50 protein-coding genes and 1 riboswitch (2 of these 51 cut by a window edge) are annotated in these 57,432 nt (G+C 65.7%); of the genes, 11 read left to right on the forward strand and 39 right to left on the reverse strand.

Features of this window, described 5'->3' with window-relative positions:
- From BUB09_RS12840 to nadA, 13 genes are all read right to left on the reverse strand, one after another.
- Positions 1-759, reverse strand: the 5' portion of a protein-coding gene (locus tag BUB09_RS12840; RefSeq protein ID WP_072898132.1) for an electron transfer flavoprotein subunit alpha/FixB family protein. It extends 177 nt beyond the left edge of the window; the window shows 759 of its 936 coding nt (coding positions 1-759); its start codon is at positions 757-759; its stop codon lies off the left edge, out of view.
- Positions 759-1,505 (reverse strand): electron transfer flavoprotein subunit beta/FixA family protein, encoded by a 747-nt coding sequence (locus BUB09_RS12845; RefSeq protein ID WP_072898133.1) that lies wholly within the window; start codon positions 1,503-1,505, stop codon positions 759-761. Before BUB09_RS12845 ends, BUB09_RS12840 begins: the two co-directional genes overlap by 1 nt.
- Before the next feature lie 93 nt (positions 1,506-1,598).
- Complete coding sequence (locus tag BUB09_RS12850) at positions 1,599-3,281, reverse strand: electron transfer flavoprotein-ubiquinone oxidoreductase (protein WP_072898134.1); 1,683 nt, start codon at positions 3,279-3,281, stop codon at positions 1,599-1,601.
- Between the two features lie 94 nt (positions 3,282-3,375).
- Entirely contained in the window at positions 3,376-3,972 is a 597-nt protein-coding gene (locus BUB09_RS12855; RefSeq protein ID WP_084083417.1) for a phosphatidylglycerophosphatase A family protein, read from the reverse strand.
- A 22-nt stretch (positions 3,973-3,994) separates the two neighbouring features.
- On the reverse strand, positions 3,995-4,960 hold the full coding sequence (gene thiL / locus BUB09_RS12860; RefSeq protein WP_072898135.1) for a thiamine-phosphate kinase: 966 nt from the start codon (positions 4,958-4,960) through the stop codon (positions 3,995-3,997).
- 40 nt (positions 4,961-5,000) lie between these two features.
- The gene (gene nusB / locus BUB09_RS12865; RefSeq protein WP_072898136.1) at positions 5,001-5,456 is read right to left on the reverse strand and encodes a transcription antitermination factor NusB; all 456 of its coding nucleotides are present in this window, start codon (positions 5,454-5,456) and stop codon (positions 5,001-5,003) included.
- Entirely contained in the window at positions 5,453-5,950 is a 498-nt protein-coding gene (gene ribH, locus BUB09_RS12870) for a 6,7-dimethyl-8-ribityllumazine synthase (protein ID WP_072898137.1), read from the reverse strand. Before ribH ends, nusB begins: the two co-directional genes overlap by 4 nt.
- Positions 5,951-6,002: 52 nt before the next feature.
- Positions 6,003-7,172: a bifunctional 3,4-dihydroxy-2-butanone-4-phosphate synthase/GTP cyclohydrolase II gene (ribBA, locus tag BUB09_RS12875; protein WP_072898138.1), complete on the reverse strand. Its 1,170-nt coding sequence runs from the start codon at positions 7,170-7,172 to the stop codon at positions 6,003-6,005.
- A 4-nt stretch (positions 7,173-7,176) separates the two neighbouring features.
- Positions 7,177-7,812 (reverse strand): riboflavin synthase, encoded by a 636-nt coding sequence (locus BUB09_RS12880; RefSeq protein WP_072898139.1) that lies wholly within the window; start codon positions 7,810-7,812, stop codon positions 7,177-7,179.
- Positions 7,813-8,871, reverse strand: coding sequence for a bifunctional diaminohydroxyphosphoribosylaminopyrimidine deaminase/5-amino-6-(5-phosphoribosylamino)uracil reductase RibD (gene ribD / locus BUB09_RS12885; protein WP_072898312.1), 1,059 nt, complete (start codon positions 8,869-8,871; stop codon positions 7,813-7,815). It abuts the gene before it with no gap.
- 54 nt (positions 8,872-8,925) lie between these two features.
- On the reverse strand, positions 8,926-9,453 hold the full coding sequence (gene nrdR, locus BUB09_RS12890; protein WP_072898140.1) for a transcriptional regulator NrdR: 528 nt from the start codon (positions 9,451-9,453) through the stop codon (positions 8,926-8,928).
- Between the two features lie 24 nt (positions 9,454-9,477).
- A complete protein-coding gene (glyA, locus tag BUB09_RS12895; protein WP_072898141.1) occupies positions 9,478-10,758 on the reverse strand; it encodes a serine hydroxymethyltransferase in 1,281 nt (426 codons plus the stop codon).
- 156 nt (positions 10,759-10,914) lie between these two features.
- Positions 10,915-12,012, reverse strand: a complete 1,098-nt coding sequence (nadA, locus tag BUB09_RS12900; protein WP_072898142.1) for a quinolinate synthase NadA — start codon at positions 12,010-12,012, stop codon at positions 10,915-10,917.
- 413 nt (positions 12,013-12,425) lie between these two features.
- Here nadA and BUB09_RS12905 point away from each other — a divergent pair, with 413 nt between their 5' ends.
- A complete protein-coding gene (locus BUB09_RS12905) occupies positions 12,426-14,270 on the forward strand; it encodes a DUF1302 family protein (RefSeq protein WP_072898143.1) in 1,845 nt (614 codons plus the stop codon).
- A 336-nt stretch (positions 14,271-14,606) separates the two neighbouring features.
- On the opposite strand, the gene BUB09_RS12910 is transcribed toward BUB09_RS12905, so the two are convergent.
- Together BUB09_RS12910 and BUB09_RS12915 are read right to left on the reverse strand one after the other, a co-directional pair.
- Positions 14,607-14,915 (reverse strand): hypothetical protein, encoded by a 309-nt coding sequence (locus BUB09_RS12910; protein WP_072898144.1) that lies wholly within the window; start codon positions 14,913-14,915, stop codon positions 14,607-14,609.
- Between the two features lies 1 nt (position 14,916).
- Entirely contained in the window at positions 14,917-15,717 is an 801-nt protein-coding gene (locus tag BUB09_RS12915; protein WP_175550199.1) for an RHS repeat-associated core domain-containing protein, read from the reverse strand.
- A gap of 282 nt (positions 15,718-15,999) precedes the next feature.
- Here BUB09_RS12915 and BUB09_RS12920 point away from each other — a divergent pair, with 282 nt between their 5' ends.
- Both BUB09_RS12920 and BUB09_RS12925 read left to right on the forward strand, forming a co-directional pair.
- Positions 16,000-17,553: a M28 family metallopeptidase gene (locus BUB09_RS12920; protein ID WP_084083419.1), complete on the forward strand. Its 1,554-nt coding sequence runs from the start codon at positions 16,000-16,002 to the stop codon at positions 17,551-17,553.
- Positions 17,553-18,854: an alpha/beta hydrolase family protein gene (locus BUB09_RS12925; protein ID WP_072898147.1), complete on the forward strand. Its 1,302-nt coding sequence runs from the start codon at positions 17,553-17,555 to the stop codon at positions 18,852-18,854. The genes BUB09_RS12920 and BUB09_RS12925 overlap by 1 nt, the downstream gene beginning before the upstream one ends.
- Here BUB09_RS12925 and BUB09_RS12930 read toward each other — a convergent pair.
- The 13 genes from BUB09_RS12930 to BUB09_RS12990 form a co-directional block, all read right to left on the reverse strand.
- Positions 18,849-19,661, reverse strand: coding sequence for a helix-turn-helix domain-containing protein (locus tag BUB09_RS12930; protein WP_072898148.1), 813 nt, complete (start codon positions 19,659-19,661; stop codon positions 18,849-18,851). The two genes, BUB09_RS12925 and BUB09_RS12930, sit on opposite strands and share 6 nt — an antisense overlap.
- A gap of 261 nt (positions 19,662-19,922) precedes the next feature.
- A complete protein-coding gene (gene der / locus BUB09_RS12935; protein ID WP_072898149.1) occupies positions 19,923-21,329 on the reverse strand; it encodes a ribosome biogenesis GTPase Der in 1,407 nt (468 codons plus the stop codon).
- 6 nt (positions 21,330-21,335) lie between these two features.
- Complete coding sequence (bamB, locus tag BUB09_RS12940) at positions 21,336-22,493, reverse strand: outer membrane protein assembly factor BamB (RefSeq protein ID WP_072898150.1); 1,158 nt, start codon at positions 22,491-22,493, stop codon at positions 21,336-21,338.
- A complete protein-coding gene (locus BUB09_RS12945; protein WP_072898151.1) occupies positions 22,493-23,152 on the reverse strand; it encodes a YfgM family protein in 660 nt (219 codons plus the stop codon). Before BUB09_RS12945 ends, bamB begins: the two co-directional genes overlap by 1 nt.
- A gap of 75 nt (positions 23,153-23,227) precedes the next feature.
- Positions 23,228-24,505 carry a histidine--tRNA ligase gene (gene hisS, locus BUB09_RS12950; RefSeq protein WP_072898152.1) on the reverse strand — a complete coding sequence of 426 codons (1,278 nt, stop codon included), beginning with the start codon at positions 24,503-24,505 and terminating at the stop codon, positions 23,228-23,230.
- Between the two features lie 52 nt (positions 24,506-24,557).
- Positions 24,558-25,655: a flavodoxin-dependent (E)-4-hydroxy-3-methylbut-2-enyl-diphosphate synthase gene (gene ispG, locus BUB09_RS12955; protein ID WP_072898153.1), complete on the reverse strand. Its 1,098-nt coding sequence runs from the start codon at positions 25,653-25,655 to the stop codon at positions 24,558-24,560.
- A 22-nt stretch (positions 25,656-25,677) separates the two neighbouring features.
- Entirely contained in the window at positions 25,678-26,670 is a 993-nt protein-coding gene (locus tag BUB09_RS12960) for a RodZ domain-containing protein (RefSeq protein WP_072898154.1), read from the reverse strand.
- The gene (gene pilW / locus BUB09_RS12965; protein WP_072898155.1) at positions 26,667-27,443 is read right to left on the reverse strand and encodes a type IV pilus biogenesis/stability protein PilW; all 777 of its coding nucleotides are present in this window, start codon (positions 27,441-27,443) and stop codon (positions 26,667-26,669) included. Before pilW ends, BUB09_RS12960 begins: the two co-directional genes overlap by 4 nt.
- Positions 27,440-28,774: a dual-specificity RNA methyltransferase RlmN gene (gene rlmN, locus BUB09_RS12970; RefSeq protein WP_072898156.1), complete on the reverse strand. Its 1,335-nt coding sequence runs from the start codon at positions 28,772-28,774 to the stop codon at positions 27,440-27,442. Before rlmN ends, pilW begins: the two co-directional genes overlap by 4 nt.
- An 18-nt stretch (positions 28,775-28,792) precedes the next feature.
- Entirely contained in the window at positions 28,793-29,224 is a 432-nt protein-coding gene (ndk, locus tag BUB09_RS12975) for a nucleoside-diphosphate kinase (protein WP_072898157.1), read from the reverse strand.
- A 150-nt stretch (positions 29,225-29,374) separates the two neighbouring features.
- Positions 29,375-30,187, reverse strand: coding sequence for a prolipoprotein diacylglyceryl transferase (gene lgt, locus BUB09_RS12980; protein ID WP_072898158.1), 813 nt, complete (start codon positions 30,185-30,187; stop codon positions 29,375-29,377).
- Positions 30,188-30,275: 88 nt separating this feature from the next.
- A complete protein-coding gene (locus BUB09_RS12985) occupies positions 30,276-31,448 on the reverse strand; it encodes a class I SAM-dependent rRNA methyltransferase (protein WP_072898159.1) in 1,173 nt (390 codons plus the stop codon).
- A 163-nt stretch (positions 31,449-31,611) separates the two neighbouring features.
- Positions 31,612-32,547 (reverse strand): carbohydrate kinase family protein, encoded by a 936-nt coding sequence (locus BUB09_RS12990; protein ID WP_072898313.1) that lies wholly within the window; start codon positions 32,545-32,547, stop codon positions 31,612-31,614.
- 292 nt (positions 32,548-32,839) lie between these two features.
- On the opposite strand from BUB09_RS12990, the gene BUB09_RS12995 reads away from it, so the two are divergent.
- Positions 32,840-33,205, forward strand: a complete 366-nt coding sequence (locus tag BUB09_RS12995; protein ID WP_084083420.1) for a hypothetical protein — start codon at positions 32,840-32,842, stop codon at positions 33,203-33,205.
- A gap of 95 nt (positions 33,206-33,300) precedes the next feature.
- The gene (locus tag BUB09_RS13000) at positions 33,301-35,043 is read left to right on the forward strand and encodes a lipoprotein N-acyltransferase Lnb domain-containing protein (RefSeq protein WP_175550200.1); all 1,743 of its coding nucleotides are present in this window, start codon (positions 33,301-33,303) and stop codon (positions 35,041-35,043) included.
- A 19-nt stretch (positions 35,044-35,062) separates the two neighbouring features.
- On the opposite strand, the gene zwf is transcribed toward BUB09_RS13000, so the two are convergent.
- From zwf to gcvT, 5 genes are all read right to left on the reverse strand, one after another.
- Complete coding sequence (gene zwf / locus BUB09_RS13005) at positions 35,063-36,520, reverse strand: glucose-6-phosphate dehydrogenase (protein WP_072898161.1); 1,458 nt, start codon at positions 36,518-36,520, stop codon at positions 35,063-35,065.
- A gap of 56 nt (positions 36,521-36,576) precedes the next feature.
- Complete coding sequence (gcvPB, locus tag BUB09_RS13010; protein ID WP_072898315.1) at positions 36,577-38,037, reverse strand: aminomethyl-transferring glycine dehydrogenase subunit GcvPB; 1,461 nt, start codon at positions 38,035-38,037, stop codon at positions 36,577-36,579.
- 10 nt (positions 38,038-38,047) lie between these two features.
- On the reverse strand, positions 38,048-39,430 hold the full coding sequence (gene gcvPA, locus BUB09_RS13015) for an aminomethyl-transferring glycine dehydrogenase subunit GcvPA (RefSeq protein WP_072898162.1): 1,383 nt from the start codon (positions 39,428-39,430) through the stop codon (positions 38,048-38,050).
- 85 nt (positions 39,431-39,515) lie between these two features.
- A complete protein-coding gene (gene gcvH, locus BUB09_RS13020) occupies positions 39,516-39,905 on the reverse strand; it encodes a glycine cleavage system protein GcvH (RefSeq protein ID WP_072898163.1) in 390 nt (129 codons plus the stop codon).
- Positions 39,906-40,016: 111 nt separating this feature from the next.
- Positions 40,017-41,102, reverse strand: coding sequence for a glycine cleavage system aminomethyltransferase GcvT (gene gcvT, locus BUB09_RS13025; protein ID WP_072898164.1), 1,086 nt, complete (start codon positions 41,100-41,102; stop codon positions 40,017-40,019).
- 189 nt (positions 41,103-41,291) lie between these two features.
- Positions 41,292-41,388: riboswitch (glycine riboswitch) on the reverse strand.
- A 177-nt stretch (positions 41,389-41,565) separates the two neighbouring features.
- Here gcvT and BUB09_RS13030 point away from each other — a divergent pair.
- Positions 41,566-43,383 carry an acyl-CoA dehydrogenase C-terminal domain-containing protein gene (locus BUB09_RS13030; protein ID WP_072898165.1) on the forward strand — a complete coding sequence of 606 codons (1,818 nt, stop codon included), beginning with the start codon at positions 41,566-41,568 and terminating at the stop codon, positions 43,381-43,383.
- 106 nt (positions 43,384-43,489) lie between these two features.
- Here the strand turns inward: BUB09_RS13030 and BUB09_RS13035 are convergent, their stop codons facing one another.
- From BUB09_RS13035 to BUB09_RS13050, 4 genes are read right to left on the reverse strand one after another with little or no spacing between them, the layout of a single operon-like run.
- Entirely contained in the window at positions 43,490-44,644 is a 1,155-nt protein-coding gene (locus tag BUB09_RS13035) for a UbiH/UbiF/VisC/COQ6 family ubiquinone biosynthesis hydroxylase (RefSeq protein ID WP_072898166.1), read from the reverse strand.
- Positions 44,637-45,860, reverse strand: a complete 1,224-nt coding sequence (ubiH, locus tag BUB09_RS13040; RefSeq protein ID WP_072898167.1) for a 2-octaprenyl-6-methoxyphenyl hydroxylase — start codon at positions 45,858-45,860, stop codon at positions 44,637-44,639. Before ubiH ends, BUB09_RS13035 begins: the two co-directional genes overlap by 8 nt.
- Positions 45,857-47,179 (reverse strand): Xaa-Pro aminopeptidase, encoded by a 1,323-nt coding sequence (gene pepP / locus BUB09_RS13045; RefSeq protein ID WP_072898168.1) that lies wholly within the window; start codon positions 47,177-47,179, stop codon positions 45,857-45,859. Before pepP ends, ubiH begins: the two co-directional genes overlap by 4 nt.
- Before the next feature lie 18 nt (positions 47,180-47,197).
- Positions 47,198-47,770: a UPF0149 family protein gene (locus BUB09_RS13050; protein ID WP_072898169.1), complete on the reverse strand. Its 573-nt coding sequence runs from the start codon at positions 47,768-47,770 to the stop codon at positions 47,198-47,200.
- Between the two features lie 69 nt (positions 47,771-47,839).
- Between BUB09_RS13050 and argA the strand changes: the two genes are divergently transcribed.
- Genes argA through BUB09_RS13065 form a run of 3 tightly spaced genes read left to right on the forward strand, consistent with a single transcriptional unit; the run spans position 47,840 to position 51,288 of the window.
- Positions 47,840-49,159: an amino-acid N-acetyltransferase gene (gene argA / locus BUB09_RS13055; protein ID WP_072898170.1), complete on the forward strand. Its 1,320-nt coding sequence runs from the start codon at positions 47,840-47,842 to the stop codon at positions 49,157-49,159.
- 21 nt (positions 49,160-49,180) lie between these two features.
- Complete coding sequence (locus BUB09_RS13060; protein WP_072898171.1) at positions 49,181-50,554, forward strand: adenosylmethionine--8-amino-7-oxononanoate transaminase; 1,374 nt, start codon at positions 49,181-49,183, stop codon at positions 50,552-50,554.
- Positions 50,554-51,288, forward strand: a complete 735-nt coding sequence (locus BUB09_RS13065) for a 16S rRNA (uracil(1498)-N(3))-methyltransferase (protein ID WP_072898172.1) — start codon at positions 50,554-50,556, stop codon at positions 51,286-51,288. Before BUB09_RS13060 ends, BUB09_RS13065 begins: the two co-directional genes overlap by 1 nt.
- A gap of 27 nt (positions 51,289-51,315) precedes the next feature.
- Here the strand turns inward: BUB09_RS13065 and BUB09_RS13070 are convergent, their stop codons facing one another.
- Both BUB09_RS13070 and BUB09_RS13075 read right to left on the reverse strand, forming a co-directional pair.
- A complete protein-coding gene (locus tag BUB09_RS13070) occupies positions 51,316-52,563 on the reverse strand; it encodes a DUF445 domain-containing protein (protein WP_072898173.1) in 1,248 nt (415 codons plus the stop codon).
- Between the two features lie 67 nt (positions 52,564-52,630).
- A complete protein-coding gene (locus BUB09_RS13075; protein WP_072898174.1) occupies positions 52,631-54,643 on the reverse strand; it encodes an AsmA family protein in 2,013 nt (670 codons plus the stop codon).
- Between the two features lie 163 nt (positions 54,644-54,806).
- Between BUB09_RS13075 and BUB09_RS13080 the strand changes: the two genes are divergently transcribed.
- Together BUB09_RS13080 and BUB09_RS13085 are read left to right on the forward strand one after the other, a co-directional pair.
- Positions 54,807-55,403, forward strand: coding sequence for a DNA-3-methyladenine glycosylase I (locus BUB09_RS13080; RefSeq protein ID WP_072898175.1), 597 nt, complete (start codon positions 54,807-54,809; stop codon positions 55,401-55,403).
- A gap of 500 nt (positions 55,404-55,903) precedes the next feature.
- Positions 55,904-57,432, forward strand: the 5' portion of a protein-coding gene (locus BUB09_RS13085; RefSeq protein ID WP_072898176.1) for a PrkA family serine protein kinase. The gene runs 394 nt beyond the window's last position; only the first 1,529 of its 1,923 coding nucleotides appear in the window; its start codon is at positions 55,904-55,906; its stop codon lies beyond the right edge, outside the window.

Consider the following 57,432-nt stretch of genomic DNA (forward strand, 5'->3'; position numbering starts at 1 on the left):
AGGGGCGATGATCTTGCCGGTCTGGCCGACCTGCATGTCGTTGGGCACGTAGCCGGAGTCGACGGCGGCGCGCGATGCACCAACAGCAGCGCCCATCTTGTCGGCGAGGCTGTAGATGATCTTGAACGCGTCGCTGGAACCCAGCGCACGACCGCCCGACACCACGCGAGCCGCAGCCTGCAGGTCGGGACGCTCGCTCTTCTGTGCTTCGAGCTTGACGAAGCGCGTGTGCGACGGCAGCGCGGCGCTGCTGCTGGCCGATTCGATCGCGGCGTTGGCGCTGCTGCCGACGGCCGTGAACGAGGCCAGACGCACCGTGGCGACGATCGCCGGCGCGGCCGGGGCCTCGACGGTGACGATCGCGTTGCCGGCGTAGGTCGGACGATCGAAGCTGGTCGGGCTGTGCGCGACCATGATGTCCGACACCTGCTGCACGCCGAGCCTGGCGGCGACGCGCGGCGCGGTGTCCTTGCCAAACGCGGTGCCCGGGAACAGCACGTGGCTGTAGCCGGCGGCCAATTCGACGATCTGCGGCGCGTAGACGGCGGCCAGCGGGTTGGCGTTGGCGGCGCTTTCGATCTTCAGCACCTTGGTGACGCCGTCGAGCTTGGCGGCGTCGGCGGCAGCGGCCGACACGTCGGCGCCGAACAGCGCGACCGTGATGTCGCCCTTGATCTGGGCGGCGGCGGCAACGACCTTGGCCGTGCCGGAGTTCAGCTTGCCGTCGGAGATTTCACCGATGACGAGAATCTTGCTCATTAGACGAGCCCCTTGGACTTGAGTGCGGAAACCAGTTCATCAACCGTCTTGACCATGATGCCCTTGCTGCGCTTGGGCGGAGCCGAGGTCTTGCTGATCGTCAGCGCGGCGCCCTTTTCGACACCCAGGTCGGCGAAGGTGACCGTTTCGATCGGCTTCTTCTTCGCCTTCATGATGTCCGGCAGCTTCAGGTAGCGCGGCTCGTTCAGACGCAGGTCGGTGGTGATCACCGCCGGCAGATCGACTTCCAGCGTTTCCAGACCGGCGTCGACTTCACGCGTGACCACGGCCTTGCCGCCATCGAGTTCGACCTTGGACGCGAACGTCGCCTGGGCGATGTCGAGCAGCGCAGCGACCATCTGGCCGGTCTGGTTGGCGTCGTCGTCGATCGCCTGCTTGCCCGCGAAGAACACCTGCGCGCCTTCCTTCTTCAGCGCAGCGGCAAACGCACGCGCGGCCGTCAGCGGCTGCACGTCGCCTTCTTCCTTGATGTGGATCGCGCGATCCGCACCGAACGCCAGCGCCGAGCGCAGCGTTTCTTCGTTCTTGGCGCCACCGATCGTGATCGCGACGATCTCGGTCAGTTTGCCTTTCTCTTTCAGACGAACCGCTTCTTCCATTGCGATTTCGTCGAACGGATTCATCGAATGTTTGACGCCTTCGGTGATGACACCCGAGCCGTCAGACTTCACCTGTACGCGGACGTTGTAGTCCACCACTCGCTTGACGCTGACCAGTGCTTTCATTCGCTCTCTCGTTTCACTGCTAATCGAAAAAATGATGGCTGACCATCGAGGCGGAGCATCCCTTGCCGCCGCACCCGATGGTCTGGCTCGTTGCTACATGTTCGGGTAGTTGGGCCCGCCGTTGCCCTCGGGCGCGACCCAGGTGATGTTCTGGGACGGGTCCTTGATATCGCAAGTCTTGCAGTGCACGCAGTTCTGCGCATTGATCTGGAAGCGCTTGTCGCCGGTCGCCGCGGTCACTACCTCGTAGACGCCGGCCGGGCAGTAGCGCTGCGCCGGCTCGTCGTACAGCGGCAGATTGCGGCCGATCGGGATCGACGGATCCTTCAAGCGCAGATGCACCGGCTGGTCTTCTTCGTGGTTGGTGCTCGACAGGAACACCGACGACAGCTTGTCGAAGCTCAGCTTTCCGTCCGGCTTGGGGTAGACGATCTTCTGCGACTGCGCGGCCGGCTTCAGCGTTTCGTGGTCCTTCTTCAGGTCACGGAAGTGCCACGGCGCCTTGCCGCCGAAGATGTTCTGCTCGATCCAGTTGATCGTGCCGCCGATCAGCGCGCCGAACTTGTGCAGTACCGCGCCGAAGTTGCGGCTGCGGTACAACTCGTCGTACAGCCAACTGGCCTTGAACTTTTCCGGGTAGCCGTTGAGCACGTCGCCACCTTCGGAGCCGGCGAGCAGGCGCTCGGCGACCGCTTCGGCGGCGAGCATGCCCGACTTCATCGCCGTGTGGCTGCCCTTGATCTTGGAGTAGTTCAGCATGCCGGCGTCGTCGCCGATCAGCGCACCGCCCGGGAACACCAGCTTGGGCAGCGCGTCGAGGCCGCCCTTGACCAGTGCGCGAGCGCCGTAGGACAGGCGCTTGCCGCCTTCGAGGTACTTGGCGATCACCGGGTGGTGCTTGAAGCGCTGGAACTCGTCAAACGGCGACAGGAACGGGTTGCTGTACGACAGGTCGACGATCAGGCCGACGACGACCTGGTTGTTTTCCAGGTGGTACAGGAACGAGCCACCGGTGGCTTCGGTGCCGAAAGCCTGCAGCGGCCAGCCAGCGCCGTGCACGACCAAGCCCTTCTCGTGCTTGGCCGGGTCGATTTCCCACAGTTCCTTCAGGCCGATGCCGTAGTGCTGCGGCGCGTCCTTGCTCTCCAGCTGGTACTGCTGGATCAGGCGCTTGCCGAGGTGGCCGCGGCAGCCTTCGGAGAACAGCGTGTACTTGGCGCGCAGCTCCATGCCCGGCGCGTAGACGCCGTCCTTGGGCTTGCCGTCGTGGCCAACGCCCAGATCGCCGATCTGCACGCCGCGGACGACGTTCTGTTCGTCGATCAGCACTTCCTGCGCGGCGAAGCCAGGGTAGATCTCCACGCCCAGGCTTTCGGCCTGCTGCGCCAGCCAGCGGCACAGGTTGCCCAGCGAGATCACGTAGTTGCCCTCGTTGTGCATCGGCGAGGGGATCATGAAGTTCAGGAACTTGAACGACTTCTGCGGGCTGTAGAACAGGTGCAGTTCGTCGCGGACCACGGGCGCGTTCAGCGGCGCGCCGAGCTCTTTCCAATTCGGGAACAGCTCATTGAGCGCGCGCGGCTCGAACACGGCGCCCGACAGGATATGCGCGCCGACTTCGGAGCCTTTCTCGACGACGCAGACGCTGATTTCGGCGCCTTTTTCGGCGGCGATCTGTTTGAGTTTGCAGGCCGCTGCCAGTCCCGACGGACCGGCGCCGACGATCAGCACGTCGTATTCCATCACGTCCCGCTCAACGGGCGTCTCTACCGACATTCGATGACTCCAAGGTGGATTCGTAAGACTGGGGCGGCCCGATCGGGCCGTGGACCTGGCTGAATCCGCAATTCTGCCAGCCGCAGGTCAACCATTATCCCACTGCGACGACGCTGCGGCCAAGCGTTCCAGCGCAGGCCATCGCGAATGCGAGCACGGCGCCGGCCATCACGCCGGCCAGACCGTCGTCGAGCATCACGCCCAGGCCGCCGTGGACCTGCCGGTCGAGCCATCCGATCGGCCAGGGCTTGAGGATGTCGAACACGCGAAACAGCACAAACGCCAGCGGCAACCAGGCCAGCACCGACAGGCTCAGGTACGGCAGCGCGTAAACCAGCGGCGCAGCGGTGATCAGAAACCCGACAATCTCGTCGAACACGAACCCTGGGTAATCGCTGACCTGCAGCAGCCGCGCGCTCTCGCCGGTGGCCCAGCAGCCGAACGCGAACAGCAGCAGGCACAGGCCCGCGTAGTACGGCCAGCTCAGCGCCGACATCAGCAGGAACAACGGCACGGCGGCCAGCGTGCCCCAGGTGCCCGGCGCGTGACGCGCCAGGCCCGAGCCGAAGCCGAAGCTGATCAGATGCACCGGCGTGGTCATGATCAGGCGAACCGGCGGCGGCGGAATCGCGTCGAGCTTGTCGCGCTGGCGCTGCTGGCTGTTGCGGGCGGCATGTTTCAACGGGGGCATCCTCGGGTCGGCGCGGCGGGCGTCATGGAAAGTGACGATAACCAGCCTCGGTGAATCGCAACGGCGCGCCGTTGCCGTCATATACGGAAAAGCCGCGCGTCTGGACGATTTCACCGATGTCGGTCAGCGACAGGCCCAGCGTGGCGGCGGCCTGCTGCGCGGCGATCCAACGCGACGCCGGCACGGTCAGGCACAGCTCGTAATCGTCGCCGCCGGCGATTTGCAGCCGCTGTCGGGCGTCAGCATCGGGCTCGGCGATCAGCAGCTCGGCCGACGTCGGCAGTCGCGCGGCCTGGATCGCCGCGCCGACGCCGCTGGCGTCCAGCACATGGCCCAGATCGGCGGCCAGACCATCGGACAGGTCGATCGCCGCGTGGGCCAGGTCGCGCAGCGCCAAACCCAGCGCCAGTCGCGGACTCGGTCGGTCGAGCCGCGCACGCAACCGGCGCTGGCCCTCGCCGACGACGGCGTCGCCGCGCTGCCACTGACGCAGCGCCGCCGCCGCATCGCCCAGCGTGCCGCTGACCGCGATCCGGTCGCCCGGCCGGGCGCCGCTGCGCCGCAATGCGCGGCCGGCCGGCACCTCGCCGATGGCGGTGATCGTCACCGACAGCGGGCCGCGCGTGGTGTCGCCGCCGACCAAGGCCACGTCTGCGTCGGCGGCCAGTGCTTGCAGGCCAGCGGCGAAGCCCGCCAGCCATGGGCGATCAACGTCGGGCAGCGTCAGCGCCAGCGTGAACCAGCGCGCTCGCGCGCCCATCGCGGCCAGGTCGGACAGATTCACGGCCAGCGCCTTCCAGCCGATGTCGAACGGCGCGGTATCGACCGGAAAGTGCCGGCCGGCGATCAGCGTGTCGCTGGTCACCGCCAGCAGGTGGCCGGCCGCCGGCGCGAGCAGCGCCGCATCGTCGCCGATGCCGAGCACAACATTGGGCCGCGCCGGCGACAGCGGCGCGAAATAGCAGCGGATCAGCTCGAATTCGTCCATGCCCGGCGCGAATATCGCAGCGGCGCGTGGCCGGACGGCGTCAGTAGCCGGCGCCGATCTCGGCGCCGCGCGCATCGCGCGCCAGCTTGTCGAGCACGCCGTTGACGAACTTGTAGCCTTCTTCGGCGCCGAAGATCTTGGCGAGGTTGACCGCCTCGTTGACCACGACCTTCCACGGCACTTCGATCTTGTACTTCAGCTCATAGGCGCCCAGCAGCAGCACCGCGTGCTCGACCGGGTCGAGCTGGTTCAGCGGCCGGTCCAGATGCGGCACCAGCATCATCGTCAGCTCGGCGGCTTGGTCGACGACGCCTTTGAGCAGTTCGTTGAAGTATTCGCCGTCGGCGCGACCCAAGCCTTCGGGCTGCTCGCGGAACTGCTTGAGCATGCTCTCGGGGTGGGTTTCGTTGACCAGCCACTGGTACAGCGCCTGCACCGTCAGCCGGCGGGCCAGCCCGCGGCGGCTCTGCGAACCCTGGTAGGCCTGTTCGCTCATGCCAGGCTCCGCGCCAGGCGCAACATGTCGAGCACGGCGGCGGCCGCCTCGTAGCCCTTGTTGGTGCGACCGGGGCCGGCCCGATCATGGGCCTGCTGCACGGTGTTGACCGTCAGCACGCCGAACGCCACCGGCTTGCCGTGCGTCAGCTGCACGCTCATCAAGCCGCGCGCGCATTCGCCGGCCACGTATTCGAAGTGCGGCGTATCACCGCGGATCACGGCACCGAGCACGACCACCGCGTCGAACTGCCCCGACGCCAGGATGCGGTCGGCGGCCAGCGGCAACTCGTAGGCACCGGGCGCACGGAATTCGCGGATATGGCCGTCGGTGACGCCCCAGTCGGCGAGGCAGGCGCGGGCGCCGGCCAACAGCGGGTCGACGATGTCGGTGTTCCACTGCGTGGCGCAGATCGCGATGCGGGTGCTGGCGAACTCGCCGTCGGCAGTCGGGGCGGGCGCCGAATAGCCGGTCTTCCCTGAGATGGTGGTCATTGAGCAGCGGGTTCCAAAGAGCGTCAAAAAGCGGTTGCAGCCGGCAACGATATCAGTCGCAAGGTACGTATTCGACGATTTCCAGGCCGAAGCCCGAAATCGCATGCATGCGCTTGGGCGCGGACAGCACGCGCAGCTTGCGCACGCCCAGGTCGGCCAGGATCTGCGCACCGATGCCGTAGGTCCGCAGAATCTGCGGGTCGGCAGCGACCGACAACGGCTCGGGCTCGGGCGCGCTGCCCTTGTGCAGACCGACGATCTGCTGCACCAGCTCGCGCGGCGATTCGGGCTTACGCAGCAGCACGACGACGCCATGGCCTTCTTCGGCGACGCGCTTGAGCGCGCGGCGCAGCGGCCAGCCGAAGTGCTCGTTTTCGACGGTCAGCACGTCAGCCAGCGTGTTGCGCAGATGCACGCGCACCAGCGTCGGCGCGCCCGGCTTGACCTGGCCCTTGACCAGCGCCAGGTGCACCGTGTTGTCGACCGTGTCCTGGAAGGTCACCAGCCGGAACTCGCCGAATTCGGTCTTGACCGTGGTTTCGGCGACGCGCTCGACCGTGTGCTCGTTGTCGAGGCGGTAGCGGATCAGATCGGCGATCGTGCCGATCTTCAAATCATGCTCGCGAGCGAACACTTCGAGGTCGGGACGGCGCGCCATCGTGCCGTCCTCGTTGAGGATTTCGCAGATCACCGCTGCCGGCTCCAAGCCGGCAAGGCGGCCGAGGTCGCAGCCGGCCTCGGTGTGGCCGGCGCGCGCCAGCACGCCGCCCGGCTGGGCGGTCAGCGGGAAGATATGCCCGGGCTGCACCAGGTCCTGCGGCTGGGCGTCGCGCTTGACCGCGGTGCGGATCGTGTGAGCACGGTCGAAGGCCGAGATGCCGGTGGTCACGCCGGTGGCCGCTTCGATCGACACCGTGAACGCGGTGGCGAACTGGGTGCCGTTGTCGGTGACCATCGGCGGCAGACGCAGCTGCTTGCAGCGCTGCTCGGTCAGCGTCAGGCAGATCAAGCCGCGAGCGTAGCGGGCCATGAAGTTGATGTCTTCGGGGCGCACCTTTTCGGCGGCCATCACGATATCGCCTTCGTTCTCGCGGTCTTCGTCGTCCATCAGCACGACCATCTTGCCGGCCTTGAAGTCCGCGATGATTTCTTCGACTGAGTTCAATGCGCGGCTGCGCAGCGACTCGTTGGCCGGGCTCAGCGTCTTGACGTCTGCGTTCATGGTGTTAGTCCTGGCGCGCGTTCGTCGCGGCCGTTGAGTAATCCTCGCCCCGTGCGGCGAGAAGGCGTTCGAGATAGCGGGCGATCAGGTCGACTTCGAGGTTGACCGCATCGCCGGCTGCCAGCTCGCCGAGCGTGGTGTGCGTCATCGTCTGCGGGATGATGTTAACGCCAAAGCGCCGACCCTCGACTTCGTTCACGGTCAGGCTGACGCCGTTGATCGTGATCGATCCCTTGCGGGCGATATAACGCGCCAGCTCGGCCGGCACTTCGAACAGCATGCGCCAGCTACGGGCATCTTCGTGTCGTTCGATCAGACGACCGACGCCGTCGACATGGCCCGACACCATGTGGCCGCCGAGCGGCTTGTGCGCGGTCAGCGCTTTTTCAAGGTTGATGCCCTGCCCTTCAACCCATTGCCCGGACGTCGTCGCACCCAGCGTTTCGCCGGACAGATCGGCGTCGAAGCCTTGTTCGTACAGCTTGACCGCGGTCAGGCAGATGCCGTTGCAGGCGATGCTGTCGCCCAGGCCGATGCCGCGCAGATAGCCGTCGGTGGATTCGAAACGCATCCGACGGTCGCCGCCGATGGATTCGATGCGCGCGATGCGGCCGATCGATTCGATGATGCCGGTGAACATCTAGGTCTCCTGCAGTACCGCGGTGATTTTCAGGTCGGGGCCGATCTGGCGGACGTCGGTGTAACGCAGCGCGATGCGCTGATCGAGCGTGTCCAGGCCCGGCAGCGAGGCCAGGCCGCGCGCCTGGTCGCCCAGCAGCGACGGCGCCAGATACAGCACCAGTTCGTCGACCAGGCCGGAGCGCAGCATTACGCCCGCGAACCGCGATCCGGATTCGACCAGCACGTGATTGACACCGGCAGCGCCCAACCCCGCCAGTGCGGCGCCGAGGTCGAGATGCCCGTCGGCCGTGGTGGCCACAGGCAGTACGTCGACATCGGCAGGACGCTGCATGGGCTCGACGCCGCACAGCCACAGCCGCCGCGCGCCGGGCGCCCAGACGCGCGCCGACGCGGCGACGCGGGCCTGAGAGTCGAGCACGATCCGGTCAGGCTGGCGCGCGGTGGCGACAGGCGCGCGGACGCTGAGCTGCGGGTCGTCGGCAAGCACGGTCGCGCTGGTGGTCAGCACGGCGCCGGCTTCGGCGCGAAGCCGGTGCACATCGGCGCGCGCAGCCTCGCTGGTGATCCATTGCGACTGACCGCTGGCCATCGCCGTGCGGCCGTCGAGGCTGGCGCCGAGCTTGAGCGTGACGAACGGCCGGCCGCGTTCCATCCGCGACAGGAAGCCGCGGTTCAAGCGGCGCGCCGAGGCTTCAAGCAAGCCGGTTTCGACGGCGATGCCAGCGGCTTCGAGCGCGGCGACACCGCGTCCGGCGACCAGCGGATTGGGATCGAGCATCGCCACGACCACGCGCGCCGGCTGCGCGGCGATCAGCGCGTCGGCACAGGGCGGCGTGCGGCCCTGATGCGAGCAGGGTTCGAGCGTCACGTAGACGGTTGCGCCGCGCACGGCAGCACCAGCGGCACGCAGCGCATGAACTTCGGCGTGCGGCTCGCCGGCCTTCTGGTGCCAGCCCTCACCGACGATGCGGCCGTCGCGGACGATCACGCAGCCGACGCGCGGATTCGGGAACGTGGTCAGCCGGCCGAGCGCGGCCCATTGCAGCGCGCGCGCCATGCAGGCGGCATCGGTCAGCGGGGCGGCAAGCAACGGGTCGACCACGGCCCGGCCCTAGACCGGACGCTTGCGGACGACTTTGTCGGCGGCTTCGATCAGCGGCAACTGGCTTTTGCGCTGCTCGGGTGTCGGCAGCGTCTGCAAGCGTTCGATTTCTTCGCGGAACGCGTTGACGTCCTCGAAGCTGCGGTAGATCGACGCAAAGCGCACATAGGCGACATGGTCGAGGTCGCGCAATTCGTCCATCACCCATTCGCCGACCTGGCGCGAAGGCACTTCGCGCTCGCCGGTCGCCCGCATCTTGCGCATCACGTTTTCGATCGCGTGATCGACCATTTCGGGCGTCACCGGCCGCTTGTAGATCGCGTGTTCGATGCCCTGGCGCAGCTTGTCTTCGCGGAACGGCTCCGGGTCACCGCTGCGCTTGATCACGTTGGGCGTCGACAACTGCGCCTTTTCAAACGTGGTGAAGCGCCCGAAGCAGACCGGGCATTCGCGGCGCCGCCGTACCTGCGATCCGTCCTCGGCCATGCGCGAGTCGATCACGCGCGTGTCGGGGGCTTTGCAGAACGGGCATTGCATGGCGGCGCCGCGTCGGTCGGCGGGCTAGCCCGGCCGCGCTCCGTAGACTGGGAAGCGGCTGCACAGCGCTGCCACTTCACCGCGGACGCGGGTAACGGCGGCCTCGACGTCGCCACCAGCCGACATCGTGTCGACCAGATCGGCGATCCAGGTCGCGACCTGCTTCATCTCGGCTTCCTTGAAGCCGCGCGTCGTGCTTGCGGGCGAGCCCAAACGCAGGCCGCTGGTGACGAACGGCGACTTCGGATCGTTGGGCACCGAGTTCTTGTTGGCCGTGATGTGCGCGCGGCCGATCACCGCTTCAGCGTCCTTGCCGGTGACGTTCTTGGCGATCAGGTCGAGCAGGAACAAGTGATTGTCGGTGCCGCCGGAAATCACCTTGTAGCCGCGTTCGATGAACACGCTGGCCATCGCGCGGGCGTTGGCGACGACCTGCTGCTGGTAGGCCTTGAAGCCGGGTTCCAGCGCTTCCTTGAACGCCACCGCCTTGGCGGCGATCACGTGCATCAGCGGGCCGCCCTGGATGCCGGGGAACACCGCCGACTGGAACTTCTTGTAGAAGTCTTCGCCCTGGCCCTTCGACAGGATGATGCCGCCGCGCGGGCCGCGCAGCGTCTTGTGCGTGGTGCTGGTAACCACGTGCGCATGCGGCAGCGGGCTCGGGTAGACGCCGGCCGCGACCAGGCCGGCGATGTGCGCCATGTCGACCCAGAAGTAGGCGCCGACCTTGTCAGCGATCGCGCGCATCCGCGCCCAGTCCTTGACGCGCGAATAGGCGGAAAACCCGCCGATCAGCAGCTTGGGCCGGGTTTCGAGCGCGATACGCTCCATCTCGTCGTAGTCGATCAGACCGGTTTCGGTGTTCAGGCCGTACGGGACGATCTTGTAGTGCTTGCCGGAGAAATTGGCCGGGTTGCCGTGCGTCAGATGGCCGCCCTGAGCCAGGTTCATGCCCATCACGGTGTCGCCGGGGCTGACCAGCGCCAGGAACACCGCGGCATTGGCCTGCGCGCCGGAGTGCGGCTGCACGTTGGCGTAGTCGCAGTCGAACACCTGCTTGAGCCGGTCGATCGCCAACTGCTCGGCGATGTCGACGTGCTCGCAGCCGCCGTAATAGCGCTTGCCCGGATAGCCTTCGGCGTATTTGTTGGTGAGGCTCGAGCCCTGCGCTTCCATGACCGCGGGGCTGGCGTAGTTTTCGGACGCGATCAGCTCGATGTGCGCTTCCTGGCGCGCGCTCTCGGCCGCGATCACGGCGGCGAGTTCAGGGTCGAACTGGGCGATGCTGGGGGCGTTGGTCCACATATCGGGCGCTTCTTCTCTTCGGTCTCATTGTGTTTCCCCTCCCCTTTTGGAAGAGGGGCCTGGGGTTAAGGCCTTTCAGATACGAACCTGGGTTCAAAGCTGAAAATCCCTCACCCGGCCCTTCGGGCCACCCTCTCCCAAGGGAGAGGGCAAAAACTAGTCAACCACTTCCAACATCAGATTCAGGGCCTTGCGCGCCGGTTCGGCGACCGCTTCGGGTACGCGGATGCGATTAACGACGTTGCCGGCCACCAGATTGTCGAGGCACCAGGCCAAGTGCTGCGGGTCGGTGCGGAACATCGTCGAGCACATGCACACAGTCGGGCTCATGAACTGCACCGTGACGCCGCGCGGCTTCATCTCGTCGGCAAGGCGGTTGACCAGGTTCAGCTCGGTGCCGATCAGCCAGTGCGTGCCCGGCTCGGACGCCCGCACGGTGCGCAGGATGTACTCGGTGCTGCCGACGAAATCGCTCTTCTGGCAGACCTCGTAGGCGTTCTCGGGGTGGCTGATGACCAAGCCGTTGGGCTGGGCCTTGCGGAAGTTGTCGATGTGCGCCGGCTGGAACATCTGGTGCACCGAGCAGAAGCCTTTCCACAGGATCATCCGCGCGTTCTTGATCTGCTCGTCGGTCAGGCCGCCACGCGGCTTCATGAAGTCCCAGGTGACCATCTGGTCGAGCGGGATGCCCATCTTCAGGCCCGTGTTGCGGCCCAGGTGCTGGTCGGGGAAGAACAGCACCTTCTCGCGCCGAGCAAAGCTCCATTCGAGCACGGCACGGGCATTGGAGCTGGTGCAGACGATGCCGCCGTGGCTGCCGCAGAACGCCTTCAGGTCGGCCGCCGAATTGATGTAGGTAACCGGCGTGACGTGCTCGTCCGGGTCGAGCAACGTGCTGATCTCGTCCCAGCACTTGCGCACCTTGACCAGGTTGGCCATGTCGGCCATCGAACAACCCGCCGCGAGATCCGGAAGGATCACGCTGCGCTGGCCGAAGGTCAGCACGTCGGCGACTTCGGCCATGAAATGCACGCCGCAGAAGACGATGAACTCGGCGTCGGAATCAGCCGCCAGCTGCGACAGTTTCAGCGAATCGCCAGTGAAATCGGCGTGCTTGAACACTTCGTTGCGCTGGTAATGGTGGCCGAGAATCGCCAGCCGTTTGCCCAGGATCGCCTTGGCTGCCGTGATGCGGGCATCGCATTCGCGGTCGTCCATCAGGCTGAATTGGTCGATTTTCAGTGCGGCAGACATGCCTAATCCCGGCGGGGAGCGGACGCGGATTCTACTGCATTGCGACGGCCCGGCAGCGTCCGAGGGCATCGCAATCGGCGATCGGCTCCAGCGGAAAAGCCACTGAGGCCGGTGGCGTCGTGGTCAATCCGGGTCGAACACGACAGTGGGTTCAGCTACCCGATCCGGTGGGGCGCAGCGCCACGGCAGCGACCACAGTCGCCTAACAGGCGCTCCATACGGTCAGGCGCCTCACCGGAGCTTTGATTGCCGCATCGGATTCGCCACGCGCCGTCCTTGCCGATCCCCATCCCGCTCCGCTGCCTACCCCACAACACGACACGCGGCTCATATGCCGCTGCCGGCCGTTGCAACAAGGGCCACCCGGCCCGATTACCGGCGGGCCCAGCCCGACCCATAACGAGGAGAACTCCATGAGAAGCCGTCACTTACAAACGGTCACCCAGCGCTGCATGCTATTGGCGCTGAGCTTGGTGGCGGGCGCCGCCCAAGCCCAGTCGGCCAATACCGGGCAGTGGTACGGGGTCGATTACACGTTCAGCGGCAACCTGCGGCTGGACCAGGCGCTATCGACGTCGGACACCGAAAACCCGTTCAACCAGCGGGGCAACCTGTTCAACGGCGTACCGGTCGAGCGGAACTCGGTGATCGGCGTACAGGACACGGCGACCCGCAACGGCGTGCCGGCCGACAACGACCTGAACCTGCAACTGCTGCGCGGCGAGCTCAACGCCAAGTTCGGCCTGACGTCGTCGCTGGCGCTGGTCGCCAAGCTGCGCGGCGTCTGGGACCCGACGCGTTATCAGGAATTCGACCCGGGCGCCGTCGACAGCGTGGCGGCCGGACGGCTGTATGGGCGGCCCAACTACTTTGACTACGACGCCGAAGGCCAGGCGCATCCCAACCCGCTGGAATGGAGCGGCCGCGAAGGCATGGTCGACCTGCCGGCGCTGTTCTTCGAATACAACCGCGGGCCGTTGAATCTGCGCGCCGGCAACCAGCAGATCGCCTGGGGTCAGGCGATCTTCTTCCGCGTGCTCGATGTCGCCAATGGCCTGGACTTGCGGCGGCATTCGGCGCTGGACCTGGCACCAGAAGAGTTTTCAGACAAGCGCGTGCCGGCACTGGGCTTGCGCGGGTCGCTGCAGATCAACGATCAGTGGCTGCTCGACAGCTTCGTGCAGAAGTTCCAGCCGACGGTTCAAAGCAACCCCAACACGCCGTACAACGCGATCGCGTCGCAGTTCACCGTGCATGACCAGTTCGGCGCCTATGACAGCAAGTTCAACGCCGGCCTGCGGCTGAAGGGTGATTTCGGGCCGGTCGGTGTCCAGGCGATCGCCGTGCGCCGCTACAACCCGGACGGCGTCTACCGCTGGACCGAGTCGGGCGTGAACCGCGATCTGCCGGGCGCGCCCGGGTCGGGCGCGGTGCTGGCGCAAACCCCGTTTGAAGTCGACAGCACCGGCGTGTGGTCGGCCGAAGAGTGGTTTACCTATGCGGCCATGTCGCGGCTCGACGGCACCCAAGGCCTGAATTCGGCGGTCAACGAATTCCCGGCGGCCGCGCTGCTCGGCGCCTTTCCGGTGGCGACGCGCGATCAAGCGGCCCAAGAGCTGGACCTGTTCTTCCAGCTGTCGGGCAGCGGGCTGCGCGGCCATCTGGCGCGCGAGTACGTCCGCGAAACCAACCTCGGCGCTGGCGCCAGCTACGTGGTGTCGGCCTCGCCCGGGTCCTTGCTCGACCAGCTGATCATCAACGTGGAGACGCTGTACACGCCGGACCGCGCGTTCACCAATCCGTCGCTGAGCCGCGACTACTTGCGCCAGGACGAATGGACCACGGCCCTGGTGATGGAAAAGTACCAGCGCTTCGCCGAGTCGCTGCCGGCCACGTATCTGGTAGCGCAGTGGCTGCACAAGACACGCAGCGACCTGTTCGGCCGCAGCCTTGAAGGCATGGGCGGCGACCCCGACCGCACGCCGACTGGCTACTCGGGTGGATTCGACGCCGTGGTGCTGGCACTGCAGCAGCCATTCGCAAACCTGATCTGGCGCGCCGACCTGGCCCTGCTATACGACACCAAGGGCGGCCTGCTGGCGCAACCCGCACTGCGCTGGAAGCCCAACACCGAATTCACCGTCGAAGCCTTCTACAACTACGTGAACGGATCGCTACACGGCAACCCGAACAACAACACCCTGTCGACGTTCTCGTACGCCGACGAACTGACGCTGCGACTCGGCTACCAGTTCTGACCACGGCCGGCAGCAGCGGCGCCGGGCGGGGCCGGACGCTGCTGCTGCCGGAGGTTGCGAGTGGGGTTGTCGTCGTCTGGCGGACGGTCGTTGACGCACTATCGCTGCCCGCAAACGCTGCCACTTGAAGCGGTTGGTCGACGATCCGCTGACGTTTCTTTGGCCGCCTAGCGGAGGGAATCTATAAGCCCGGGCTGCAGCCGTGACCGGAGTAGCTCGGGATACGCCTGCTCGCGGCTATCCGTTGTTGTGCCGAACTACAGGCAATGCAGCTGCGGATGCAGCAGAAAGTGCGCCTCGCTCTGCGCGTTGAATCGATTAATGGTGGTCTGTCCCCTATTGTTCTTTTTCCCAAGGCTTCAGCAGGCTATCCAACAAGGTGACCGCGCGATTGATTAGCTTTTCGCCGTCCGCGTCAATTCGCCCATCTCTCATGGCTTGAGCGTAGGAATAGACTTGCTCGAGAATTTCCCATTGTTCTCTTAGGCGCTTTCGGGTTTCTTGATCCAAGGAGCCCAGCATCTTGAGTAACGCTTCGATGGTGGTAATTAGCTGCCGAAGAGGTATCGATCCAGCTTTAAACTGCGCGACACAGTCGGTCATCAAATTAAGCTGCCGCAAATCATTTTCTGAGGCTTTTATCATTTCAATATACCGTGATCACTCGGCCTGAGACGGTATCAGTAACTGCTGTTGTTCCGTTAACCGGGTCACGGAAGACTGTTGTACCCGGCTGATTGCCAGGAGTGGCTTCACCCGTTGCGATGGTGTTTTCTACAACCGACGGAGTCTGACCTCTGCCCTGCATTCGATCTAAGGAGTGACCAGAGTAACTACGCCCGGCAATATTTTCGGCTGAGTTTGTGCCTTTCGGGACATCCATTGGGCTCCTCTGGGAGCCAACAGGAGTCGAAGCGGGCAGCTCAGATTTAGTAGCAATCCGCGCTGACTCTGCCGTTTTCGTCAGCGCACCTTCCACTGCCTTTTCAACCGCCCTCCCTGCGGTGAGGGCTTGCGACGGATTCTTCGTGAAGGTCAGTACAACAGCACCAGCCGCGACGCCAGCCATAACCGCAGTTTCTTTCGGCGTTGGCGCCCGCATCTCAGTGCAGTTGCTGTTTGAAACGCAAGCCGCTTCCCGCCCGGTCGGATCGCTGAACCGGTACGGATTGTTGTTCCCATAAGCATACCGATTGAACGTAAACGGATTGTCGTCGACGAAGTGGATCGGGTCCGGGGTCAGGAAGCGGTGTTGCGATGGGTCGTAGAACCGGGCCTTCATGTACGTCAGGCGCGTCGCGTCGTGGGCGTGCCCGGTGTAGCCCACCGTGGTTTCCGATCCGTTGAGCTTGGCTCCATAAGGGTCGTAGTGCTCTTGCCACAGCAGCGCGCCCGTCCCCGAACTGGCCTTGCGTGGTGAGCCCAGAAGATCCGGGTGCAGATACACCGGCGTCGTCGTCGCACCCACCTTCGTCAGCTGAACCAGCGTCTGCCCGCCCAGTTCCAGAAAGTCCGTCTGTTGACTGCCGATCTGCCGGTACGCTCGGCGACCGCTGCGCGTGTACAGCGTGTATTCCGCCGTTGCTCCTGACTGAGGCGTGGTTGGCCGCGCTGAAGGTATAGCGCGGTCGCCGTGCCCCGATATCGCCGCCCAGGCGTTTTGTACAAGCGGGCTGTCAAGTGCGCCGCTAGCATCGCGTCCCAATATAAAAACAAGAGGGGACCCCGCATGCTCAGAACACCACTTCTGCTCGCCTGCTCAGTGCTGTTCGCACTGGCAGGCTGCGGCACCGCCGACAACGTGCCGATCAATATCATCCAGGCCTGCAGCAAGGATGATTCGGCCGTTGCGACCGGCATGCCGACTCAAGATCGCATTTACTCTTGGATCGAAGACTTGGTCAGCATCGGCTATCGGCGCACGGGGACCAAGGCGGGCTATGAAGCGGCGGCCTACGTAAAGTGCCAGTTCGAGTCGTTGGGTCTGGAGGACGTTCATTACGAATATTCGACGTCCTGGAGTTGGTCTGCCGATAAAGCCGCCCTATCCGTTGGCGGCACACCGGTTGATGCGTTTCCTTCTGCGTTTTCCTATCTGACGCCCAATGAACCATCGACTTTTTCGACAGGTCCACAGGGCCTGAACGCCGAGATGATCGATATCGGCCTGGGCACGCCGATCGAGCAGCAACTGAAGAACGTAAAGGGCAAGATCGTTCTGTTTGACCTGAAGTTCCTGTTGCCGACGGCAGGCTTGGCGCCGCTGATGGAATTCCTGTGGGACCCGACCTTATCGGTGCTGGATCGCGAGTTGTCGATCCTCGTTCCGAATCCTTACATCACGACCTACTCCACGGTGTTGCAGGCGGCAATGGACGCTGGCGCTGTTGGGTTTGTTGGCGTGATGGCGGACTACTTTGATTCCAATCACTACTACAACGAACTGTATCGCCGCACCGAAGTGACCATCCCGGGCTTTTGGGTGACGCAAAAAGAAGGGCAGCGTCTGAGAGAACAGCTGCGCAACGGTACGAGAGAAGCCCGCATCGTATTCGAGGGCTCACGCAAAGCCGTTGAAGCGCGCAGCGTGGTGGGCATCCTGCCTGGCAAAAGCGAAGAGACCATCATGGTGCAATCGCATCACGATTCCGTCTTCAAAGGGGCGGTGGAAGATGGCAGCGGCGTGGCGTCGGTGCTAGCCCAAGCGCAGTACTACGCATCGCAGCCCGCAGAATCGCGTGAGAAGACGATGCTGTTCGTGACCTTTGATACGCACTTCACCGGCTATCAGGCGCACATGGCGTTCGTGGACAAGTACATCGTCAAGAAGGAAACGCCATATAAGATTGTTGCCAATGTCACGCTGGAGCACATCGGCAAGCAAGGCATCAAAGGCCCCGACGGACAACTGGTGATCAAAGATCAGTCCGAGCTGCGCGGCATCATGAACAACTTTGGTCTGCCGATGAAGGTGGCGATGATCAATGCCATCATCAAACACGACCTGCGCCGCATGGCGCTATTGCAAGCCAATGTTCTTTGCGCCGTTGCTGGAATTCCAACCGATGCGTCCTTTGTGTGCGCCGAGGGCATACCGACGGCCAGCCTGATCTCGGGCCCGCTGTATCTGTATGACGAAGCCGACACGCTCGACAAGGTCGACCGCGAACAACTGGTGCCAGTCACCGAAGCGTTCATCGACATCATCGATGCAATCGACGCAACGCCCGCCGCATTGCTGGGCCTGCTGCCCGTCCCTGTCGTCAATCCGGTCGACCTCTGATGATGCGGTCCATCGTTGCGGCGGCGGCACTGGCCGCCGCCTGTGGACTGTCGGCCTGCGCGGGCGGAGATGACGGCGCAGCGGTCGGGCTCGACACTGTTGCCGAGCGGGCCCAACAGCTGCCGACCGTGGTGTCCATGTTCAGCCGCCCGCCTGCATCGCCTGCGTCCACGCAGTGGCCGGTGCTGCTGTCTCACGCTTGGTCGAGAACCGCGGACACCACCTTCCAGGGTGACACCAAGGTGTCGGGTGGCGAATACGATGCGTATGGTGTCAAAACGGCACTGGAGGCCGACGGCGTCATCGTTTATCAGCCGAACAAAATGATGTATGGCTCCCACGAAGATCGCGGCAGCCTGCTCTACAAGCGCTGCGCAGGCGACACGCTGGACGCGCGCCTGTGCAAGGGCCGCGCGCCGGTCGTCGAAGACGGCTTCTACGCGGCGATGGTCGACTACTGCGGCAGCCCGGTGAACCGTGAAAAGCACGCCTTCACGTCGGAAGGCGAGTGCTATCAGAAGGTGAAGTTCAACATCATCTGTCACTCGCAGGGCTGTCCCGACTCGCGATACATGATGTCGGCCATCACCAATGAATTAACGGGCCGACCCCTCTATCAAAGCGTGGCGAGTTGGACGTCCATGCTCGGAGCGAACAAGGGGACGGCGCAGGCTGATTTTGTCATCGAGGCGTCCGCGTCCTGTCTTAGCGATCAGTGCGAGTCCCCGCTGCTCGACCTGGCTTTCGCGGTCGACGAGTACAGCGGCAACCGATTCCTCAACGCGGAAGGAAGTAAATCCGTCGTCGCGCTCAGCACCAAGTACATGACGGTCACCACCGACATGAACTGCGATCCCGGCAAGCAGACCTGCCCGCCGAGCTTCAATCAGCGATATCCGTTACCGGAAGACCTTGCGCATCCGATCTACTACCAGACGTTTTCCACTTCGATCCAAGATATCACGCATCCCTGCTACCAGAAGGATCAGTTCTTCTGGCGCATCATTCTCGATCGTGAAGGCGAGAACGACGGCAACATCTCGGTGACGTCACAGGCGTTCGAGTTTTACGGCCCGGGCAGCACCGGCGGGAGAACGCCGGTGAAAGCACGCTACGTCTATGGCGATAGCCTGACGACGACACGGTCGCATCCCGGCTTGAATCATATGTCGCTCAGCAGCTCCGACGTGCCCGGCCTGCCTGGCGTGAGTTGCATGGGCGAAGATAATTCCGACTTCGCCTTCAGCAGAATCAACTTCTATCGCAACGTGGTCACGGAGTTGGCGAACCTGGGCCTATGACGCTGCATCCGGCGCACAGTGGATCAGGCTGACGAAGTTCGGATCGATGACGTTGGTCGGGTTGATCCCAAAGACTTCGTTGAAGGCGTGATCCACATGCGACAGGTCGTGGAAGCCGGCATCCATCGCCACTTCGGTGAACTGGCGCCCGCGCTGCCACATCAAGCAGCCGCGCCAGACCGCCAGCCAGCGAGCGTATTGCTGAACGGTAAAGCCCACTTCCTTCTTGAACAGATAGCGGAGTCGCGACTTGGATAGATGGGCTTCCCTGGCCAGAACGTCGGCCTCGACCTCGTTCAGTGGAAGTGTGGCCAAGGCATTCAGTACGCGCTCGATACGAGGATCAACCGGGCTCTTCTCCTGTATGGGCTCACCGAGCATCGCCTCGATCACATCATCCATCAGTTGGCGTGCTTGCGCCGGCCGCAACTCGCCGCTGGCAGCGAGCCGGATGGTCGGCAACAAGTGCTCGAATCGATCGATCGCGAAGTCGACGACATCTCGGTTTTTCAGCAGCGCTTTTACCTGCTTCATGCCCGCCGCTTCGACGGGTATGTAGAACAGCGCGATATCACTTTCAAACGCGATCAGCTGGTTTCTGACGGCGCCGGGCGCAACCAACGATGCCCGCGTCACCAACTTCTGCCCGTTGACCTCAATCGAATAGGGCTTTCCACAAGCAATCCGCAGCGTGGCGCAAAGAGGCGAAGTCGGCCTGTCCAGCAGCAGAGAAGGCGCCAGCAGAATCAGGCTGCACGGCCAGTAATAAATGATGATGCCCTTAGGTGCCGAATGCTTGATCTGCATGACGTATTTTAGGCCCCATTACGAACGGACCGCTCGTTGCTGCGGTCGTCGAAGGCTGGCTGATCTTCCTCAGCGCGGATCATGTGCAGCGCAATCGCGGACAGCAACCCGCGATTACGGCGGATCATCGGGGCACTACTTTCAGATCACGAACGCAGTCTGCCTGACCGGACGATCATGCTCCGTCAGTCAGGGTCGCATCGTTTAAAAGCGGCGGGCCGCGATCGCCGATCGCCGGGCGCGCGCCGCACGCAAGCGCGACTACTTGAAGCGCTTGATCATCCGCTGACGCTTCTTGACCTGGCGGCCGGTCAACACGTTCTTTTTGTCCTTGAACGGGTTGTCGCCAGTCTTGAACGTCAGCACCAGCGGCACGCCCTTGAGCTCGAAGTGCGCGCGGAACTCGTTGGCGAGGTAGCGCTTGTAGGTCGTCGGCAGCTTGTCGGTCTGGTTACCGTGGATGACGATCTGCGGCGGATTGCTTCCGCCCTGGTGCGCGTAACGCAGCTTGATCCGGCGGCCGAGCACCGCAGGCGGTGCGTGGCGGTCGACGCTGCGCTCGAGGATGCGAGTCAGCTCGGGCGTGGGCAGGTCCTTCATCGTCGATTCGTAGGCGACCTTGACGTCGCGCATCACCACGCCGACGCCGGAGCCGTGGCGCGCCGAGATGTAGTGAACCGGCGTGAAGTCCAGAAACGGCATCTTCAGCCCGACCTGGTACTTGGCCTGCTCGCGGTCACCGGAATCGAGGCCGTCCCACTTGTTGACGGCCAGGATCATCGCGCGACCGCGTTGGGCGACCAGGCCCATCAGCCGAGCGTCCTGCTCGCCGATGTCAGCGTGAGCATCGACGACAACGATCACCACGTGGGCGTTCTCGATCGCTTGCAGCGTCTTGATGATCGAAAATTTCTCGATGACTTCTTCGACGCGCGACCGACGCCGCACGCCAGCGGTGTCGATCAGCGTGTAGGCGTTGCCCTCGTATTCGAACGGCACGCGGATCGCGTCGCGCGTGGTGCCGGGCTTGTCGGCGGCCACGACGCGCTCTTCGCCGATCAAGCGGTTGACCAGCGTGGACTTGCCGACGTTGGGGCGGCCGACGATAGCGACGCGCACCTCGCCTTCGATGTCCGGCAGCGTCGCGTCGTTGGCTGGGAACTTGCCCATGACCGAGCGCATCACGCTGACGATGCCGTCGCCGTATTCGGCGGACACCGGCTGCGGCTCGCCCAGGCCCAGCGCGTAGAAGTCCGCGACCATCGTGCCGCGGTCGTTGCCGCGCGCGCGGCCTTCGGTCTTGTTGACCAGCAGCGTGATCGGCTTGCCGAGCTTGCGCAGCTTGCTGGCGATGGCCTCGTCGCTGCTGTGGCGGCCAGCCGGCGCGTCGGTCAGAAAGAAGATGTGGTCGGCTTCTTCCAGCGCCATCTGCGCCTGCTCTTCGGCCAGCGCCGCGAGCGGGTCGGCCGATTCCGGCATCAAGCCGCCCGTGTCGACGACGATGAAGGCCTTGTCTTCGAACACGCCGCGGCCGTACTGACGGTCACGCGTCAGGCCGGCGTAGTCGGCCACCAGCGCGTCGCGCGTGCCGGTCAGACGGTTGAACAGCGTGGACTTGCCGACATTGGGTCGCCCCACCAATACCAGTACGGGGAGACCCGATTGCATGTCGATTTACTTCTTCTGAAGCTGGATTGCCGCGAGGCGACCAGCGGAGTTGAGCACGTAGAGCACATCGCCCGACACCACCGGCTTGGCGGTGATCGGGTCGCTGCCCAAACGGCTGCGGCCGACGATGCGGCCGTCGGAGGGGTCCATCCAATGCAGATAGCCTTCGTAGTCGCCGACGACGACGTAGCCGTCGAAGTACGCCGGCGGCGAGGTGTGGCGATACAGCAGCGATTCCTGCTTCCAGGCGGCGGCGCCACTGCGGCCGTCGAGGCCCCAGATCACGCTGCTCTCGTCGGAAACAAACACCTTGCCGCCGCCTTCTTCGAGGCTGTTGAACGATTTGACGCCGCGGCGCCAGGCCACTTGTCCGCCGGCCGGCTCTAGGCAAGCCACTTCGCCACCGAAGCTGGCCACGTACAGGCACTGCTCGCCGAGCACCATGTCGCCGTCGATGTCGACCAGGCGGTCGAGCACGGTGCGGCCGCTCGGGACGCTGATCGCCTGCTCCCAACGCGGCGTGCCGTCGGCCAGCGTCAGCGACACCAGACGGCCGTTTTCCATGCCGATGACGACGGTCGGACCGATGATCATCGGCCGCGACAGGCCGCGCAGCACCAGCTCGGGCACCGTGCGGTCGAACGTCCACTGGCGTGAGCCGTCGCTGGCCGACAAGCCGAACACGCGGCCGTCAACCGAACGCGCGACGACGATGTTGCCCTCGCCAACCGGCGTGCCGAGCACTTCGCTCGACAGCGCCGCGCGCCAGACTTCGGCGCCGTCGGTGCGCTTGAGCGCAATCACTTCGCCTTCGAGCGTGCCGACCAGAATCAGGTCACCACTGACACCGGGGCCGGCCGCGATGCGGGCCTTGGTGTCGACCTTCCACAGCGTCTTGCCGGTTTCGGTGCTGAACGAATACACGCGACCCTTGAGGTCGGCGCCGTAGACGGCGTCGATCTGGGCGTTGGGCGCCAGCTCGGTGAAGAACTCGTCGCTGCCGTTGCCGACGCGTGCCGTCCACAACGTGCGCGGGCTGACGGTGGGCTTGTCGACCGCCACCAGCTTGGCAGGCTCGCGCACCTTGCCCTTGGACGAGCAGGCGCTCAGCGCCAAGGACGACAGCAGCGCTGCCGCCAGCACCATTCGCACGGTCAGACGCATCAGGATTTCACCGGTTCGGCGGCAACGGCCGCATCCACGGCCAGATCGTCGAGCTTCTGCTGCAGCAGCGCGCGGTTGGCGGCCGCTTCGGGCGCGCTGTCGAGCGCGGCCTGATACGCCTTGCGCGCGGCATCGCGGTCGTTCTTGGCGTAGGCGATGTCGCCGCGCAACTCGGCGTACAGGCTGGCGTAGTCGCCGGCGTCACCGTCGAGCAGCTTGAGCGCCTCGTCGGGCTTGTTCTGCTGCCACAGCACGCGGGCCTTGCGCAGCACGGCGAGCTGGCGGATGCCGTTCTCGTCGCCATGCTCGGCGACCCAGTCCAAGCGCAGCAGCGCGGCGTCGAAGTCACGCGCGGCGACCTTGACGCTGGCCAAGCGCAGCGCGGCGGCGCTGGCGTACGGCGTGCCGGCGTACTGCGCCTGCAGCTTGTCGGTGATCGCGACGGCATCGTCGGTCTTGCCGGCGGTCAGCGCCTTCTTCAGGTCGTCATACATTTGGGCGCCGGCCAGTGACTGGCGGTCCTGGTAGGCCTTCCAGCCCTGCCAGCCGCCGATCGCGCCAAAGCCGATCACCAGGCCCGCGGCCAGCGCCACCCAGTTCTCGCGGAACCAGCGCTTGAGGTTCTCGAGTTCTTCTTCTTCGTCCAGATGAGTGGCCATGGTGTCGGGTTGTTGCTCGTGGAAGATCAGGCCGCGCAGCGCGGCGAGGACAGCGGTCGAATGGGACAGGCCGTGCTACTGGCGGCCTAACAGACTGCGCAGCAGCGCCGGCAGTTCAGCCCAACTGCAGGTTTGCTGCGGGGCGGCGGCATCGCGCAACGATTTTACTTGAACCTGCCCGGCAGCGGCCTCGCTGTCGCCGAGCACCAGCGCGTAGCGGGCGCCACTGCGGTCGGCGCGCTTGAACTGGGCCGGCAGCTTGCCACCGCCGACGTTGAGCTGAATACCGGCGCCAGGCAGCGCATCACGCAGCGTCTCGGCCAACGTGGCCGCCGCCCGCTGCGCCGTCTCGCCGAGCGTGCACAGATAGACCGCCGGCCCAAACGTGCGCGCTTGCTGCTGCGCCTGCAACAGCAGAATCAGCCGCTCGACGCCGCTGGCCCAGCCCACGGCCGGCGTCGGCCCGCCGCCCAGGCTCTCGACCAGGTTGTCGTAGCGGCCGCCCGCGCAAACGGTGCCCTGGGCGCCCAGTTCGGTGGTGACCCACTCGAACACGTCCTTGGTGTAGTAGTCGAGCCCGCGCACCAGGCGCGGGTTGACGACGTGGGCCACGCCCATGTCGCTCAGCCCCTGACGCAAGCCGTCGAAATGCGCGGCCGATTCGGCGTCGAGATAGTCGAGGATGCTCGGCGCGTCGCGGACGATGTCCTGCGTCGTCGGCACCTTGGAATCGAGCACGCGCAGCGGGTTGCTCAGCAAACGGCGCCGTGAGTCGTCGTCGAGCGAGCTTTCATGGCGCTGCAGAAACTCGATCAGCGCCGCGCGGTAGCGGCTGCGCGTGTCGCCGGTGCCCAGCGAGTTGAGCTGCAGTTCCAGTCCGCCGAAGCCGAGCTTCTTCCACAGCCGCGCCGACATCGCGATCAGTTCGGCGTCGACGTCCGGGCCGGCGATGCCGTAGGCCTCGACGTTGAGCTGGTGAAACTGCCGGTAGCGACCCGCTTGCGGCCGTTCGTAGCGGAACACCGGGCCGGTGCACCAGATGCGCTGCTGCTGGTTGTGGAACAGGCCGTGTTCGACGCCCATGCGCACCGCGCCCGCGGTGAACTCGGGGCGCAGGCTGATGTGCTCGCCGCCACGATCCTCGAACGAGTACATCTCCTTCTCGACCACGTCGGTGACTTCGCCGACGGCGCGCTTGAACAGGTCGGTGCGCTCGACCACCGGCAGCCGGATTTCGGCGTAGCCATAGTCTTCGAACACGCCGCGCGCCGTGTCATGCAAGTGCTGCCACAGGCCGGAGTCGGCTGGCAGCACGTCGTTGAAGCCGCGGATGGACTGGATTTTCTGCGCCATGGTGGGGTTCGGGTTGTGCCGCGCGCGGGGCTGCCGCGCGGCCGGGCCGCGGTCAGGTCGTCTGCGCCTGCTTGCGGGCGGCGATCTTTTCGCGCACCAGCGCGTCGAGGCGGTCGACCAACTGGTCGTTGTGGACTTTCTGCTGAATCGTGCCGTCGATGTAGACCGAGTTCGGATACCCGCCGGCGACGCCGATATGCGCTTCGCGCGATTCGCCGGGGCCGTTGACCACGCAGCCGATCACGGCGAGGTCCAGCGGGTCGGCGATGTCCTCGAAGCGGCGTTCCAGCTCGGCCACGACCTTGACCACGTCGAAGTTCTGCCGCGAGCAGCTCGGGCAGGCGACGAGGTTGATGCCACGGCTGCGCAAGTGCAGCGACTTGAGGATGTCCCAGCCGACCTTGACCTCTTCGATCGGGTCGGCCGCCAGCGAAATGCGGATCGTGTCGCCGATGCCGTCAGCCAGCAGCATGCCCAGGCCGATCGAGCTTTTGACCGCGCCCGAGCGCAGGCCGCCGGCCTCGGTGATGCCCAGGTGCAGCGGCTGGTCGATCAGCGTGGCCAGCTTGCGGTAGGCCGCGACGGTCAGAAAGATTTCGCTGGCCTTCAGCGACACCTTGAAGTCGTTGAAGTTGTGGCGCTGCAGGATTTCGACGTGGCGCAGCGCCGACTCGACCAGCGCATCGGCATTGGGCTCGCCGTACTTTTCCTGCAGGTCGGCTTCCAGTGAGCCCGCGTTGACGCCGATGCGGATCGGGATGCCGTGATGCCGTGCGCAGGCGATCACTTCGGCGACCTTGGCCTCGCTGCCGATGTTGCCGGGGTTGATCCGCAGGCAATCGGCGCCGGCTTCGGCGGCGGCGATGCCGCACTTGTAGTTGAAGTGGATGTCGGCCACCAACGGCATGTCGCCAACGCGCTGCTTGATCTGCTGGAACGCGCGCGCCGCTGCCAGCGTCGGCACCGACACGCGGACGATATCGACACCGGCGCTGCGCGCGGCTTCGATCTGCGCGACCGTGGCCTCGACGTTTTCGGTGTCGGTGTTGGTCATCGTCTGCACCGAAATCGGCGCATCGCCGCCAACCGCCACGCGGCCGACCTTGATCTGGCGGCTCTTGCGGCGCTCGATCTTGTGGTGCGCGGTCATTGCCATGGCCGGTACCGGTTCGCTATTGGCGCGGCGCCAGCGGCACCGTGAAGCGCGCCGTGGCGCTGTCGCGGATCAGCGCCTTGATGTCCACCGTGGCGCCCTGGTACTGCACCTGCACGCCCGGCGCATTGCCGAGGAACACCGCATACGGCGGCTGACCGTCGAGCATCTGCCGTTCGCCAGCCTGGACCACGCGATTGAGCAACACGCGGCCGTTGGCGTCCTCGACGCGGGCCCAGGAAATCGACACGAAGTTCAGCAACAGCTTGCTGCTGCCGGCCTCGGTGGAGATCGGCGCCGGCGCGGCGGGCTTGATCGCGGCAGCAGGCGGCGGGGCCACCGCTTCGGTAGCCGCCGGTGCCGGCGCCGGGGACGACGACAGTGCCGCGCCGAACGAGGCATCGGGCTCAGGCGCCGGCGGCGTCGATGCGGCCGACGGCAACGACGTCGATCCGGTGGGGGCGGGTGGCGGCGGAGTCGACGGGCTGGTCAGCGCGTCGACCGGCTGATCGCCGGTGGGCGTGACCGCCGGTGCGGCGTTGTCGACCGTCGGCAGCGGCATGCCCAGCAGCGGAGCGCGTTCACCGCGCAGGTACCACAACACGGCGCCGGCGATGACCGCCACCAGCGCCACCATGACCACGCTGCTGAAACGGCGGGCCGTGCCTTCGCTGCCCGTGCCGAGCCGCAACTTGGCCGGCGGCGTCAGCGGCCGCGGCTGCACTCGCGAGGTGTAGGCCGCCATCAGCGCCTCCTCGGGAATGTTCAGCACCTTGGCGCACTTGCGGTAATAGCCGCGGACGTAAACCGCTTCGAGCAGCGCGGCGAAGTCGTCGCGTTCGAGCGCTTCGAGCGTGCCGCGGGCGAGCTTGGTCTGGCCGGCCAATTCATCGAGGCTCAGCTTGAGCCGGTCGCGAGCGGCACGGATCAGCGTGCCGGGACTCTCCGAAGTCGGCACCAGCGGTACGGCGGGCGCGGAGGCGACGGGTGCTTGAGGAGTGTCGACGTTCATGGTGACGGTGCGCGCGGCAGGTTGCCGCTCTCTTCGGATTCGGGAAATTCTTTACGTAGCCGCTGCTCATAGGCGCGGGCCGCCACAGTATCGCCGAGCGCATGCTCGGTGAGGGCGCCAATCAGCAAAGTTTCTGGCGTGGGCGCACCGACCTGCTGGTAGCGCTGCAGGAACGCACGCGAGCGCAGGTAGTCCTTGCGCTGGTAGGTCAGCCACGCCATCTGCGCCAGCGCGTCGGCAAAACCGGGGTTGATCTGCAGCGCGGCGCGGAAGTCGCGCTCGGCGCCGTCCAGGTCGGGCTTCTTGCGGGCGCAGACGCCGGCATTGGTCAGCGCGACTTCAGGGGTGCGATAGGCCTTGTCCTGGGCCGCTTCGCGGAAGTAGCGCACGGCCTCGTCGGCGCGCTGGTGCGCGCACAGGAACACGCCGTAATTGTTCTTGACCAGCGCATCGGGCGTCAGATCCAGCGCGCGTCGATAGTGCCGGTCGGCCAGTTCGTCGTCGCCACGACGGGCATAGACGAACGCGATCGTCGAATGGGCATCCGCCAGCCGCGGGTCCTGATCGAGGGCGCGCTTGAGCTTTTCGAGCGCGAGGTCGTCCTGGCCCTGGCGGGCGTAATCGATGCCGAGCTGGGTGTTGAGCCGGGCCGCTTCCGCGTAGTCGACCTGGCCGCTGTTTTCGACCGTGCCACGCTCGGTGCTGGTGGTCGTGACACAGGCCGCCGGCAGCCACAGCAACCCTGCCAGCAGAAGACGGACGCGGCGTGTCATCGACCGTTCGACGCCGCGACGCTTCCGATCTCGACCTTGACGCCGACGTCGCGCAGGCGCTGCTTCTGGCGCGACTGCACCCGACCGACCAGCTGGCCGCAGGCGGCGTCGATATCGTCGCCGCGCGTGCGGCGCGTGGTCACGAGGATGTCTTTGTCGCGGAGAATCTCCGCGAAGCGGGCGATCACATCGGACTTGGAGCGCCGGTACTGCGTCTCAGGGAACGGGTTGAACGGAATCAGGTTGACCTTGGCCGGCATGCCGGCGAGCAGCTTGGCCAGCTGCCGCGCATGGTCGGGCTGATCGTTGACGCCGTCGAGCATCACGTACTCGTAGACGATGTGCATCTTGCGATCTTTGCCGGCCGTGTAGCGGCGGCAAGCGGCCATCAGCTCGGCGATCGGGTACTTGCGGTTGATCGGCACCAGCTTGTTGCGCAGCTCGTCGTTGGGCGCATGCAGCGATACGGCCAGCGCGGTGTCGCAGTCGCTGCGCAGCCGGTCCATGAACGGCACCAGGCCCGAGGTCGACACGGTGACGCGCCGCTTGGACAGGCCAAAGCCGAAGTCGTCCTGGAGGATGCTGATCGCGGTCAGTACCTGCGCATAGTTGGCCAGCGGCTCGCCCATGCCCATGAACACGACGTTGGAAATGACGCGCTCGTTCTGGAAGTCGCCGCCGAGTGTCTTGGCGGCAAACCACACCTGGGCAACGATTTCGGCCGCCGTCAGATTGCGATTGAGCCCCTGCTGCGCGGTCGAGCAGAACGAGCAGTCCATCGCGCAGCCGACCTGGCTGCTGATGCACAGCGTGCCGCGGTAGCGCCCTTCGGTGCTGGTCGACGGGCCAGGCTCGCGTGTGGCCCGGTCCGTCGATGGCAGGCTGGCGACATCGCCCGGCCCGCCGCCGGCGCTGCGCTCGGCGCGCTTGGCGGCCGATCGTTCAAGGCGAGCTTCAAAGTCGCCTTCGGGAATGAATACGGTCTCGATGGCATTGCCGCCGTCGAGTTTGAGCACCCACTTGCGGGTGCCGTCGGTGGATACCTGCTCGGCGAGCAGTTCCGGGTGAAAGATGTCGAACGTGGCCTTCAAGCGTGTCCGAAGGTCCTTGCCGACATTGCTCATCGCGTCGAAGTCGTCGACGCCGCGCCGGTAGATCCAGCCCATGATCTGGTCGGCGCGATACGCGGCTTCGCCCATATCGGCGAACAGCGCGCGCATCTGGGCGCGGTCGAGGCCGAACAGGTTGACCTTCGCCCCTGCGGCAGCCGGACGGGCCGCAGCAGGCTGCGGCGACGTCGGCTCGGGGGCTTCGGGGGTCAGATCCTGCACGGCCTCATCCTGGCTACTTCAGCGGGTGCGCGGCGACAGTTCGGTGGCGCGGAAGAAGTACGCGATCTCGACGGCGGCGTTCTCGGCGCTGTCGGAACCGTGCACGGCGTTCTCGTCGATCGAGTCCGCGAAGTCCGCACGGATCGTGCCCGGAGCGGCCTTCTTCGGGTCGGTGGCGCCCATGATGTCGCGATGCTTGGCGATCGCGTCTTCGCCTTCGAGCACCTGGATCACCACCGGGCCGCTGATCATGAACGACACCAGGTCCTTGAAGAACGGACGGTGCGAGTGGACGGCGTAGAAGCCGCCGGCTTCCTTTTCCGTCAGGTGGGTCATGCGCGAAGCGACGATCTTCAGGCCGGCCTGCTCGAAGCGCGTGTAGATCTGGCCGATCACGTTCTTGGAAACGGCGTCCGGCTTGATGATGGAAAGGGTGCGTTCGACAGCCATCGGATAATCCTATTGAGTTGAGCGGGTGTACTGCCCGGGAGCCCCGGGCGAAAGAGGAACAGCGCTGCGGAGCTGCCAAACGGCAGCCGCGACGCCAGAACAGCCCTCCATTTTAGTCGCCTGGGGGCTTGCGCGGCAATCGGGACCGTGTCAGGCAGGACGGGTCTGCGGCCGGCCGTAAGCCAGCGCCAGCATCGCGGCACCCGCCAGCAGCATCGGAATGCACAGCACCTGCCCCATCGTCAGCCAACCGAAGGCCAGATAACCGAGCTGCGTGTCCGGCGTGCGGACAAATTCGACAGCCCACCGGAAGCTGCCGTATAGCACCAGAAACAGGCCGGAGACGGCCATCGGCGGGCGCGGCTTGCGTGAAAACCACAGCAGCAAGCCCAGCATCACGGCGCCTTCGAGCAGCGCTTCGTAGAGCATCGACGGGTGCCGCGGCAGGCGCTGCGGATCGGTCGGAAACACCATCGCCCACGGCAGGTCGGTCGGCGCACCCCACAGCTCGGCGTTGATGAAGTTGCCGATGCGGCCGGTCAGCAAGCCCACCGGCACGACCGGCGCAATAAAGTCCGCGACCTGGAAAAACGTCAGCCCCCGGCTGCGCGCGTACCAGGCCATCGCCACCAGCACGCCGATCAGGCCGCCGTGGAACGACATGCCGCCTTCCCAGATGCGGAAGATCACCAACGGATCGCTGAGGATCACCAGATGCCCGGCGGCGTCGACGTTGTAGAAGAACGTGTACCCGATGCGCCCACCGAGGATCACGCCGAGCACGATGAAGAACAGCAGGTCGGACAGCGCTTGCGGCGAAAACGGCGAGAACGGCCGCCGGCCCCGCCGCAGCGCCAGGTAATAGCCACCCCAGAAGCCGATCAGGTACATCAGCCCGTACCAATGCACCTTGATCGGGCCGAGCGAAACGGCGATCGGGTCGATCTGCGGGTACTGCATCATCGGGACGCTCCTGGTTCGGCCGTCGGCGGCGCGGCGGTAGGCATTGTAGAAGCGCCGCGATGACCGGCGCGCTTCGGCCGAAAGCCGCTCAGCTCAGGCGGCAGACGAACGACTTCAGGTAGCGCGTTTCCGGAATCGCCGGGTGAACCGGGTGGTCGGGCGACTGGCCGCCCTGCTCCAGAATCTGCAGACGACGTCCGGCCGCACGCGACTCGCGCAGCAGGATGCGCTGCAGTTCGCTGGCGTCCATATGGAACGAGCACGAGCAGGCAATCAGGATGCCGTTGGGCGCCAGCAACTGGATCGCCTGACGATTCAGCGCCGCGTAGTGCTCGGTGCCGGCGTCGGTATCGCGCTTGCGCTTGATCAAGGCCGGCGGGTCGACGATGACCAAGTCGTAGAGCCGGCCTTCGCCGCGCAGCCGCTTGAGCACGTCGAGCGCTTCGCCCTGGTGAACGTCGAGCGCGGCCCCGTTGATCTCGGCATTGACCAGCGCCGAATCCAGCGCCAGCTTGGAGCTGTCGACGCAGGCAATGCTGGTGGCGCCGAACCGGGCCGCGCGTACCGCCCAGCCACCGACGTAGCTGAACACGTCGAGCACGCGGGCATCGCGGGCATAGGGCGCCATCCGGTCACGGTTGGCGTGCTGGTCGTAGAACCAGCCGGTCTTCTGGCCGCCACGGATCGGCGCCTTGAACGACACGCCAGACTCGATCACGTCGACCACTTCCGGCACATCGCCGATGACTTCTTCGTACATCGACAGCCCTTCCAGCTCGCGCGACGCGGTGTCGTTACGCAGCAAGATGCCGCGCGGCTTGAGCACGCGCTGCAGCGCTTCGAGCACCAGCGGCTTGAGCTGTTCCATGCCGGCCGTGGTCATCTGCACGACCAGCACGTCGTCGTAGCGGTCCACGACCAGGCCCGGCAAGCCGTCGCTGTCGCCGAACACCAGCCGGTAGTGCGGCGTCGGGTACAAGCGCTTGCGCAGGTCCAGCGCCGACACCAGGCGCCGCTGGAACCAGTTGGTATCGATCGTGGCGTCAGCCTTGCCGGTCAGCAGGCGGCCGCACAGCAGCGCAGTCGGGTTGATGTAACCCACACCCAGAATCTTGCCGCGCGTGTCAGAAAAGCGGCACAGCGTGCCGGCAGCGACGGCCTTGATCGGCGTCGCTTCGGTGTCGATTTCGTTGGAATAGATCCACAGGTGACCGGCACGCAGGCGGCGGTCTTCGTTCTTCTTCAGTTTGACGGTCAGCATGGGGCAGCCTGTGTAAAGCGCGCGGTGGAGCCGGGGTGCCGGGCACCGCGCTGCGGCTCAGACGTCTTCGCTGCGGCCATGCGGCGCGGCTACGGGCGGTCTGCGGGGGTCCGGCAGTCTAGCACGCGCCCCCGGCGCCCCTTCCCGACCGGGCTTGCGGCCCTCAGCCGAAGTCGTAGTGGAACTCGTCCTTGAAACGCTCGCGGAAGCCCTCCGGCGTGAACCGGTGGTTCTGCGGACCGAGCCGCTCGATCTTGATCGCGCCCATCAGCGAGGCGATGCGGCCGGTGGTTTCCCAGTCCATGCCCTTCGACAAGCCGTACAGCACGCCACCGCGGTAGGCGTCGCCGCAGCCGGTCGGGTCGGCCAGCGATTCGGCCTTGGCGCAGGGAATCTCGAACAGCTTGCCCTTGGCGTAGATTTCCGAGCCCTTGCCACCGCGCGTGACGATCAACGCCTCGACGCGCTCGCCGATCTGCTTCAGCGTCAGCCCGGTCCTGGCGATGATCATCTCGGCTTCGTAATCGTTGACGGCCACATAGGTCGCCTGGTCGATGAAGGCCTTGAGCTCGTCGCCGCCGAACATCGGCAGTCCCTGGCCCGGATCGAAAATGAACGGAATGCCCGCCTCGGCGAACTGGCGCGCATGCAGCAACATGCCGTCACGGCCGTCCGGCGACACGGTGCCGAGCGTAATGCCGGCCTTGGTCGGCACGTCCTGCTGGTGCGAAAAACTCATCGCGCCCGGGTGGAAGGCGGTGATCTGGTTGTCGTCCAGGTCATTGGTGATGTACGCCTGCGCGGTGTAGGCATCTTCGATCTTCATCAGCATCGACGGATCGACGCCGGTCTTGCCCATCCATGCCGCGTACATGTCGAAGTCCTTGCCAACCGTCGCCATCGGCAGCGCTTTGCCGCCGAGCAGATGCAGGTTGTAGGCGATATTGCCGGCGCAGCCGCCGAACTCGCGGCGCAACTGCGGCACCAGGAAGGACACATTCAGGATGTGCACCTTATCCGGCAGGATTTCGTTCTTGAAGTAGCCGGGGAACACCATGATGGTGTCGTAGGCCATGGAACCGCAGATCAAAACGCTCACGTGGGTCTCGCCTTGGTTGTGGGGCCGCGTTGGCGTGCTTCCGGCATCGGGCGCAAGCGTCGATGGCACGGGCAGGATCGCGCGGCTGGTCATCATATCGCCTGAACCCGTGAGGCCGTGGAAATCGAGGCGATTTCAGTCCGCGGCACGCACTGTGAACAGCTTCACACAGCGCCAACCAACCGTTCCGGAGTGATGCAAGCGGCCCGTCATACTCGGGCGGCTGAGCCTATGGCCCCGCATGGCGATCGGCCTCAGCCAATACTGATCGCATCATTACAAAGGGAAGTGAATGAAAAGCCTGAAAAAGTGGGTACCTGTCGTGCTGGCGTGCAGCGCCATCACGGGCTGTGCGACGATCCTCAATGAGGAAACCCAGCCGGTGAACATCTCCGCGAGCAACGGCAAGCCGATCGAAGGGACGATCGCCGGTACGCCGTTCACCGCCCCCGGCATCGTCAATGTGAAGCGGGCCCAGGACGGCCAGATCGCCAAGGTCAGCACACCGGGGTGCACGCCGGAAACCGCAATACCGGCGTCGGTCGACTCCAAGTTCTTCATCAACATCTTGACCGGCGGCACGTTCGGTTCGACCACCGACATGTCGACCGAGGAAATGTGGAAATACCAGGATGCCGTGACGATCAGTTGCCAGTAATGGCGTCATGCTGCACCCAAAGGAGGCGATCCAATCGCCTCCTTTTTGTTTGGATCGGCGCGCACGCTGCCGGGCTGTTCGCGGTCGCACTGCTGTTGTTCGCCCCCACCACCCATGCCCAGCAGGACATGCCCACACCGGTCGCAGGGTTGGCGACCGATGCCCGCTGGCTGGCGTTGCTGCACAGCGACGGCACCCGATCCGGCCTGACCGGGTCCGGCCTTCTGCTGATCGAGCCGTTCCAGGGTAGTCACGCCGAGCTCGTTGCCACGTGGCAACTGCTGTATGCCGACGACGATGCGTCAAACAGTGAATCGCGTTGTCGTTACCCAGCACGCTACCTGCTGATCGAGGAGGCGATCCACGGCCCGACACCGATCGACCCGTTGGCGCACTGCGCGTCGCTGATCGACTTCATCGAACGCGCGCCGATGGATCGGCTGCAACTGGCATTCGCCGGGGAAAACCTGCTGTCGGCGTCGAGCATGATGGGACACACGATGCTGGTGCTCGAAGGCCGCAATCGCGATGGTGTCGTCGCCTCGCACGCCGTCTCGTTCTTCACCGTCATCGATTCGATCAACCTGCCGCGAGTGATCTTTGAATCGCTGATCACCGGCAAGCCGGGCTACTTCACGCTGACGCCCTATGCGGAAAAGCGCGACCACTACGTCAACGTGGAGGCCCGCAACCTGTGGCGATTGACCCTCGCCGCGTCCGGCGCAGCCCGGCGCCGTCTACAGGCGCATCTGCATGAGCTGAGAACCGCCAAGCTTCGCTACGACTTCGACTCGTTCAATTGCGCCACGCTGACCGCCAACCTGCTTCGCGTGGCCTTCCCCGATACCCGCTTCGATGGTGCGATGTGGACGACACCACTGGACATCATGCAAGCGGCCGCGATGGCGGGCCTGATCGAGTCGATCGACGCGGACCTGGCGCCCGCCTGGGAATATCGGATGCTGCGCCGGCAACGGGCGGATCTCGACCGAACGGCGAAAGCGACCGCCTCGCAGCGACGGCACCTTGAACTCCAGCTCGATGCCAGCGTGGCCGACTATCAAGCATCGACCGGTCAACTCGATGCCGCGCATTGGGCAGCGCGGATGGCGGCCATCCAAGCGCAGCAGCCACCGTCAACCGAGCCGCCTATCCCTGTCGATGCGCGACTGGCGCCGTACAACGCGCCACAGGATTCGCAGTGGCGCGGCGGCGCCGGGTACGACGGCCAGCAGTCGCTGATATCGGTCGGCTTCCTGGCCGCCGGCCACCGGTTGATCGACTCCAGCTCCCACACGTTTGGCGAATACGATCTACGCATCGGCGACATCGACATCGACTGTGCACTCCGCGATAGCCACTGCCGCCTGCAACAGCTGACGATTTACTCCGTTGCCAGCCTGCTGCCCTATGACCGCGTCGTCGGCGGCTCGTCATGGAATCTCGCACTGGGCGCAGAGCCCCAAGTGGACGACGACGGTGCTTGGCGCACCGTTCCGTCGCTCAGCGGCGGCCTGGGTCACTCGCTGATGTTGTCGCGCTCGGTACAGCTGTTCGCACAGGGACGCGGCGGCGTCGGCTATCACCTCGGGCGCGCCTTCCTCTACGGCGGCCCTGTCGTCGGCGGCGTACTGAGCGTCGGCAACAGCGCGAAATTGATTGCCACTTGGCAACGAGACGCCAACCCATTGGGTCAGCACCACCACGTCGATCAGATTCGGATTCAGTCGCTGTACCGACTGAACCGGCTGACCGGCATCGTGCTGGAAGGTCGCATCCTGCCAGGCCGCGGGCACGACGCATCGCGCAGCGTGTTATCGGTCGTCCGTTACTTCTGACGCAGAGCGTCGACCGATTTCACGGCTTGCGGCCGCCGCGCCACGCGCGTTCGAACGGCAGCCGCCAGGCGTGTGGCGCGACCAGTTGGTGGATCGCCTTGGGGCCCCAGGAGCCCGGCTCGTAGAAGCGCACCGGCGGTGGGTTTTCAAGCAGCGGTGCCGACACTTGCCACAGACGCTCGATGCCTTCGGCCGTCGTGAACAGCGTGTGGTCGCCGCGCATCGCGTCGAGAATCAAGCGCTCGTAGGCTTCGAGCACTTCGCCGATCAGGCCGGTGTCGTCCATCGCGAACTGCAGGCTGAGCTTGTCCAGCCGCATGCCGGGGCCGGGCCGTTTGCCGTAGAACGATAGCGATACCTTCGACGCATCGGCCAGATCGAACGTTAGATGGTCCGGTCCTTGGGCGCCGACGCCGGAGCCGGCCGGGAACATGCTCTTGGGCGGCTCGCGAAATGCGATCGAAATGATCCGTTGGCCTTCGGCCAGCCGCTTGCCGGTGCGCAGATAAAACGGCACGCCGGCCCAGCGCCAGTTGTCGATCGAGCACTTGAGCGCGATGAAGGTTTCAGTTTCCGACGCCGGGTCGACGCCTTCTTCGTTTCGATAGCCGGCGTACTGGCCGCGAACGACATGGGCCGGCTCCAGCGGCAGCATGCTGCGGAACACCTTGTTCTTTTCTTCGCTGATCGGCTGCGGTTCGAGCGAGGTTGGCGGCTCCATCGCCATGAAGCCGAGAATCTGAAACAGGTGCGTGACGACCATGTCGCGATAGGCGCCGGTCTGTTCGTAGAACGCGGATCGCTTGCCCAAGCCCAGCGTTTCGGGCACGTCGATCTGCACGTGATCGATGAAGTTGCGGTTCCAGATCGGCTCGAACAAACCGTTGGCGAAGCGGAACGCCAGGATGTTCTGCGCCGGCTCTTTGCCGAGGAAGTGATCGATCCGGAAGATCTGCTGCTCGGTGAAGAAGTCGTGCAGCCGCGTGTTCAGCGACACCGCGCTGGCCAAGTCGGTGCCGAACGGCTTTTCCATGATGATCCGCGACTGCGCCACCAGCCCTGCATCGGCCAGCAGACGCACCGCCGGCAGTGCCGCATTCGGCGGCACGCTCAAGTAATGCAGCAGCCGGCAATCGTCGCCGAGTATCTGACGTGCACGTTCGACTGCCGCGGTCAGAGCCGGCGCGCCCGAGGCCAACGGCACATAGTCGAGACCCGCTGCAAAGCGCTGCCATTCGTCCGCGGTGGGCTTGCGCGTCGAGTGCTCGTCGAGCGCCTGCCGTGCCACGGCGCGGAAGCCATCGGCGTCGAGCGCGTCGAGCGAGACGCCGATGATGCGGCAGCCGGGGATGAACCCGGCGTTGCTCAGATGAAACAGGCCCGGCAACAGCTTGCGCGCAGCCAGGTCACCCGTAGCGCCGAACAGCACGACCAACTGCGGGTGACGCGGCCCGACGCCCGGCGGAATCTTCGACATTGCGCAGTCCTCGTCAGCGACGCTTGGTGGACCTGCGACGCAAAAGCAGCGCCAGATCAGCGCGCCGGCTGGTAGCGGATGTCGAGCTGCCTTGCGGCGCGCACGTCGTCGAGACGCCGCACCGGCATCGTGTACGGCGCGCCCTTGACGTAGGCGATGTCGCGCTTGGCCTCGGCCCAGATCGCCACCAGCGCGTCGACGAACAAGTCGAGCGTGGCCTTGTCCTCGGTTTCGGTCGGCTCGATCAGCAGGCATTCCGGCACCAGCAGCGGGAAGTACACGGTCGGCGCGTGGAAGCCGTAGTCGAGCAAGCGCTTGGCGATGTCGGTGGCCGTCAGATCGAGCTGCTGCTTCTGCCGCTTGAGCGTGACGATGAATTCGTGGCTCGCGCGGCGACCGGGGAATGCCAGGTCGAAACCCTGCGCACGCAGCCGCGCCTGCAGGTAGTTGGCGTTGAGCGTGGCGTATTCAGCAACGCGGCGCATGCCGTCGCGGCCGAGCATCCGCGCATAGACGTAGGCGCGCAGCAGCACGCCGGCGTTGCCCATGAACGTCGACAAGCGGCCGATCGACTGCGGCAAATCGGCTTCGTCGAGCCAGCGGAAGTGGTCGCCGTCCTTGCCGACGATCGGGATCGGCATGAACGGCAGCAGGCGCTGCGACACGCCGACCGCACCGGCACCCGGACCGCCACCGCCATGCGGCGTGCTGAAGGTCTTGTGCAGGTTCATGTGGATCACGTCGAAGCCCATGTCGCCGGGACGCACCTGACCGAGAATCGCGTTGAGGTTGGCGCCGTCGTAGTACAGCAGACCGCCCGCATCATGGACGATGCCGGCGATCTGCTTGATGCGGCGCTCGAACACGCCCAGCGTGCTCGGATTGGTCAGCATGATGCCGGCCGTCTGCGGACCGACCGCCGCACGCAGCGCTTCGATGTCGACATCACCTTCGGCGTCCGTCGGAATCTCGCGTGCGGTATAGCCCATCATCGTCGCGGTCGCCGGATTGGTGCCGTGCGCCGCGTCGGGCACCAGGATCTCGGTGCGGGCGCTGTCGCCGCGCGCGCGGTGGTAGGCGCGGATCATCGCCACACCAGCGAATTCGCCTTGCGCGCCGGCCATCGGCGTCAGGCTGACGCCGGCCATGCCGGTGACGTCTTTCAGAATCTCCTGCAGGTCGTACATGCAGGCCAGGAATCCCTGGCTGTGCGACATCGGCGCCAGCGGATGTCGCTGCAGAAACTCGGGCAGCATTGCCAGCGTGTTACAGGCACGCGGGTTGTACTTCATCGTGCACGAGCCCAGCGGGTAGAAGTGCGTGTCGATCGAGAAGTTGCGCTTGCTCAGCCGCGTGTAATGACGCACGGCTTGCAGCTCGGATACTTCGGGCATCGCCGGCGCCGCCTTGCGCCGCAGCGATTCGGGAATCGCGCTCAGCTGCTGTGCGGCAGCCGGGCGCTGGGCATGCGCCGCGCGGCCGGGCGAGGAGCGTTCGAAGATCAGGGGTTCGGACATGTCGGGTTCCTTAGGCGGCAGCGGCCAGCACGGTGGCCAGCGCATCGCGGTAATGGCGCAGATCGGCCGGGGTCTTGGTTTCGGTGACGCAGATCAGCAATGCGTGACCCAGCTCCGGATAATCGGCCGACAGATCAAAGCCGCCGAGCACGCCATGCGCGCTTGCCAGCGCAGCGAGTACCGGCGCCACCGGCTGCGGCAGGCGGATCACGGCCTCATGAAAGCCGGGCGACGCGAATACACGCTCGACGCCGGGAATCTCGCACAGCATCGCCGTCAGCTCGGCGGTGCCGTTGAGGCTCGCCGATGCCACGCGCGCCAGACCTTCGGCGCCGAGCAGCGACATGTGGATCGTCGCGGCAGTGACCAGCAAGCCCTGGTTGGTGCAGATGTTCGACGTGGCCTTGCTGCGACGGATGTGCTGCTCGCGCGCCTGCAGCGTCAGCGTGAAACCCGGCTTGCCATCGAGGTCAACGGTGCGGCCGACGATGCGGCCCGGCATCTGCCGGACGAAAGCCTGACGCGCGGTCAGGAAGCCGAAATACGGGCCGCCCGACGACAGCGGCGCGCCGAGCGGCTGTCCGTCGCCGCAGACGATGTCGACGCCGATGCCGCCGCCGGACGTGCCGCTGCCCCACTCGCCCGGCGGCCGCAGCACGGCCAGTGACACCGGATTGACCACGGCGATGACCATCGCGCCCTTGCTGCGCGCCAGATCGGTCAGCGTGTCGACGTCTTCAAACACGCCGAAGAAGTTCGGCTGCGGAATCACCAGGCAGGTGAAGCTGCCAGCGTCGAGCGCCGACAGCGCAGCGATGTCGGTGCGGCCGTCGGCATCGGCCGGCAGCTCGACGATCTCGATGTTCTGCGCGTCGATCAGCGCGAACAGCACCTTGCGATACAGCGGATGCAGCGTGCGCGGCACGACCACGCGGCGCTTGCCGTCGGCGTGCGCACGCTCGGCCATCAAAACCGCTTCGGCCAGCGCCGACGCGCCGTCGTACATCGACGCGTTCGACACGTCCATGCCGGTCAACGCGGTCATCATGCTCTGGTATTCGTACAGCAGCTGCAGCGTGCCCTGGCTGGCCTCGGCCTGGTACGGCGTATAGGCCGAGTAGTACTCGCCGCGCGTGGTGATTTCCCAGACCGCGGCCGGAATGTGGTGCTCGTAAGCACCGGCGCCAATGAAGCTCAGGCCGTGCCGGTCTTGATGTGCGCGCCCGTGCATCAGCCGCGCCACCTCCATCTCGGTCAGCCGTGGCGGTACATGCTTGAGCTCGCCGCAGCGCAGCTCGGGAGGAATCTCGTCAAACAGCGCATCAAAGCTGCTGGCGCCGATCGTCGACAGCATCTGCGCGACGTCGGTCTCGGTGTGAGGAATGAAGGGCATGGTCAGGTCAGGTAGTGAAGACGCAGCAGGAAGGCGGCACGCAATGCAACCGCCCCTCTCGCGCACACGAGAGGGGCGCGCGGACTCAGGCGGTTTCGAGCACCTTGGCGTAGCCGGCGGCGTCGAGCAGCGCAGCAACGTCGGCGGGGTTGGCGGGCTTGAGCTTCCACATCCAGCCGGCCTGATACGGATCGCTGTTGAGCAGCTCGGGCGTGGACGCCAGCGCCTCGTTGATCGCCGACACTTCGCCGGCCACCGGCGCATAGACGTCCGACGCAGCCTTGACCGACTCGACGACGGCGCAGGCTTCGTTGGCGGCCAGCTTGCGGCCGACCTTGGGCACTTCGACGAACACCAGGTCGCCGAGCGCGCCCTGGGCGTGGTCGGTGATGCCGATCGTCAGCGTGCCGTCGGCTTCGACGCGCACCCATTCGTGCGACGCCACGTATTTCAGCTCAGCGGGGATGTTGCTCATGCAATGTCTCTCCAGATTCGGACGTTGGGCCAACGGCCCATAAAAGGTGAAAGATTCGATGTCAGGCGGTGCGGCGCCTGCGGCGTCGAGCGGCGCTGACCAAGGCAGCCGCTACACCAAGACTTTGCCATGCCGCACGAACGGCGGCTTGACCAGGCGCGCCGCGACCCACTGGCCGCGGATCTCGACTTCGCAGGCGCCGCTGTAATCGGAGGCAACGCGCGCCATCGCGATCGACTGCTTCATCGTCGGCGCAAAGCCGCCGCTGGTGGTCTCGCCTACGGCGCCGTTGGCAAAGCGCACTGGCATGTGCGCGCGGATCACGCCGCGCCCTTCCAGCACCAGGCCGACCAGCGTCTGCGGGCTGTTGCCGCGCAAGGGCTCGATCGCCCGGCGGCCGATGAAGTCGCGGTCGTCCGGCGTCCAGGCGACGGTCCAGCCCAGGCCCGACTCCAGCGGGTGCCGCGATTCGTCCATGTCTTGGCCGTACAGATTCATGCCGGCCTCCAGCCGCAGCGTGTCGCGCGCGCCCAGGCCGCAGGGCTTGACGCCATCGGCCAGCAGGCTGCCCCACAGGGACACCAGCTCGGCATGCGGCAGGATCAGCTCGAAGCCGTCTTCGCCGGTGTAGCCGGTGCGGCCGACGAACACGTCGCCGCTCCACGCTGCCTGGAATGCGATCAGCTGCAGCGCCGCTTCGGCCAGCGCGGCCGGCAGATGCCGGGCGACGGCGGTACGCGCCTGTGGCCCTTGCACCGCGAGAATGCCCAGGTCGCTGCGGTAGCGGACCGTCACGCCGTAGGCCGCGGCCTGGGCGCTGATCCAGGCAATGTCCTTGTCGGTGGTGCCGGCGTTGACGACGAGCCGGAACGCCTCGTCGCTGATGTAGTACGCGATCAGGTCGTCGAGGATGCCGCCGTCGTCGCGCAGCATGCAGCTGTACAGCGCCTTGCCGGGCAGCTTGAGCTTGCCGACGTCGTTGGCCAGCAGATGCCGCAGGAATTCGCGGCAGCGGGCGCCTTGCAGGTCGAGCGCCGACATATGGGCGACGTCGAACATGCCGGCCGCGCTGCGGACCGCATGATGCTCGTCGAGCTGGGACTGGTACTGGATCGGCATGTCCCAGCCGGCGAAATCGACCAGGCGGGCGCCGAGGCGCAGGTGTTCGGCGTGCAGCGCGGTGTGCTTGAGCGTCATGCGGGTGAACTCGGTACCTAGGACGTTGCAGGGCACGGCGGGCGCCCCGGCTGCCCGGGACCCACTGCGTTCGCCCTGTCTGTCCACCCGAACGCGAGGTTCGGACCTGAGAGTTCCAGCGGTCGTGACGACCGCCTTGCCCCATCGGTGGACGCTGCGCCCTACGGGCAGCGTCGCTCTCCAGAGTCGGCAGACCACGCAATCCTTGGTGCCTGAGCGATTCCGGGCGGATTTGCGCCTTCGGCGCCGCCCATGACAGCTGGACGGTCTCTTTCGCGAGGTCTGTTGCCGGTGGCCAGTCTACCGGACCGGGCTGCGTCCGCAACAGCATCCGGCGATACCGGGCACCGCCTTTGTTGCATCCGTGTTGCCACTGCCGGGCAGGCGGCAAGGCCAATGGCAGCGCCGGAACGCGTGTACACACTCGCCGCCTCGTTATTGTTCTCAACCTCTGGTCAACACCATGCCCGCTTACAAAGCCCCATTGCGCGACATGCGCTTCCTGTTGAACGAAGTGTTCGACTACCCGGCGCACTACGCTTCGATCCCGAACGGCAAAGACGCCGACCCGGAAACGGTCAGCGCGATCCTCGACGAATGCGCCAAGTACTGCGAAGAAGTGCTGTCGCCGATCAACCTCTCCGGTGACGTCGAAGGCTGCAAGTTCGAAAACGGCAAAGTGACCACGCCGGCCGGTTTCAAGGACGCCTACGACCAGTTCGTCGCTGGCGGCTGGCAGGGCTTGTCGCACCCGACCGAATACGGCGGCCAGGGCATGCCGATGTCGATGGGCCTGTTCAAGACCGAAATGGTCGGCACCGCCAACTGGTCGTTCGCGATGTACCCCGGCCTGTCGCTGGGCGCGATGAACACGATCATGCAGCACGCGTCCGAAGCGCTGAAGAACACCTACATGCCGCCGCTGACCGAAGGTCGCTGGTCGGGCACGATGTGCTTGACCGAGCCGCACTGCGGCACCGACCTGGGTCAGGTTAAGACCAAGGCGGAAGACAACGGCGACGGCACTTACAGCGTGACCGGCACCAAGATCTTCATCTCCGCCGGCGAACACGACCTGGCCGAGAACATCGTCCACATCGTGCTGGCCCGTCTGCCCGGCGCACCGGCCGGAACGCGCGGCATCTCGCTGTTCATCATCCCCAAGCATCTGCCGGCGGCCGATGGCTCGGTCGGCCCGTTCAACAACGTGGTCTGCAGCTCCATCGAACACAAGATGGGCATCAAGGCCTCGGCCACCTGCGTGATCAACTTCGAAGGCGCCAAGGCCTGGCTGATCGCCGAGCCAAACAAGGGTCTGGAAGCGATGTTCACGTTCATGAACACCGCCCGCATCGGCACCGCGATCCAGGGCATCTGCCACGCCGAACTGTCGTACCAGGGCGCGCTGCGCTACGCCAAGGACCGTCGCTCGATGCGCGCCGTGTCGGGCAAGAAGGAACCCGACAAGGTGGCCGACGCGCTGATCCATCACGCTGACGTGCGCCGCATGCTGCTGACGCAGCGCGCGATCGCCGAAGGCGGCCGCGCGATGATCTATCACTGCGCGCAGTTCGCCGACCACATGGTCAACGGCATCCTCGAAAACGATCCGGCCAAGTACAAGAAGTGGGACGACAAGCTCGGCTTCTACACGCCGATCCTGAAGGGCTTCCTGACCGAACTGGGCCTGGAAGCAGCCAATCAGGGCGTGCAGGTGTTCGGCGGCCACGGCTACATCAAGGAACACGGCATGGAGCAGATCGCCCGCGATGCCCGCATCGCGACGATCTACGAAGGCACCACCGGCATCCAGGCGCTCGACCTGCTCGGCCGCAAGGTGTTGATCATGACCCGCGGCGGCGCGGTGCGTGAGTTCACCACGCTGGTCGGCAAGTTCGCGGTCGACAACATGCGCAATCCGAAGATGCGCAGCTTCGCCACCACGCTGGCCAAGTACGCGGCCGAGTGGAACCTGCTGACGATGCGCATCATGCTGATGGCGCGCAAGGACCGCGACGTGGTCAGCGCGGCTTGCAACCACTTCCTGATGTACTCGGGCTACGTGATGATGGCGTACTTCTGGGCGCTGCAGGCCTCGGTTGCCAGCGAGAAGCTGGCCAAGGGCGGCAGCGAATCCGAAGAGTTCTACAAGGCCAAGATCGCGACCGCGCGCTTCTACTTCGACCACCTGCTGCCGCGCGCCAAGGGCCACGCGACGTCGATGGTCAAGCCGAGCAAGTCGATCATGAAGATGCCGATCGAAAGCTTCGTGTTCGAATAAGCAGCGCCGGCTGTGCAAAGCCCCCGGTCGCGAAAGCGACCGGGGGCTTTTTCATGGGCGCTGGCGTGCGCCTTGGGAGCGATGCGGCGCGGCGCGCGCCGAGACGTCAGGCCAGCGCGCGCTGGATCAGCAGGCGCTTGGCCGGCGCAACGCGGTCGAGCAGCGCCAAGCCGTTGTCGAGCACGCGCGGCAACAGCGCCACCGGCGTGCGGAACGCGCGGTCGAGTGCATCGGTCAGCGCGATCATCTCGATGTTGGCGGCCTTGCGCGCGCGCTCGTAGCGACGCAGCACGCGCAGGCCACTCCAATCGCGGCGCTCATCGCGCGCTTGGGTCAGCGTCGTCAGCAGTTGCTCGACATCGCCGAGCCCCAGGTTGACGCCCTGCCCGGCCAGCGGATGGATCACGTGCGCGCTGTCGCCGATCAGCACCAGGCGCTCGCGTACGTACTGTTCGGCGTGCATCAGCCGCAGCGGGAACAGCAAACGTGGCGTCGAGGCGCTGATTGCGCCGGCTTCGAACTGGATCGCAGAGGCCAGAGCCTGATGGAAGTCATCGTCCGGCAGCGCGCACATTGCTTGCGCCTCATCGGCCGGCAGCGACCACACCACGGATCGCCGGCCGTCGGCCAGCGGCAGCAAGGCCAGCGGCCCGCCCGGCAGGAAGCGCTGCAGCGCGACACCGCGATGCGGCTCGCTGCATTCAACATGCGTGACCACGGCCTGCTGCCCGTAATCGCGGCTGTGCAGCACGATGCCGGCGCGTTCGCGCAGCGGCGACTGCGCGCCTTCGGCGGCGATCACCAGCGAGGCGTGCAGCGTCTGGCCGCCTTCGAGTTGCAGGCGGGCGGCGTCAGACCCGTATTCGGCAGCGAGCACCCGCGCCTGCGTCATCGGCACACGGGCCGGTAGTGCCGCCCACAAGGCACCGAGCAACTGCGACTGCTCAGCGATCCAGCCCAGTTGCACGCGGCCGACATCGGCAGCCGAAAAGCGCAGCGCGCGCTCAGGCGCCGATTCCCAGACCTGCATGCCGTCATAGGCGCACAGCCGAGGCACCGGCCAGACGCCGAGCCGCTGCATCAAGCTCGCCGACGACGGTGCGATTGCATACACGCGCGGATCGACCGGCTCGGGTGCCGGGGGCGGCGCGGCACCGGCTTCGAGCAAACGCACGTCGAAGCCCGCCTGACTCAAACCCAGCGCGACAGCCGCGCCGACGATGCCGCCGCCGACGATCGCGATATCGCAGCGGTCAGCCATGACGGCGTGCCAACGTCGGCGCGGCACTGCCGTAGCCGAGGTTCTGCTGCATGACCGCGTGCTTGGCCGGCGGTGTCAGGTCCAGCGCCAGCAAACCCAGATGACGCAAGCCGCGCAAGCCGGGTATCGAATTGGAAAACAGCCGCACCAGGCCATCGGTGAATCCAGCAACGCGCGCACGATCGGACGCGCGGCGCGCCTCGTAATCAGCCAAGCGCGCCGAAGCACCGCAATCGCCCGGCTCCGCGAGCACGTCGGCCAACGTGGCGACGTCACGCAAGCCGAGGTTGAAGCCCTGCGCGGCCACCGGGTGCAGCGACTGCGCGGCGTTGCCGAGAAACAGCACGCGCGGTGACGCCAGGCGTTCGCTGAGCACGCGCTCCAGCGGCCAGGCATTGCGACGCCCAAGCGCAGTAAAGCGGCCAAGCCGCTCGCCGAATGCGTCGTGTGCCGCGGCCAGAAACGCCGCGTCGTCCAGCGCCAGGTAATGCGCCGCATCGGCGGCGCCGACGGTCCACACCAGCGAGCAGGCGTGGCCATCGGCATCATCCGGCTTGGGCAGGATCGCCAGCGGACCGGACGGCAGGAAGCGCTCGTAGGCGACACCCGCTGCCGAGCGCTGTGTGCGCACGGCAGTGACGATCGCCGTCTGCTGGTAGTCGCGCGACGCACTGCCGATGCCGAGCAGATCGCGCACCGTCGATCGCGCGCCATCGGCCGCGATCACCAGCTGCGCACGCAAGGTCCGCTCGCCCGCATCGGTGTCGATGCCCAGATGCACCGAGTCGCCGGCCGGCTGCAGCGAACGCAGCCGCGCGGGGCGCAGCAGTTGCGCCGTGGTCTGCATCGCAGCGTCGGTGAACTGCTCACCGAGCACGCGGATCGGCACGTTGTAGCCCAGAGCCGGCAAGCCCGCCTGTTCAGCGGTAAAGCGCGCCACGCCAAAGCGACCGCGCTCGGAAATGTGCGTCGAGGTGATCGGCACCACGAACGGCGCGATCCGGTCCCACAAACCGAGATTGGCGACGATCTGCTGCGAAGCCGCGTTAAGCGCGATGCAGCGTTCGTCCCAGTGAGCGGCAGCGGCCGGCGGGGGTGCGGATTCGACCTGCAACACGCGCAGATTTAGCGGTGCCAGCGCCACCGCGAGACTGGCGCCGACCAAGCCGCCACCGACGATGGCGACATCGACGACGTCGGCATCGACCGCGCTCATGCGGCGGCGATCAGCGATTCGATAGCGGCCACGTCCTTGGGCACGCCGCCGGTCAACACTTCGGGGCCGGCAGCGGTGACCAGCACATCGTCCTCGATGCGGATACCGATGCCCCAATACGATTCGTCGACGCCGGGCGTGCCGGGCGCGATGTACAGGCCGGGCTCGACCGTCATCACCATGCCGGCCTCGAACTTGCGGTACTTGCCGCCGAGCTTGTAACGGCCGACATCGTGCACGTCCATGCCCAGCCAGTGGCCGGTGCCGTGCATGTAGAACTGGCGGTATTGCTGCTGCTCGATCAGCGCATCGACCTTGCCCTTGAGCAGGCCCAGATCGACCAGGCCTTGGGTCAGGATGCGCACCGCGGTTTCATGCGGTTTGCCGACCGACGCGCCGACCTTGAGCGTCTTGATCGCCGCCTTGTTGGCGGCGAGCACGACTTCGTAGACCGCCTTCTGCGCGCCATTGAAGCGGCCGTTGACCGGGAACGTGCGCGTGATGTCGGCCGTGTAACCCTGCAGCTCGCCACCGGCGTCGATCAGCAGCAGATCGCCGTCGCGCAGCGGCTGGTTGTTCTCGGTGTAATGCAGGATGCAGGCGTTGTCGCCGCCGCCGACGATGCTGCCGTAGCCGGGCTGCATGTTCTCGCGCTCGAACTCGCACTGAATCTCGGCCATCACCTGCCATTCGTTGACGCCGGGTCGCGCCATCTGCATTGCCTTGCAGTGCGCACGCGCCGACACGGCAGCGGCTTTCTTCAACAGCGCGATTTCGGCGCGGCTCTTGATCAGCCGCATCTCGTGCAGCGTGGTTTCCAGCGCCACGAATGTGGTCGGTGCCGCGGCACCGCGCCGCGATACCTCGCGCAGATAACGGACGATGCCGGTGATCTTCGGGTCCAGCTCGGGAAACTCGCCCAGCGTGTAATGCACGGCCTCGCGGCCCATCAGCAGCTTGGGCAGCTCGGTGTCGAGCTGGTCGAGGTTGAACGCCTGATCGGCGCCGTACTGAGCCACCGCACCTTCGGGCCCGGCGCGGCGGCCGTGCCAGATTTCGCTGTCCTTGTCGCGCGGCCGCACAAACAGCACAAACTCGCCGCCCTTGCGACCCGGCACCAGCACTGCGATCGCCTCGGGCTCGGGGAAGCCGGTCAGGTACTGGAAGTCGCTGTTCTGCCGGAAGCGGTAGTGCGTGTCGCGGGCGCGCACCACTTCGTGCGACGCGGGAATGATCGCCACCGCATCGCCGCCGATGCGACGCATCAGTTCCTTGCGGCGACGGCTGTGTTCGCGGGCGTCTTGCGTGCTCAGGGTCATGTCGTCGCGGCCTGCGGGCTAGTGCAGCGTCGGCTGCCCGTCATCGGGCGCCGGGCGGTGGGTCTGCGGATTGAGTTCGAGGAATACGAGCTGGGCGCCAACGCGGATGTATTCGATCAGCTCGGCGTAGGCCGATTCTTCGATGTCTTCGTTGTCGCCAGCGTCGATGCCGGCCTGGGTGAACTGCGCCAAGTCCTGGATGATTTCGCGCAGTTCTTCGGAGCAGGTGCTCAGGTCGATCTTGCGGCGGCTCGACAAGCCGTACAGAAAGCCCTGGCACCACATCGTCAGCGCGTAGACGCGTGCGTCGAGCGGGATCTCGTCGCCGGGCAGCAGCGGCGCAAACACCATCTGCGACGAGTTCAGCGCCTTGACCGTCTGCGTGCCGAGCAGCTGCAGCAGCGCTTCGGCATCGGCGTCGGGTTGGTACTCCTCGACGTCGGCGTCGATCAGGTCGACCGCGTTGAACGTGGCGGCGTCCTGGACGCACAGCGCGCCGCACAGCGTGCCGTGGAACTCGGAGGCCTCTTCGGCGCTGCCGAGCCGTTCCAGCGCATGGGCCAGATCGGCATAGGGGATTTTGTTTTCCATCGGCCGATTATAGGCCCAGGGCGCCGCACCACGGCCGCCCGTGCCGCAGGCGGCCCGTATAATCGGGCGATGAGCTCGAACTTCGTCGCCTCGCTGCGTTCGGCAGCCCCGTATGTGCACGCGCACAACCAGCGCGTGTTCGTGCTGGCGTTCGGCGGCGAGGCCGCCGACCTACCCGACTTCGACAAGCTGATCTATGACCTGGCGCTGTTGCAGAGCCTGGGCGTCAAGCTGGTGCTGGTCCATGGGGCGCGGCCGCAGATCGACCGCGCACTGCGGCAGGCCGGCCAGGTGCCGCGCGTCGAGCAAGGCTTGCGCGTCACCGATCGCGCGGCGCTGCAATGCGTCAAGGCGGCCGTCGGCGCGCTGCGGATGGAGATCGAAGCCAAGCTGTCGACGTCGCTGGCCAGCACGCCGATGGGCGGCGCGCGCATCCGCGTCGCCGGCGGTAACTGGGTGCTGGCGCAACCGGTGGGCGTGCGCGGTGGTGTCGACTTCCAGCACACCGGCGAGATCCGCCGGGTCGATGCGGACGCGATCCGGCGCGAGCTCGACGCCGACCGGATCGCGCTGGTGTCACCGGTGGGTTACTCGCCGACCGGCGAAATCTTCAACCTGCGCTCCGAATATCTGGCCACGGCGGTCGCCACCGCGATCGGCGCCGACAAGCTGATCTTCATCACCAGCAGCGATCCCGACGGCTGGAAGCTGGCCGACGACACCGGCGACGCCGGACAGCTGTCACTGGCCGATGCCGAGCGCCTGTTGGCCGAAGCGCGGGTCGACGCCGCCGACCGTGGCTATCTGGAAGCGGCACTGGCCGCGGCCCGCAGCGGCGTGCGCCGCGTCCACTTGCTGGGCGCACAAACCGACGGCGCGCTACTGCGCGAGCTGTACACACGCGACGGCGTCGGCCTGATGCTGTACGCCGATGCCGGCTACGACGAAGCCGTGCGCGCGGCGACCATCGACGACGTCGGCGGGCTGCTGGCGCTGATCAAGCCGCTGGAGGCGGCTGGCGTTCTGGTGCCGCGCTCGCGCGAGCAGCTGGAGCTGGAGATCGGCCAGTTCTTCGTCATGGCCCGCGACGGCATGGTGATCGCCTGCGCGGCGCTGATCACGTTCCCCGACAGCCGCATGGGCGAGTTCGCCTGCGTTGCCGTGCACGCCGACTACCAGGGCAGCGGGCGCGCGGCGACGCTGCTCGCCTATGCCGAGGCCCAGGCGCTCAAGCTCGGCCTGAGCTCGCTGTTTGCGCTGACCACCCACACGCCGCACTGGTTCGTCGAACACGGCTTCGTCGCCGGCGCGGTCGAAGACCTCCCCGACGAGCGTCAGCGCTTCTACAACTGGCAGCGCAATTCGCTGGTCCTGATCAAGCCGCTGTGAGGCGGCGCCCACGGTGACGGCATGACCCAAGCCCAAGACGATTTGATGCAGCGCTCGCTGGCCTGCATCTGGCACCCGTGCACGCAGATGAAGGACCACGAGTGGCTGCCGATGGTGCCGATCGCGTCGGCCGAAGGCGTCTGGCTGACCGACACCAGCGGCAAGCGCTATCTCGACGGCATCAGCTCGTGGTGGACCAATATTTTGGGTCACCGTCATCCGGTGATCATGGCGCGGATCAAGCAGCAGCTCGACACGCTCGACCATGTGATCTTTGCCGGCTTCACCCACGAGCCGGCCGTGCAGTTGGCCGAAAAGCTGTGCGAGCTGACGCAGCTCGACCGCTGCTTCTTTGCCGACAACGGCAGCGCCGCCGTCGAAGTGGCGCTGAAGATGAGCGCCCACTATTGGCGCAACGTCGGCCAACCGGCCAAGACCGGCTTCATCGCGCTGACCAACAGCTATCACGGCGAGACGCTCGGCGCGCTGGCGGTCGGCGACAACGCGCTGTATCGCGAGGCTTATGCGCCCATGCTGATGCAGCCGCGCTTCGTCACGTCGCCGGACTGCTTCGAACGCGCGCCCGGCACCAGCTGGGAGGACCATTCGCGGCGCGCGTTCGCGCATATGGAAATGGCGCTCGAACAGCATGCCGCGACCACGGCGGCGGTCATCGTCGAACCGCTGGTGCAATGCGCCGGCGGCATGCGCATGTATCACCCGGTTTATCTGACGATGCTGCGCGAGGCTTGCAACCGCCACGGCGTGCATCTGATCGTCGACGAGATCGCCACCGGCTTCGGCCGCACCGGCATGCTGTGGGCCAGCGACTGGGCCAAGGTTGATCGTGAAAGTGCCGAGCCGATCCGCGGTGATTTCATGTGCCTGTCCAAGGGACTGACCGGCGGCACGATGGCGTTGGCCGCCGTGATGACGACGAACACCGTGTACCAGGCGTTCTACGACGACTACGCCTCGTACAAGGCCTTTCTGCATTCGCACAGCTACACCGGCAACCCGATCGCCTGCGCGGCGGCACTGGCCACGCTCGACGTGCTGGCCAGCGAAAACTGGATGGCGCGCAACCGCGAAGTCGGCCACCTGATGTGGATGCGCATGTCCGAGTTGCTGAGCCATCCGCATGTGGCCGAAGTGCGCCAGCAGGGCATGATTCTGGCCGTCGAGATGATGAAGAACCCGTCGCGGCGCACGCCGTATCCGGCCAGCGAGCGGCGCGGCTTGCGCGTCTACCAGCACGGCTTGGACAAGGGCGTACTGCTGCGGCCGCTGGGCAACGTCGTCTACCTGATGCCGCCGTACGTGATCGAAAGCAAGGAAGTCGAACTGATGACCCGCACGGCGATCGACGGCATCCATCTGGCCACGCGCGACTGATGGCGACGCGGCTGCATGTCGACGCGGCGCTGGCCGTAGGCCAGACGCTGACCTTGCCGGACGGTGCGTTTCGCCACTGGGTGCAAGTGCTGCGCGCCAAGCCGGGCGATCAGGCGCGGCTGTTCAACGGCCACGACGACTATGAATACCGGGCGACGCTGACCGAAGTCAGCCGTCGCGAGGCCTGCGTGCGGATCGACGCTGTCGACACCGTACAGCGCGAATCACGCTTGTCGCTGATGCTCGCGCAAGCGGTGTCCAAGGGCGACCGGATGGACTACACGCTGCAGAAAGCGGTGGAACTGGGCGTGTCGCGGATCCAGCCGCTGATCAGCGAGCGCAGCGTGGTCAAGCTCGACGCCGAGCGCTGGGACAAGAAGCTCGAACACTGGCAGGGCGTGATCGCGTCGGCCTGCGAACAGTCCGGCCGCGTGCGGCTGCCGACGCTGCTGCCGGTGCAGAAGCTCGGCGCCTGGCTGGCCGAGCCGACGACAGAATCGACGATGCTGAAGCTGACGCTGGCGCCGACCGCATCGGCCGCGCTGCGCGACCTGGCCCCGCCTTCTGCGGCCTGTCTGCTGATCGGCCCCGAAGGCGGGCTCAGCGACGGCGAGATCGCGCACAGCGCGCAAGCCGGGTTTGTCGGGCTGCGCCTCGGACCGCGCGTGCTGCGCACTGAAACGGCCGGCGTCGCCGCACTGGCGGCGATGCAGGCGCTGTGGGGCGATCTGTAGTGATCGGCGCCGCGCTGCGATGCGCGGCTAGTGCAGCATCACGAACACTTGCAGCTCCCCGACCAGGAAGCCGAGCGCGGCGCCGACCGCGATCAAGATCCACTCGTCTTCCTTGAACACCGGCCGCAGCATGTCTTCGAATTCTTCGGACGACAGCGCCTTCAGCTTGGTGATCAGCGTGTTGCGGATATCCATCGCGTCCTCGGCATAGCCGGTGGCGTGCCGCACCGTCTGAGGCAACTCCTTGAGGATCGCATCGGCGATCAGCTGTTTGATCTCGACGTATTTGCGCGACCCGACGGCCATCGCCACGATCGGCTTGGCCATACCGGCCTGCTCGTCGACCGCCTGCTTCACATGGCGCTGGATCACCTCCATCAGCCGGTCCGACAGCGGGCCGCTCAAGATGCCCTCGAGCAGCTTCTGCGGCGTCAGCAGCTGATCGGCAATCAGTGCACCGTATTCCTCGGCGACCTCCTTCTGTCGCGCCAGGAACAAGCCCTGTACCTGCAAGCCGAATACGCGCCGCGGACGCAGCGGCCGGAACAGCAGCTGCAAGGCCAGCCAGTCACTGGTCAGGCCGACGATCAAGCCGAACGCCGGCAGAATCCACGGCTCCTTGAAGAATACCCAGGTGACCATCTGCACCACGCCCAGCGCCAAGCCGAAGTAGAAGCCGGCGGTGCCGAAGAACTTGAATTCCTGGCGGCCCGTGCGCCAGAAGATGCTGTTCAGCAGATGCTTGTCGCGTACCAGATTATTGACGACCATCGCCTTGAGGTCGAACACGTCGTCGATGTTGTCGCGGATCTCTTTCATGATCCGGTCGACGATCTGCGGCACGTCGGCCTTGACGCGCTGGTTAATGCGCTGCTTGATGAACTCGGGCAAGGTCAGCCACAGGCCGGGGCCATAGCGCTCGGCCACGTCCTGAACGATCCGGTCCATCGCCACCATCAGCGGCTTTTCAATCTCGGCAGCCACGCGCAGCGGGTCGAGCCGATTGAACACTTCGGACACCGAGATCAGCCGCGACGTCAGCGTCGTGACCGCCATGCCGGCCATTTTCTCGGCCTTGCGCGGCACGATGCCCTGCCAGCCCAGCCACGGACGGATGCCGATGAACTCGATCGGATGGAACATCATCTGGATCGCGACCACCTTGGTCACATAGCCGATGATCGCGCTCGCCACCGGCAGCGACAGGTACACCATCCAATGCTGACGCAGGTCCGCTCCGATCCCCTGCCAATCGATCCACGCTAGCCAGCTCATAACTCTCCCACTGCGTTTCTATTCTTATAGTGGGGAGATTGTGCCGAGTTTGCGGCGGCGTCACACGCTATCGACGATCAACGACGGGCTTTCGCGGTGCTGGATCGGGGCTCGAAGCGGGGGCCGGGCCCGGCTGCTGCAGATCGCGCAGCAGCGCCACACAGTCATTGTCCTGCCCAAGCCCGAGCTGGATCGTCGGAATCAGCGCCGCCAGCGGCGTCAGCAGCGTGCCGAGCACGACGGCCGCCCCGCCGCGCAGCGCCAATGCGCCGGTGTCGGGCCGAACCCGCGGGTTGCGCAGATCGCCGCTGATCTCGATGGGCGCACCGAGCCGGCCGACATTGAGCCGCTTGGGCTGCGTGCGGATGCGGTAGTCGATCCGTTCGCTGGCGAAGTTCACCGACCCGCTGCCGATCACGTTGGCTTCGGTGGTGTCGGCCAGCAGCGTCCGCGTATCGAGCCGGCCGTGTGTCAGGTCGAAGTCGGCGACCAGACAGCGCAGGTCGGCGCGACGCGGCAAGCCCAGCGCCGAAATCAGCGAATTGCCGAGGTCCAGGCCCGCAAGATGGACCAACAGCGCGCTGATGTCGCCGCCGGCCATGAACAGTTTCAACTCGCCGTTGCCCGCGCCGAGCATCGCGGCCATCGAGTTGCCGACTGTGTCGATCCGCGCACTGCCGCCGACGGTGCCACTACCGCGAAACGCCGACAGCTTGTCGACGATCCGCGAAAAGTCCAGCTGTCGAAAATCGATGTCGGCCGTGGTGCGAATCGGGTCGCGGCGGCCGTCGAGCTCGATATTGGCGACGACACTGCCCTTGCCAACGCCGAGCTTCAGCGGCCGCACGCGGATCAGGCCGTCGTCGATCTGCAGATGGCCTTCGAGCCGGTCCACCGGCGTGATCTGGCTTTCGATCCGGTCGACGCGGTAGTGCACGTCGAGGTCGGCTGCACGAATACGCGGCAACGCGATCGGCTTGTCCGGCAGCAGTTTGCCGCTGGCGGGCCGCGCGCTGTGCTGGGCGCGGGTGTCATCAGGCACGTCGGCCTGCCCCGGCCTGCCGCCGATCAAGCCCGCCAGATCGCGCCAGACGACGCGGTCGGAATGCGCGTCGATCCGCACCTGCCGCCGGCCGCCACGTTCCGGCGCCACGCTGGCTTCGCCGGCGATGTCGCTCTGGCCGTAGCGGCCGGCGATCTCGCGAAACCGGAAGCGGCCGTCGGCATAGTCCAGCCGCCCGGTCAGCTGATACGGCGGTGACGGCGGCAGCGGCACGCCAGTCAGCGGATACAGGTCGGCCAAGTTGTCGCCGTTGAAGTCCAGCCGCAGATCGGCGCCGCCGAAGCGCAGCGGGTCGAGCAGGCTGCCGGCCAGGCGCACCTGAGTGCGGCCATTGCGCAGGCGCAGGTCGACCGGGTACGGCCGCTGCGCATCGCGCAAGCCCAGCACCGACCCGCCGACGAAACGCGCCGTGATCGGCGATCCGGCATAGCGGCCGTCAGCCTCCGCTTCGAACCGGTCTTCGTCCGAGGCCGGCTGGGGCCGGGTCCGGAAGCGCAGATCGAAATCGGCCTTCAGCGCGGGATCGACGAAACGCAGATGGCCATCGCTGACGCGCAAGCGGCCGATGTCGACGGTCAGCGGCTCATCCGGGGGGCCGTTAACGGCCCGGGATGGGTCAGGCGTGAACACCGGCAGACGGTAATTCGAACGGCCGTCGGCGCCGCTGACCAGATCGACATCCGGCCGCTGAATCTCGATCTCGACCACGCGCCAGCGCCGGTTAAACCACGCCCAAGGGTCGACGCGGACCGCGACGTGCTCGACACGCAGCAGATGGCCGTCGGAAGGCCAGTCGGGCGGATTGGCGACCGCCAGTCCGTCGGCGGTCAAGCGTGGATAGCGGCCGAGTTCGACGTCGAAGCGCTGCAGCGTCACGGCGCGTCCCAGCGCGGCCGAGGCCTGACGCTCGACCAGCGGCCGGAACCAGTCCCAGTCCCACAGCAACGCCAGCAGCAATGCCGCCGTAATAACGAGCAGCCACCTAAGGCGGCCGCGATGGCGCGGGCCTACGGTCATGCGATTCACATCGACGGCTCCTGGTGGGGACGCGGGCGCCGCCGTCCGCGGCTCGATTGGCCATCGTCGGCTGCCGTGCTGACGGCAGGCTGAGCGTGGTCAGATGGCGCCGCAAGCGGCACCATCGACGGGCAGCCAGCCGGTTGCGCCATCAGGGACGAAGATGCCGTTCATTGAAATCGGTGCCGACGGATTGGCACGCTGCGCGTGGTCCACGGGTTCGGACGCATACCGTCAGTACCATGACCGCGAATGGGGCGTTCCCTGTCGCGATGAGCGGACGCTGTTCGAGTTTCTGGTGCTCGAAGGCGCACAGGCCGGGCTGTCATGGAGCACAATCCTGGCCAAGCGTGAAGGCTATCGCCTGGCGTTCGCCGATTACGATATCGAGCGGATCGCGTCGTTCACCGATGCCGAGCTCGACGCGCTGATGCATAACCCCGGCATCGTCCGCAATCGCTTGAAGATCGCGTCGGTGCGCCGCAACGCACAGGCGATGCTGGCATTCCGGCAGACGCACGGGTCGTTCTCGCGCTGGCTGTGGGCGCACGTCGACGACACGCCGTTGGTCGGCCATCCGGTCGAACGCGGCGACCTGCCGGCGCGCACCGAACTATCCGACCGGATCAGCCGCTCGCTGATCAAGCTCGGGTTCAAGTTCGTCGGCAGCACGATCATCTATGCCTACCTGCAGGCGATGGGTTTGGTCAACGATCATGTCGTCGGCTGTCACCGTCACGTCCAAGCGGCGCACCGGTGACCGTGTCGACTTACCGTCGCATCACGGCGGTGATGACGTTAAACGGATACCCGTCGCCGTCGGTTTTGTAACAAGCCGCGTCTTGCCTAGCCTTTGAGTGTAGAACAAGGCGATGCCATTCCCGCAACGGCATGCTTCCTGCGAAAGTGTCAGCGTGCAGACGCCCTCACGCCCACAGCGGTTGCCCCGGCAGACGAGCCGGACGATGACGCATCCGCTTGGTGAGCTCGACTCATGCGGTCGCCGTCGCGCGGTGACCGCTGCGGCTGCCACCGCATCACGTTCTTTATGACGACAAGCCTCCATCGTGTGTCCGCTACGCGTCACGACACACCGTTCGTTGGGGAATTTCTACCGTGCAGGCGGTCGAAGGTTTCGCTAGCGCAGGGCTTGCATCCAATTCATGCAAGCGTCGAAGTCATCTCATGAAGATGACCCGGCGATGAGTGATAAGTGGTCTTTCCATCAATGCATCGTTTCAGCAATGTGGAGATACAGTCATGGGTTTGCTGAATAGTTTCCGGGAGCAGTACCTGAAGAACCGCGACGAGGAAATGTCGCTCGAAGAGTACTTGCTGCTGTGCAAAAACGATCCGCTGGCCTATGCCACGCCTGCCGAGCGCATGCTGGCCGCCATCGGTGAGCCCGAGATCATCGACACGCGTAACGACACGCGCCTGTCGCGGCTGTTCTCCAATCGTGTGATCCGGCGCTATCCGGCGTTCCGCGAGTTCTACGGCATGGAGGAAGTGATCGCGCAGGTCGTGGCCTTCTTCAAACACGCCGCGCAGGGACTCGAAGAACGCAAGCAGGTGCTGTACTTGCTCGGTCCGGTCGGCGGCGGCAAATCGTCGATCGCCGAGCGCCTCAAGTCGCTGATGGAGGCCTATCCGATCTATGCGATCAAGGGCTCGCCGATCAACGAATCCCCGCTGGGACTGTTCGTGCCCGACCGCGACGGGGCGATGCTGGAAGCCGAGTACGGCATTCCGCGGCGCGTGCTGTCCGGCATCGCCTCGCCGTGGGCGCTGAAGCGGCTCGAAGAATACGAAGGCGACATCAGTCGCTTCCGTGTCGTGCGACTGCAGCCGTCGGTGCTGCGTCAGTTGGCGATCGCCAAGACCGAGCCCGGCGACGAGAACAACCAGGACATCAGCTCGCTGGTCGGCAAGGTCGACATTCGTAAGCTGGAACTGTTCAGCCAGGACGATCCTGACGCCTATAGCTACTCGGGCGGCTTGTGCCAGGCCAATCAGGGCCTGCTCGAATTCGTCGAGATGTTCAAGGCGCCGATCAAGATGCTGCATCCGCTGCTGACGGCGACGCAGGAAGGCAACTTCAAGGGCACCGAAGGCTTTTCGGCGATCCCGTTCAACGGCGTGATCCTGGCGCACAGCAACGAGAGCGAATGGCAGACCTTCCGCAACAACAAGCATAACGAGGCCTTCCTAGACCGCGTTTACATCGTCAAGGTGCCGTACTGCCTCCAGGTGTCGGAAGAAGTGCGCATCTACGGCAAGCTACTGAAGAACAGCTCGCTGGCGAACGCGCCCTGCGCGCCCGGCACGTTGGAAATGATGGCGCAGTTTTCGGTGCTGACACGCCTCAAGGAGCCGGAGAACTCCAGCATCTTCTCGAAGATGCGCGTCTACGACGGCGAAAGCCTGAAGGACACCGACCCGGCCGCGAAGAGCTACCAGGAATATCGCGACTACGCCGGCATCGACGAAGGCATGACCGGCATGTCGACGCGCTTTGCGTACAAGGTGCTGTCGGCGGTGTTCAACTACGACCAGACCGAAGTCGCGGCCAATCCGGTGCACCTGATGTATGTGCTCGAGCAGCGCATTCTGCGCGAGCAGCTGCCGGACGAAACCCAGCGCCGCTACCTGGAGTTCATCAAGGGCTATCTGTCGGCGCGTTATGCCGAGTTCATCGGCAAAGAAATCCAGACCGCCTACCTGGAGTCGTATTCGGAGTACGGGCAGAACATCTTCGACCGTTACGTGACCTTTGCCGACTACTGGAT

Origin of the sequence: Hydrocarboniphaga daqingensis (assembly GCF_900129825.1) — a bacterium.
Taxonomy (GTDB): Bacteria; Pseudomonadota; Gammaproteobacteria; order Nevskiales; family Nevskiaceae; genus Hydrocarboniphaga; species Hydrocarboniphaga daqingensis.

Coding starts and splice junctions, on each gene's coding strand:
- BUB09_RS12850 (WP_072898134.1), bottom strand. CDS start 3,281: ATGTCGGTAGAGACGCCCGTTGAGCGGGACGTGATGGAATACGACGTG.
- BUB09_RS12985 (WP_072898159.1), bottom strand. CDS start 31,448: ATGCTGACCGTCAAACTGAAGAAGAACGAAGACCGCCGCCTGCGTGCC.
- BUB09_RS13035 (WP_072898166.1), bottom strand. CDS start 44,644: ATGGCTGACCGCTGCGATATCGCGATCGTCGGCGGCGGCATCGTCGGC.
- zwf (WP_072898161.1), bottom strand. CDS start 36,520: ATGTCGAAGATTCCGCCGGGCGTCGGGCCGCGTCACCCGCAGTTGGTC.
- nrdR (WP_072898140.1), bottom strand. CDS start 9,453: ATGCAATGCCCGTTCTGCAAAGCCCCCGACACGCGCGTGATCGACTCG.
- ribH (WP_072898137.1), bottom strand. CDS start 5,950: ATGACCACCATCTCAGGGAAGACCGGCTATTCGGCGCCCGCCCCGACT.
- pilW (WP_072898155.1), bottom strand. CDS start 27,443: ATGACACGCCGCGTCCGTCTTCTGCTGGCAGGGTTGCTGTGGCTGCCG.
- BUB09_RS13030 (WP_072898165.1), top strand. CDS start 41,566: ATGCCCGCTTACAAAGCCCCATTGCGCGACATGCGCTTCCTGTTGAAC.
- gcvH (WP_072898163.1), bottom strand. CDS start 39,905: ATGAGCAACATCCCCGCTGAGCTGAAATACGTGGCGTCGCACGAATGG.
- nadA (WP_072898142.1), bottom strand. CDS start 12,012: ATGTCTGCCGCACTGAAAATCGACCAATTCAGCCTGATGGACGACCGC.
- argA (WP_072898170.1), top strand. CDS start 47,840: ATGAGCTCGAACTTCGTCGCCTCGCTGCGTTCGGCAGCCCCGTATGTG.
- hisS (WP_072898152.1), bottom strand. CDS start 24,505: ATGGCGCAGAAAATCCAGTCCATCCGCGGCTTCAACGACGTGCTGCCA.
- BUB09_RS12910 (WP_072898144.1), bottom strand. CDS start 14,915: ATGATAAAAGCCTCAGAAAATGATTTGCGGCAGCTTAATTTGATGACC.
- BUB09_RS12930 (WP_072898148.1), bottom strand. CDS start 19,661: ATGCAGATCAAGCATTCGGCACCTAAGGGCATCATCATTTATTACTGG.
- gcvPB (WP_072898315.1), bottom strand. CDS start 38,037: ATGTCCGAACCCCTGATCTTCGAACGCTCCTCGCCCGGCCGCGCGGCG.
- BUB09_RS13075 (WP_072898174.1), bottom strand. CDS start 54,643: ATGACCGTAGGCCCGCGCCATCGCGGCCGCCTTAGGTGGCTGCTCGTT.
- BUB09_RS13065 (WP_072898172.1), top strand. CDS start 50,554: ATGGCGACGCGGCTGCATGTCGACGCGGCGCTGGCCGTAGGCCAGACG.
- BUB09_RS13060 (WP_072898171.1), top strand. CDS start 49,181: ATGACCCAAGCCCAAGACGATTTGATGCAGCGCTCGCTGGCCTGCATC.
- BUB09_RS12960 (WP_072898154.1), bottom strand. CDS start 26,670: ATGAACGTCGACACTCCTCAAGCACCCGTCGCCTCCGCGCCCGCCGTA.
- BUB09_RS13050 (WP_072898169.1), bottom strand. CDS start 47,770: ATGGAAAACAAAATCCCCTATGCCGATCTGGCCCATGCGCTGGAACGG.
- BUB09_RS12925 (WP_072898147.1), top strand. CDS start 17,553: ATGATGCGGTCCATCGTTGCGGCGGCGGCACTGGCCGCCGCCTGTGGA.
- ribD (WP_072898312.1), bottom strand. CDS start 8,871: ATGGCGCGCGCGCTGCAATGGGCCGCGCTCGGCCGGCTGACCACGTTC.
- ubiH (WP_072898167.1), bottom strand. CDS start 45,860: ATGAGCGCGGTCGATGCCGACGTCGTCGATGTCGCCATCGTCGGTGGC.
- thiL (WP_072898135.1), bottom strand. CDS start 4,960: ATGGACGAATTCGAGCTGATCCGCTGCTATTTCGCGCCGCTGTCGCCG.
- ribBA (WP_072898138.1), bottom strand. CDS start 7,172: ATGAACGCAGACGTCAAGACGCTGAGCCCGGCCAACGAGTCGCTGCGC.
- lgt (WP_072898158.1), bottom strand. CDS start 30,187: ATGATGCAGTACCCGCAGATCGACCCGATCGCCGTTTCGCTCGGCCCG.
- ndk (WP_072898157.1), bottom strand. CDS start 29,224: ATGGCTGTCGAACGCACCCTTTCCATCATCAAGCCGGACGCCGTTTCC.
- BUB09_RS12880 (WP_072898139.1), bottom strand. CDS start 7,812: ATGTTCACCGGCATCATCGAATCGATCGGCCGCATCGCGCGCATCGAA.
- pepP (WP_072898168.1), bottom strand. CDS start 47,179: ATGACCCTGAGCACGCAAGACGCCCGCGAACACAGCCGTCGCCGCAAG.
- ispG (WP_072898153.1), bottom strand. CDS start 25,655: ATGACCGCGCACCACAAGATCGAGCGCCGCAAGAGCCGCCAGATCAAG.
- glyA (WP_072898141.1), bottom strand. CDS start 10,758: ATGTGGACCAACGCCCCCAGCATCGCCCAGTTCGACCCTGAACTCGCC.
- gcvPA (WP_072898162.1), bottom strand. CDS start 39,430: ATGCCCTTCATTCCTCACACCGAGACCGACGTCGCGCAGATGCTGTCG.
- BUB09_RS12855 (WP_084083417.1), bottom strand. CDS start 3,972: ATGCCCCCGTTGAAACATGCCGCCCGCAACAGCCAGCAGCGCCAGCGC.
- BUB09_RS12920 (WP_084083419.1), top strand. CDS start 16,000: ATGCTCAGAACACCACTTCTGCTCGCCTGCTCAGTGCTGTTCGCACTG.
- BUB09_RS12995 (WP_084083420.1), top strand. CDS start 32,840: ATGAAAAGCCTGAAAAAGTGGGTACCTGTCGTGCTGGCGTGCAGCGCC.
- BUB09_RS13070 (WP_072898173.1), bottom strand. CDS start 52,563: ATGAGCTGGCTAGCGTGGATCGATTGGCAGGGGATCGGAGCGGACCTG.
- BUB09_RS12845 (WP_072898133.1), bottom strand. CDS start 1,505: ATGAAAGCACTGGTCAGCGTCAAGCGAGTGGTGGACTACAACGTCCGC.
- gcvT (WP_072898164.1), bottom strand. CDS start 41,102: ATGACGCTCAAGCACACCGCGCTGCACGCCGAACACCTGCGCCTCGGC.
- BUB09_RS12905 (WP_072898143.1), top strand. CDS start 12,426: ATGAGAAGCCGTCACTTACAAACGGTCACCCAGCGCTGCATGCTATTG.
- nusB (WP_072898136.1), bottom strand. CDS start 5,456: ATGAGCGAACAGGCCTACCAGGGTTCGCAGAGCCGCCGCGGGCTGGCC.
- BUB09_RS13080 (WP_072898175.1), top strand. CDS start 54,807: ATGCCGTTCATTGAAATCGGTGCCGACGGATTGGCACGCTGCGCGTGG.
- bamB (WP_072898150.1), bottom strand. CDS start 22,493: ATGCGTCTGACCGTGCGAATGGTGCTGGCGGCAGCGCTGCTGTCGTCC.
- BUB09_RS12945 (WP_072898151.1), bottom strand. CDS start 23,152: ATGGCCACTCATCTGGACGAAGAAGAAGAACTCGAGAACCTCAAGCGC.
- der (WP_072898149.1), bottom strand. CDS start 21,329: ATGCAATCGGGTCTCCCCGTACTGGTATTGGTGGGGCGACCCAATGTC.